General features: G+C 69.2%; 52 protein-coding genes and 1 pseudogene (1 of these 53 cut by a window edge). 17 read left to right on the top strand and 36 right to left on the bottom strand.

All coding sequences use genetic code 11. The annotated features are described in order from the left end of the window. Positions 1–174 precede the first annotated feature (174 nt). The 3 genes and pseudogenes from ACFYO0_RS36410 to ACFYO0_RS36400 form a co-directional block, all read right to left on the bottom strand. Positions 175–427 (bottom strand): annotated as a pseudogene (locus ACFYO0_RS36410) (ATP-binding protein); the annotation flags it as partial. Positions 428–566: 139 nt separating this feature from the next. Next, positions 567–1,511 (bottom strand): LysR family transcriptional regulator, encoded by a 945-nt coding sequence (locus ACFYO0_RS36405; RefSeq protein ID WP_388684880.1) that lies wholly within the window; start codon positions 1,509–1,511, stop codon positions 567–569. A gap of 427 nt (positions 1,512–1,938) precedes the next feature. After that, a complete protein-coding gene (locus tag ACFYO0_RS36400; RefSeq protein ID WP_388684879.1) occupies positions 1,939–3,237 on the bottom strand; it encodes an MFS transporter in 1,299 nt (432 codons plus the stop codon). 70 nt (positions 3,238–3,307) lie between these two features. On the opposite strand from ACFYO0_RS36400, the gene ACFYO0_RS36395 reads away from it, so the two are divergent. Continuing rightward, entirely contained in the window at positions 3,308–4,339 is a 1,032-nt protein-coding gene (locus ACFYO0_RS36395; protein ID WP_388684877.1) for a GlxA family transcriptional regulator, read from the top strand. 225 nt (positions 4,340–4,564) lie between these two features. Here the strand turns inward: ACFYO0_RS36395 and ACFYO0_RS36390 are convergent, their stop codons facing one another. The 6 genes from ACFYO0_RS36390 to ACFYO0_RS36365 all read right to left on the bottom strand — a co-directional run bounded on the left by ACFYO0_RS36390 (position 4,565) and on the right by ACFYO0_RS36365 (position 12,703). Further along, on the bottom strand, positions 4,565–4,813 hold the full coding sequence (locus tag ACFYO0_RS36390; protein ID WP_388684875.1) for a hypothetical protein: 249 nt from the start codon (positions 4,811–4,813) through the stop codon (positions 4,565–4,567). After that, positions 4,810–6,144 carry a S8 family serine peptidase gene (locus ACFYO0_RS36385; RefSeq protein WP_388684872.1) on the bottom strand — a complete coding sequence of 445 codons (1,335 nt, stop codon included), beginning with the start codon at positions 6,142–6,144 and terminating at the stop codon, positions 4,810–4,812. Before ACFYO0_RS36385 ends, ACFYO0_RS36390 begins: the two co-directional genes overlap by 4 nt. A gap of 247 nt (positions 6,145–6,391) precedes the next feature. Then, positions 6,392–8,476, bottom strand: coding sequence for a HelD family protein (locus ACFYO0_RS36380; RefSeq protein ID WP_388684870.1), 2,085 nt, complete (start codon positions 8,474–8,476; stop codon positions 6,392–6,394). 87 nt (positions 8,477–8,563) lie between these two features. Then, complete coding sequence (locus tag ACFYO0_RS36375; RefSeq protein WP_388684869.1) at positions 8,564–9,178, bottom strand: TetR family transcriptional regulator; 615 nt, start codon at positions 9,176–9,178, stop codon at positions 8,564–8,566. A 255-nt stretch (positions 9,179–9,433) separates the two neighbouring features. Then, positions 9,434–11,575, bottom strand: a complete 2,142-nt coding sequence (locus tag ACFYO0_RS36370) for a phosphotransferase (protein ID WP_388684889.1) — start codon at positions 11,573–11,575, stop codon at positions 9,434–9,436. A 249-nt stretch (positions 11,576–11,824) separates the two neighbouring features. Continuing rightward, a complete protein-coding gene (locus tag ACFYO0_RS36365) occupies positions 11,825–12,703 on the bottom strand; it encodes a winged helix-turn-helix domain-containing protein (protein WP_388684867.1) in 879 nt (292 codons plus the stop codon). Positions 12,704–12,880: 177 nt separating this feature from the next. Between ACFYO0_RS36365 and ACFYO0_RS36360 the strand changes: the two genes are divergently transcribed. Beyond that, a complete protein-coding gene (locus tag ACFYO0_RS36360) occupies positions 12,881–13,063 on the top strand; it encodes a hypothetical protein (RefSeq protein WP_388684864.1) in 183 nt (60 codons plus the stop codon). Positions 13,064–13,324: 261 nt separating this feature from the next. Here the strand turns inward: ACFYO0_RS36360 and ACFYO0_RS36355 are convergent, their stop codons facing one another. Both ACFYO0_RS36355 and ACFYO0_RS36350 read right to left on the bottom strand, forming a co-directional pair. Then, positions 13,325–14,044 carry an HAD family hydrolase gene (locus ACFYO0_RS36355; RefSeq protein WP_388684862.1) on the bottom strand — a complete coding sequence of 240 codons (720 nt, stop codon included), beginning with the start codon at positions 14,042–14,044 and terminating at the stop codon, positions 13,325–13,327. Between the two features lie 53 nt (positions 14,045–14,097). Then, positions 14,098–14,976, bottom strand: a complete 879-nt coding sequence (locus ACFYO0_RS36350) for a winged helix-turn-helix domain-containing protein (protein ID WP_388684859.1) — start codon at positions 14,974–14,976, stop codon at positions 14,098–14,100. Positions 14,977–15,198: 222 nt separating this feature from the next. On the opposite strand from ACFYO0_RS36350, the gene ACFYO0_RS36345 reads away from it, so the two are divergent. Beyond that, positions 15,199–15,387 carry a hypothetical protein gene (locus ACFYO0_RS36345; RefSeq protein WP_328769913.1) on the top strand — a complete coding sequence of 63 codons (189 nt, stop codon included), beginning with the start codon at positions 15,199–15,201 and terminating at the stop codon, positions 15,385–15,387. A gap of 72 nt (positions 15,388–15,459) precedes the next feature. Here ACFYO0_RS36345 and ACFYO0_RS36340 read toward each other — a convergent pair whose 3' ends face one another. Beyond that, entirely contained in the window at positions 15,460–16,377 is a 918-nt protein-coding gene (locus tag ACFYO0_RS36340; protein ID WP_388684856.1) for a winged helix-turn-helix domain-containing protein, read from the bottom strand. A 202-nt stretch (positions 16,378–16,579) separates the two neighbouring features. Here ACFYO0_RS36340 and ACFYO0_RS36335 point away from each other — a divergent pair, with 202 nt between their 5' ends. Next, a complete protein-coding gene (locus ACFYO0_RS36335; protein WP_388684854.1) occupies positions 16,580–16,768 on the top strand; it encodes a hypothetical protein in 189 nt (62 codons plus the stop codon). A 111-nt stretch (positions 16,769–16,879) separates the two neighbouring features. Here the strand turns inward: ACFYO0_RS36335 and ACFYO0_RS36330 are convergent, their stop codons facing one another. After that, positions 16,880–18,160, bottom strand: coding sequence for a GNAT family N-acetyltransferase (locus tag ACFYO0_RS36330; protein ID WP_388684852.1), 1,281 nt, complete (start codon positions 18,158–18,160; stop codon positions 16,880–16,882). 234 nt (positions 18,161–18,394) lie between these two features. On the opposite strand from ACFYO0_RS36330, the gene ACFYO0_RS36325 reads away from it, so the two are divergent. Beyond that, positions 18,395–20,389: an NAD-binding protein gene (locus ACFYO0_RS36325; RefSeq protein ID WP_388684850.1), complete on the top strand. Its 1,995-nt coding sequence runs from the start codon at positions 18,395–18,397 to the stop codon at positions 20,387–20,389. 15 nt (positions 20,390–20,404) lie between these two features. Here ACFYO0_RS36325 and ACFYO0_RS36320 read toward each other — a convergent pair whose 3' ends face one another. Continuing rightward, entirely contained in the window at positions 20,405–20,815 is a 411-nt protein-coding gene (locus ACFYO0_RS36320) for a nuclear transport factor 2 family protein (protein WP_388684848.1), read from the bottom strand. Positions 20,816–20,940: 125 nt separating this feature from the next. Here ACFYO0_RS36320 and ACFYO0_RS36315 point away from each other — a divergent pair, with 125 nt between their 5' ends. Next, positions 20,941–22,812, top strand: coding sequence for a prolyl oligopeptidase family serine peptidase (locus ACFYO0_RS36315; RefSeq protein WP_388684846.1), 1,872 nt, complete (start codon positions 20,941–20,943; stop codon positions 22,810–22,812). An 85-nt stretch (positions 22,813–22,897) separates the two neighbouring features. Then, entirely contained in the window at positions 22,898–23,725 is an 828-nt protein-coding gene (locus tag ACFYO0_RS36310) for an SURF1 family protein (RefSeq protein WP_388684843.1), read from the top strand. A 31-nt stretch (positions 23,726–23,756) separates the two neighbouring features. Here the strand turns inward: ACFYO0_RS36310 and ACFYO0_RS36305 are convergent, their stop codons facing one another. The 4 genes from ACFYO0_RS36305 to ACFYO0_RS36290 form a co-directional block, all read right to left on the bottom strand. Beyond that, positions 23,757–25,028, bottom strand: coding sequence for a hypothetical protein (locus tag ACFYO0_RS36305; RefSeq protein WP_388684841.1), 1,272 nt, complete (start codon positions 25,026–25,028; stop codon positions 23,757–23,759). Next, complete coding sequence (locus ACFYO0_RS36300; protein WP_388684839.1) at positions 25,025–25,687, bottom strand: SigE family RNA polymerase sigma factor; 663 nt, start codon at positions 25,685–25,687, stop codon at positions 25,025–25,027. The genes ACFYO0_RS36305 and ACFYO0_RS36300 overlap by 4 nt, the downstream gene beginning before the upstream one ends. A gap of 349 nt (positions 25,688–26,036) precedes the next feature. Next, positions 26,037–27,119: an aspartate-semialdehyde dehydrogenase gene (locus ACFYO0_RS36295; protein WP_388684836.1), complete on the bottom strand. Its 1,083-nt coding sequence runs from the start codon at positions 27,117–27,119 to the stop codon at positions 26,037–26,039. A 46-nt stretch (positions 27,120–27,165) separates the two neighbouring features. Then, positions 27,166–28,443, bottom strand: coding sequence for an aspartate kinase (locus tag ACFYO0_RS36290; RefSeq protein ID WP_388684833.1), 1,278 nt, complete (start codon positions 28,441–28,443; stop codon positions 27,166–27,168). 278 nt (positions 28,444–28,721) lie between these two features. Between ACFYO0_RS36290 and ACFYO0_RS36285 the strand changes: the two genes are divergently transcribed. Together ACFYO0_RS36285 and ACFYO0_RS36280 are read left to right on the top strand one after the other, a co-directional pair. After that, positions 28,722–29,429: a response regulator transcription factor gene (locus tag ACFYO0_RS36285; protein ID WP_388684831.1), complete on the top strand. Its 708-nt coding sequence runs from the start codon at positions 28,722–28,724 to the stop codon at positions 29,427–29,429. After that, positions 29,426–30,817, top strand: coding sequence for a sensor histidine kinase (locus ACFYO0_RS36280; protein ID WP_388684829.1), 1,392 nt, complete (start codon positions 29,426–29,428; stop codon positions 30,815–30,817). The genes ACFYO0_RS36285 and ACFYO0_RS36280 overlap by 4 nt, the downstream gene beginning before the upstream one ends. Here ACFYO0_RS36280 and ACFYO0_RS36275 read toward each other — a convergent pair. Next, positions 30,783–31,280, bottom strand: coding sequence for an SgcJ/EcaC family oxidoreductase (locus ACFYO0_RS36275; RefSeq protein WP_388684826.1), 498 nt, complete (start codon positions 31,278–31,280; stop codon positions 30,783–30,785). The two genes, ACFYO0_RS36280 and ACFYO0_RS36275, sit on opposite strands and share 35 nt — an antisense overlap. A 262-nt stretch (positions 31,281–31,542) precedes the next feature. Here ACFYO0_RS36275 and ACFYO0_RS36270 point away from each other — a divergent pair, with 262 nt between their 5' ends. Then, a complete protein-coding gene (locus ACFYO0_RS36270; RefSeq protein WP_388684888.1) occupies positions 31,543–32,247 on the top strand; it encodes a TSUP family transporter in 705 nt (234 codons plus the stop codon). Between the two features lie 21 nt (positions 32,248–32,268). On the opposite strand, the gene ACFYO0_RS36265 is transcribed toward ACFYO0_RS36270, so the two are convergent. From ACFYO0_RS36265 to ACFYO0_RS36245, 5 genes are all read right to left on the bottom strand, one after another. Continuing rightward, complete coding sequence (locus ACFYO0_RS36265; protein ID WP_388684824.1) at positions 32,269–32,850, bottom strand: Uma2 family endonuclease; 582 nt, start codon at positions 32,848–32,850, stop codon at positions 32,269–32,271. A 50-nt stretch (positions 32,851–32,900) separates the two neighbouring features. Continuing rightward, positions 32,901–33,227 (bottom strand): hypothetical protein, encoded by a 327-nt coding sequence (locus ACFYO0_RS36260; protein ID WP_388684821.1) that lies wholly within the window; start codon positions 33,225–33,227, stop codon positions 32,901–32,903. After that, a complete protein-coding gene (locus ACFYO0_RS36255) occupies positions 33,224–34,312 on the bottom strand; it encodes a hypothetical protein (RefSeq protein WP_388684819.1) in 1,089 nt (362 codons plus the stop codon). Before ACFYO0_RS36255 ends, ACFYO0_RS36260 begins: the two co-directional genes overlap by 4 nt. Positions 34,313–34,596: 284 nt before the next feature. Then, positions 34,597–34,782 carry a DUF397 domain-containing protein gene (locus ACFYO0_RS36250; RefSeq protein WP_388684817.1) on the bottom strand — a complete coding sequence of 62 codons (186 nt, stop codon included), beginning with the start codon at positions 34,780–34,782 and terminating at the stop codon, positions 34,597–34,599. Further along, complete coding sequence (locus ACFYO0_RS36245) at positions 34,779–35,663, bottom strand: helix-turn-helix domain-containing protein (RefSeq protein WP_388684815.1); 885 nt, start codon at positions 35,661–35,663, stop codon at positions 34,779–34,781. The genes ACFYO0_RS36250 and ACFYO0_RS36245 overlap by 4 nt, the downstream gene beginning before the upstream one ends. A 9-nt stretch (positions 35,664–35,672) precedes the next feature. Between ACFYO0_RS36245 and ACFYO0_RS36240 the strand changes: the two genes are divergently transcribed. Then, positions 35,673–36,086 (top strand): hypothetical protein, encoded by a 414-nt coding sequence (locus ACFYO0_RS36240; protein ID WP_388684813.1) that lies wholly within the window; start codon positions 35,673–35,675, stop codon positions 36,084–36,086. 24 nt (positions 36,087–36,110) lie between these two features. On the opposite strand, the gene ACFYO0_RS36235 is transcribed toward ACFYO0_RS36240, so the two are convergent. The 4 genes from ACFYO0_RS36235 to ACFYO0_RS36220 form a co-directional block, all read right to left on the bottom strand. Beyond that, on the bottom strand, positions 36,111–36,860 hold the full coding sequence (locus ACFYO0_RS36235) for a phosphotransferase family protein (protein WP_388684810.1): 750 nt from the start codon (positions 36,858–36,860) through the stop codon (positions 36,111–36,113). Between the two features lie 93 nt (positions 36,861–36,953). Next, positions 36,954–37,613, bottom strand: coding sequence for a DUF5063 domain-containing protein (locus ACFYO0_RS36230; protein ID WP_386342610.1), 660 nt, complete (start codon positions 37,611–37,613; stop codon positions 36,954–36,956). Between the two features lie 35 nt (positions 37,614–37,648). Next, the gene (recR, locus tag ACFYO0_RS36225; RefSeq protein ID WP_165339967.1) at positions 37,649–38,248 is read right to left on the bottom strand and encodes a recombination mediator RecR; all 600 of its coding nucleotides are present in this window, start codon (positions 38,246–38,248) and stop codon (positions 37,649–37,651) included. Between the two features lie 111 nt (positions 38,249–38,359). Beyond that, the gene (locus ACFYO0_RS36220) at positions 38,360–38,704 is read right to left on the bottom strand and encodes a YbaB/EbfC family nucleoid-associated protein (RefSeq protein WP_165339968.1); all 345 of its coding nucleotides are present in this window, start codon (positions 38,702–38,704) and stop codon (positions 38,360–38,362) included. Positions 38,705–38,993: 289 nt separating this feature from the next. On the opposite strand from ACFYO0_RS36220, the gene ACFYO0_RS36215 reads away from it, so the two are divergent. Next, positions 38,994–39,776, top strand: a complete 783-nt coding sequence (locus ACFYO0_RS36215; RefSeq protein ID WP_388684806.1) for an SLATT domain-containing protein — start codon at positions 38,994–38,996, stop codon at positions 39,774–39,776. Between the two features lie 3 nt (positions 39,777–39,779). Here ACFYO0_RS36215 and ACFYO0_RS36210 read toward each other — a convergent pair whose 3' ends face one another. The 5 genes from ACFYO0_RS36210 to ACFYO0_RS36190 form a co-directional block, all read right to left on the bottom strand. After that, a complete protein-coding gene (locus tag ACFYO0_RS36210; protein WP_388684803.1) occupies positions 39,780–41,180 on the bottom strand; it encodes a M20/M25/M40 family metallo-hydrolase in 1,401 nt (466 codons plus the stop codon). Between the two features lie 101 nt (positions 41,181–41,281). Then, positions 41,282–42,847: a PstS family phosphate ABC transporter substrate-binding protein gene (locus ACFYO0_RS36205; RefSeq protein ID WP_388684801.1), complete on the bottom strand. Its 1,566-nt coding sequence runs from the start codon at positions 42,845–42,847 to the stop codon at positions 41,282–41,284. Positions 42,848–42,990: 143 nt separating this feature from the next. Then, on the bottom strand, positions 42,991–45,060 hold the full coding sequence (locus ACFYO0_RS36200; RefSeq protein WP_388684799.1) for a protein kinase: 2,070 nt from the start codon (positions 45,058–45,060) through the stop codon (positions 42,991–42,993). A gap of 75 nt (positions 45,061–45,135) precedes the next feature. Then, the gene (locus ACFYO0_RS36195; RefSeq protein ID WP_388684796.1) at positions 45,136–45,603 is read right to left on the bottom strand and encodes a MarR family winged helix-turn-helix transcriptional regulator; all 468 of its coding nucleotides are present in this window, start codon (positions 45,601–45,603) and stop codon (positions 45,136–45,138) included. Next, on the bottom strand, positions 45,600–46,214 hold the full coding sequence (locus tag ACFYO0_RS36190; protein WP_388684794.1) for a DJ-1/PfpI family protein: 615 nt from the start codon (positions 46,212–46,214) through the stop codon (positions 45,600–45,602). The genes ACFYO0_RS36195 and ACFYO0_RS36190 overlap by 4 nt, the downstream gene beginning before the upstream one ends. A gap of 168 nt (positions 46,215–46,382) precedes the next feature. Here ACFYO0_RS36190 and ACFYO0_RS36185 point away from each other — a divergent pair, with 168 nt between their 5' ends. Both ACFYO0_RS36185 and ACFYO0_RS36180 read left to right on the top strand, forming a co-directional pair. Further along, the gene (locus ACFYO0_RS36185) at positions 46,383–47,108 is read left to right on the top strand and encodes a GntR family transcriptional regulator (protein WP_388684792.1); all 726 of its coding nucleotides are present in this window, start codon (positions 46,383–46,385) and stop codon (positions 47,106–47,108) included. Positions 47,109–47,190: 82 nt separating this feature from the next. Continuing rightward, positions 47,191–47,841 (top strand): hypothetical protein, encoded by a 651-nt coding sequence (locus tag ACFYO0_RS36180; protein WP_388684789.1) that lies wholly within the window; start codon positions 47,191–47,193, stop codon positions 47,839–47,841. Between the two features lie 7 nt (positions 47,842–47,848). Here the strand turns inward: ACFYO0_RS36180 and ACFYO0_RS36175 are convergent, their stop codons facing one another. Then, complete coding sequence (locus tag ACFYO0_RS36175; RefSeq protein WP_388684787.1) at positions 47,849–48,145, bottom strand: DUF3303 family protein; 297 nt, start codon at positions 48,143–48,145, stop codon at positions 47,849–47,851. A gap of 205 nt (positions 48,146–48,350) precedes the next feature. Beyond that, positions 48,351–49,634: an adenylosuccinate synthase gene (locus ACFYO0_RS36170; protein ID WP_388684784.1), complete on the bottom strand. Its 1,284-nt coding sequence runs from the start codon at positions 49,632–49,634 to the stop codon at positions 48,351–48,353. 187 nt (positions 49,635–49,821) lie between these two features. On the opposite strand from ACFYO0_RS36170, the gene ACFYO0_RS36165 reads away from it, so the two are divergent. Further along, the gene (locus ACFYO0_RS36165) at positions 49,822–50,715 is read left to right on the top strand and encodes a diacylglycerol kinase (protein WP_388684781.1); all 894 of its coding nucleotides are present in this window, start codon (positions 49,822–49,824) and stop codon (positions 50,713–50,715) included. Between the two features lie 18 nt (positions 50,716–50,733). Here ACFYO0_RS36165 and ACFYO0_RS36160 read toward each other — a convergent pair whose 3' ends face one another. Beyond that, positions 50,734–51,231 carry a GbsR/MarR family transcriptional regulator gene (locus ACFYO0_RS36160; protein ID WP_388684778.1) on the bottom strand — a complete coding sequence of 166 codons (498 nt, stop codon included), beginning with the start codon at positions 51,229–51,231 and terminating at the stop codon, positions 50,734–50,736. 125 nt (positions 51,232–51,356) lie between these two features. Here ACFYO0_RS36160 and ACFYO0_RS36155 point away from each other — a divergent pair, with 125 nt between their 5' ends. Then, positions 51,357–52,307: an ATP-binding cassette domain-containing protein gene (locus ACFYO0_RS36155; protein ID WP_388684776.1), complete on the top strand. Its 951-nt coding sequence runs from the start codon at positions 51,357–51,359 to the stop codon at positions 52,305–52,307. Beyond that, a protein-coding gene (locus tag ACFYO0_RS36150; RefSeq protein WP_388684773.1) for an ABC transporter permease crosses the window boundary here: on the top strand, positions 52,304–52,456 show its beginning. 1,461 nt of this gene lie beyond the right edge of the window; the window shows 153 of its 1,614 coding nt (coding positions 1–153); its start codon is at positions 52,304–52,306; its stop codon lies beyond the right edge, outside the window. Before ACFYO0_RS36155 ends, ACFYO0_RS36150 begins: the two co-directional genes overlap by 4 nt.

Genomic DNA, 52,456 nt, shown 5'->3' with positions numbered 1-52,456 from the left:
GAGGCCCTGCCTTCATGCGCGTACCGACGGAAGATCACCCGACCAGGAACTCCGTTCGATCCACACGTTCCAAGATCGGTTGAGATACGGCTTCTGAGAGGGTTGCCCTCGCCGGAGAACCTTCCGTTGTCCACGTCCTCCGCGAGCCCTTCGAAGATCGGCGGGAGTATGGCGCCGGGACAGTCATGGGCATCACCAGAGTGCCGCCGGTGTAGTCGAGTACGCGGCGGGCGGTCCCGACGACGAGCGGCCGCCACGGCGGCCAGTGCTGGAAGTTGTCCGTCCCGGGCAGCCCCGGCTTGATGTCCATGAGTGTCTCGCCCACCTTCTCGGCGTCGAACACCCGTGAATCCGGGATCAGTCGCTGCACGAGTGGACTGGTCGTCGTCTTGCCCGCGCCGTGGGTGCCGTTGAGCCATACGATCATGGGCCCCGACGCCAGCCGCTGCGGCCCTGCGTGAGCCAGAGGTGGATGGCTTGGGCGAGGACGACGGGAAGTAGGGAACGAAGCGTTCGTTTTCCCCTTGACCAGCCGGCTCATAGCGTCTCCGGGATATTCGGCGGTTCTAAGCGCGCTGAGCCCACTTCGGTGTCCAGAAGCCGCTGTCGGGGCGGCCGGCGTACGCAGCGGTGAGGTGGTCACGGAGTGCGGTGAGGGCGGGATGCGGGTTGTCGGTGCGCCAGATCAGTGAGTGCGGGTAGACCGGGGTCGGGTCACGCAGCGGGATACGCCGCAGGTCGTGGCCGGCAGGCCAGACCAGCGGAGTCCGCTCGCTGACAAAGGTCGCCAGCGTCGAGGAGCCCGCGATCGTGTCAAGGAGCGGCTCGATACCGAAGTTGGGGCCGACCGAGTCGATGGTGAGACCGAACGTGGCGGCGAGTTCGTCATAGTAGGCAGTCCACTCGGTGCCAGGCATGTTGCCGGGCATCCAGATCCGGCGCCCGGCAAGCTGAGCGGGAGTGATCGCGCGGGCGGCGGCGAACTCGTGAGCCGGTCCGGTGAACAGGTGTAGCGGTTCGTCGAAGACCGGAGTCACCTCGATGCCGTCAGGGAGCTGCCGGCCCGGCATGCTCACGGCGCGGAAGGTCGCGTCGATCGTCCCGGACCGGACGGCGGCGATGGCCGTGTCGGAATCGAAGAGGGTCACGACATCAAGATCGGTCTCGGGATACGCACGGTGGAAGTCCCGCAGCAGCCCCGCCACCGAGACCCTGCGGCCGATCACGTCGACACGCAACGCCCGGCGCCCTGGCCGCACGGAAGCGGCCGCCCGTTCCTCGGCTTGGAGGAGAGCCCGGGCGTAAGGCAGGAACGCCTGCCCGTCGATGGTGAGCCGGGCTCCTCGGGCCGTGCGGCTGAACAGCTGCACACCGAGGTCCTTCTCCAGCACGGCGATGCGCTTGGAGACGGCCTGTGGGGTGATCGACAAGTTGGTGGCGGCTTCTTGGAACTGTCCCGCGTCCACGGCGGCGACGAAGGTGCACACAGAGGTGAGGTCCACGCCGACCATCCTAGGCAGACAACCAATCGTTGAGTCTGATCGGCGAAATGGTTGTTTGATTCCAGTACGCCAGGCTGTCTTCGATGTCTTTGGTCAACATATGGTTTGGCAAGCAGCAGGGCAGAAGGCGTGCTGCCCGCAGCCGGATGGCTGCCGGGCTCGTCCTTCAAGGGCTCGGACTGACCGCGTTCACGGGCGGTGCGACCCACGGCCGGCCCTTCGGGCGTGACCGCGTCGCGACGGTCGAGCCCTCCCGCCATCCGGCGATGCCGGTGCGGTCGGCCACACACAAGGCCACCAGCAGCCAAGGTGGACGCCATCACCCTCGCCTCAGACGTGAAGGGCGCATTCGGAGCTGACGCGTGGGCGGGCCCGGCATGACGCCGAGGACCGGCGAGACTGGCGCTGTCGAGCCGCAGACCTCTGGGACGACCCCTCAGCTTGCGTGGGGATGACGGCCGGGACCCGCACCGCACCTGCTCTGATCCATCTGGCCGTGGCGGGCGTACTCGTTCCGGGCCTGGCCCGTGCCGGAACCCCGGCCGAGCCATGAGCCAGGGCGTACGAGGAGTGTTGTGGCTGCCACCAGGGCCGTGACCAGGAATGCGGCACGCAGTCCGTGGCTGTCCGCGAGGGCGCCGAGTGTGGCGGGGCCGCTGATGGTGCCCAGGCCCACGAAGAGGATGGTCGCGGTGAAGCCGGTGGAGGGCTTCTCCGGGAAGGTGTAGTAACTCCAGACCGCGAGCAGCGCCGAACCGGCCATGAAGCACGGCCCGTACAGCACCGCGGAGGCGGCCACGGCGGGCAGCGAGCCCGGGGCGATGCCGAGCAAGGCGACAGCTACGGCGAGACCGGTGAACAGCCAGATGTGCGTACGGCGCAGACCGTGGCGGGTGATGGCATGGCCGGTCAGCGCGCCCGCCGTACCGGCCAGCCCCATCAGGGTCCAGAACAGCGGCGCGGTGGCCGAGCCGGAGCCGGTCTCGTCGGTGATCGCCTCGATCGCGTAGGCCCAGTACACGGCGCCCACCAGTCCGTACGAGACCGCCGTGAGATAGAGCGGCACGGCGCGGCGGCGCAGGAACCCGCCTCGCCCTGCCCCGGATCGGGCTCGGCCGCCCTCGCTCCCCTTCCGTGTGCCGTGCGGCGCCGCTCGGTGTGAACCGCCGGGCAGCACCAGCGCGTTGTAGACCGTGACGACCAGCGCGGCCACGGCGAAGACCGACCAGGCGTGCCGCCAGTGGGAGTGACGCAGCAGCAGGGCGAGCGGTCCCGCGACGACGACGCCGAAAGCGGTGCCGGTGGCGATCACCGCCATGACGCGCTCGCGACGGTTCTGCGGGATCACACGGTCCACCACGTCGGAGTACGGAGCCCAGACCCAGCCGGAACTCATGCCTGCCAGCACCAGACCCGTGGTGAGGGTGGCCGGTTCGCGGGCGACGGCCACCAGGCCCATGCCGGCGGTCGCGCACCCTCCGCCCGTGATCACCATGGAGCGCGGACCGAAACGGGCGACCAGCGTGCCGACCAGGAGCAGGGCCACGACGAAGCCGATGTAACTCGCGCTGCCGATCAGACCGACCGTCGCGACGGACAGACCGAACTCGCGGCGGAACTCGGGGAGATAGAGGCCGTAGCCGTAGCGGGCGAAGCCGAAGGTCACGCCGATGGCACTGAGGCCGGCGAGACCGACGTGCCACTCGGGGCGACCGATGATGCGTGTCATTTCCATGTCTCAAGCCTGTGAGCTGGGGTGACACCAAACCAGTGGCGGAAACGTCAGGAAGCACTAGATTTACGTCATGGCCAAGGACAAGCCCGCAGGACCGATACGCGTTGTGGTCACGCTCCTTGAGGAGACCTCGCTGTTCGAACTCTCGGTGCCCTGCGCCGTGTTCGGCGAGGGATACGAACTGACGCTGTGCAGCACCACGCCGGGTGGCATCCAACGGGCACCCGGCGGGCTGAGCCTGACCGCCGAGCGAGGCGTGGACGCGTTGCGGGACGCCGACCTCGTCGTCGTACCGGCGTGTGTGATGGACGGCGCGTACGAGCCGCCCGAGGCGCTGCTCGACGAGCTGCGTGCCGCGCACGCCCGGGGGGCGCGGGTGGCATCCCTTTGTTCCGGCGCGTTCGTGCTGGCAGCGGCCGGACTGCTGAACGGGCGCGAGGCCGCCACGCACTGGATGTACGCGGACGAACTGCGCCGCCGCCACCCCCGCGTGCGCGTCAACGAGCGGGCCCTGTACATCGACGACGGCTCCATCCTCACCAGTGCGGGTACCGCGGCCGCCATCGACCTCTGCCTGCACATCGTGCGCCACGACTACGGCTCGGCGGCGGCAGCCGAGGTGGGCCGCCGTATGGTCGTCGCCCCGCACCGGGAGGGCGACCAGTCTCAGTACGCGCCGGCCGGCGCGCCCCGCGTACGGACGTCGGAGCAGGGACTCGCCCCGGTCCTGGACTGGGCTCTGGACCGACTCCAACAGCCACTGGCTGTAGGGGAGTTGGCGGCACGTGCCGGAATGAGCACCCGTACCTTCGAGCGGTACTTCGCGCGCGAGGTCGGCACCACTCCGCTGCGCTGGCTCAACCAGCAGCGGCTGGCGCGCGCTCGGGAGCTGCTGGAGACCACCGACCTTCCGGTGGACACGGTCGCCCAACGCAGCGGACTGGGCAGCGGCGACGGACTCCGCCAGCACTTCCATCGCGCGCTCGGCACCACTCCGGCCGCCTACCGCCGCGCCTTCCGCATGCCGCGCGGGGCTCCGCCCCGGACCCCGTTTCGGGGGCCGGCCCCCGAACCCCCGCTCCTCAATCGCCGCAGGAGCTGATTTTTGCCCGGACTGGGCGGCACCTCGCAGCGGTAGCAGGGGCGTTTGAGGACGAGGCCGCAGGCCGATGGGGGGCCGGGCCGCAGCCTCGACGGGGTCCAGGGTGGAGCCCCTGGTCGGGGTTCGGGGCGGAGCCCCTGGTTGGGGTTCGGGGCAACGCCCCGGGATGGGGTTCGGGGCAACGCCCCGGGATGGGACGGGTAGGGGCGGCGGGAGCGAACGAACTCACTGGATCGAGGAGTCCGGCGGCGGCAGTTGGACCGTGCGGTCCCGGTCGACGGAATCGACGCCGTCGACCGCCTCCAGGTCCGGGATCCGGTCCTCCGCAACAGTGCCGGAGAGCGTGCCGAGGACCGGCTGCTCTCCGGTGACCGTCAGCCCGGCCTGCCGCAGAGCCTCGACCACCTCCGCGAACCGGTCGGGGTCGACCGCGAGAATGACCCCGACCGGCGCGGACCGGGAAGGCTCGCTCACGGGGCCTGGAGCAGGCCCGAGCCGACGTCCCTGACGGGCTGCGCCAGCGGGAACGCGCCTGCCTTCAGACGGGCCACGAGATCGGCCGCGGAGCCGTTGGGGTTCGCCTCGGCGAGCAGGGCGAGGACACCCGCGACGTGCGGTGTGGCCATGCTCGTGCCGTTCAGGTTCTGGTACCTGCCGCCAGGGGCGGTCGAGCGCACGTCTCTGCCGGGCGCGGCGATGTTGATCTCGCCGCCTTGGCCGTTGATGCCGCCGTTGGAGAAGAACGACGGAGTGAGTGCCCTGTCGAGGGCGGCCACCGCGAGGACGGAGGGACAGTTGGCGGGCCGGCTGACAGGATGAATGACCGGGGGCCGCTCGCTGTCGTTGCCGGCCGCGGCGACGATCACGGTCCCGCGCTCGAGCGCGCGCTTGGCCAGGATCTCGTACGTCTGCGGGAAGAGCTCCCCCGGTCGGACCCGCGCGCCGAGCGACATGGAGATCACCCGTGCGCCGCGGGCGACGGCCCAGGCCATGCCCGCCAGGATCTGGCCGTCCGCGCCGCTGCCCCTGTTGTTGAGGACCTTTCCGGCGAGGATCCGGGCGTCGCAGGCAACGCCGTACCGGGGTCCCTGCTGGGGTTTGGCCGGGCCGGCGACGGTGCCGATGCAGTGGGTGCCGTGGCCGTTGCCGTCCTCGACCGCCTCGCCGACCACGAAGGACATGGTGTCCTCGATGCACCCGACCAGGTCCGGGTGGGTGATGTCCACGCCGGTGTCGAGGACGGCGATCTTCACACCGCGTCCGGTCAGATGGGACAGGTTGGCCCGGATTGCCTGCAGGCCCCAGGTGAAGCTCTGTTCGTCCGAGGCCGGGCCCTGGGCGGCGGCGATTTCGGCCCTGGTGTGGCGGTCGACAATCTCCTCGTCACTGCGGTAGGCCGGGTAGAACTCCGTCGGCGCCTGCGTCGGGGCGGTGATCGGCATGGCGTACACCATGCGCTCCGGCTCCGCCGCGAGGATCGTCGGTTCGACCTCGGCCGTGGTCACCAGCGCGTGGCGCTGGTCGGGCCGCACCTCGACGACGGCGGCGGCGAGTTCCTCGAAGTGCACCGAGACGTCGGGGCGCTCCAGCAGTTCGGAGACGTTCCCCACCTCGGCTCCGCGGACACGTTCGACGGACGCGATGTCGGCGGATGAACGCAGCGCGTTCAGTCCGCCTTCCTGGTTGCTCGGGTCGAGCAGGACCACGTACCGACCGGTGTACTCCGCATCCTGGCCGGTGGCGGATGCGCTGGGTCGATTGGGCTGCCCGTCGAAGGCGCGCCTGTCCATGGGTCCGTTCGCCATGTGGTTGTCCTGCTTTCTGTGCGCTCCCCCTGTTTCGTGGACGCGCGCCGAGGCACGGGCTGTCAGACGCCACGGATCGCGGGGCGCGGTTCAGTCGTGTATCGACGCGTACTGCCGTTGACCTGCAAGGTTGTCCATTGCCGGGCCGTCGGCGTTGCCCCCCGTTCACGGTGGCACCGGGCACGGAGACCGGCAACTCAGGACCGCCGACGGGGTCGTGGGGCTGGTTCGCAGGCTTCGAGCGGCATCAGTCGAAGGGCAGCGCCCGACCGTGCACCACATCGAGCCGGGACACGGCCCGGGTCAGCACGACATACAACCGACGCAGCCCTCGCGCACTCGCCCCCGTGGCTCCCTCCGCCTCACCCACTGTTTGTGCACCCCCCTCCGCGATCGCCGCCGGCTCCACGGCGACGACATGGTCGTACTCGAGCCCCTTGGCGACCCCGGCCCCCAACACCGCGATCCGCGCGCCCAGTTCGTCGGGACCCGCCGACTCGATCCCCGCGGCCGCGAGCGCCTCCCGCACCCGTACGACGTCGGAGTCGGCCGTGATGACCCCGATGGACCCTTCGTGCGCGAGCGCGTCCCGCACGGCAGCGACGGTCTCCCCGACGACGTCCGCGGCCTGCCGAATCCTCAACTCGCCGTCGCTTCTCAGTGATCGAGCCGCGGGCACCCGCACATCCAGCCGCGCCAGCAGCCGGTTCGTCAGCTCGACCACCGCCCCCGGCACCCGAAACCCGGTCGTCAACGGCACCACCGCCGCCTCCGGCTTCCCCAACTGCCCGAGCAGTCCGGGCCAGTCGCGCGCGGCCCACGGCATGGTCCCCTGGGCGAGATCACCGAGTACCGTCAGCGAGCCGAAGGCCGCGCGCCGCCCGATCGCCCGGCACTCCATCGGCGACAGATCCTGCGCCTCGTCGATCACCAAGTGCCCGTAACCCTCCGGGTGTTCGACCAGTCCCGCCACCTCGTCGAGCAGCACGAGATCGGCCGCCGACCACCGCGCCGACTTGTACGACCGAGGCGGCCGGGCCCACAGAATCGCCTTCTGCTCGTCCGCGTCCAGCACCCCGTCCGCGGCCGCGGCCAGCGCGTCCGGGTCGGCGAGCAGCTCCGCGACGACCTCCTCCGGCCGCACCGCGGGCCAGGCGCCGTCGACGTACGCACTGACGGCCCGCGCCCGCTCGATCTTCCGCACCCATGCGTTCGTCACCGGCCCCGCCCGCCGCTCGGCCTGCCGCTGAATGTGCCGCACGACCCGCGTCCGTACGCGCTCACGCCCGACGGAGTACGGCGGCTCCTCGTCCCGTACGCCCGCCACGATCCGCGCCAACTCCCCACCGGGCACCCGCCATCGGTAGGAACCGTCCGGCACCGCGACGTCGCCCGGACCTCCGGCCCGCACACGGGCATACAGCGCCCGGCGCAGCACTTCGGCCATCCGCATGTCGTGTTTCACGACGGCTGCCGCTTCCGTATCCGTGGCCGTCACGGGATGGCGGGCGATCTCGTCCGTGAGGGTCGACTGCCGTACGCCCGTCTCGCCGAGCGCGGGCAGCACCCGGGAGATGTACGAGAGGAAGGTGCGGTTGGGTCCGAGAATCAGCAGGCCGGAGCGCTGGATGCGCTGCGGGTAGGTATAGAGGAGGTAGGCGGCGCGGTGCAGTCCGACCGCGGTCTTGCCGGTGCCCGGAGCACCCTGCACACAGACGGAGGTCGCCAGGTCGCCGCGTACGAGATCGTCCTGTTCGGGCTGGATGGTCGCGGCGATGTCGCGCATGGGGCCGACGCGGGGACGCTCGATCTCGCCCGCGAGGATACGGCTCTGCTGCCGCGACTCCCCCGCACCGGGCCCCGCCCCGAGTTGCTCGTCCTCCAGACCGGTGAGGCCGGCGGACTCGCCCCGACTGCCCGGCGCCCAGCCGAACCTCCGACGCACACGGACGCCCTGCGGGTCGCGGGCACTCGCCTGGTAGAAGGCGCGCGAGACGGGGGCGCGCCAGTCGACGACGAGGGGCGGGGCTGCGGGGTGTTCGCTGATCCTCAGCCGCCCGACGTGGTAGCTCTGCCCGGCGTGTTCACCGCCGTCGAAGTCCAACCGCCCGAAGAACAAGGGGCCTTCGGGCAGCTCGCGCAACTCCTTTGCCTTGCTGCGCAGTTGATACCCGAGCACTTCGGCGTCGGCCCCGGAGGCGGAGACGTCCTCGCCGGTGACGACGTGCTCCTGGGCGCCGTCGATCATCGCCGCGAGGGCGGCTCGGCAGGTTTCGTGGTGGGCGCGTTCTTGGGTGAGGGCGTGCTGGAGGGAGGGCTCAGGGGACGTCATTCCAGCAAGGATAGCGACAAAACGTTACTCGGTTAAATTTCTTATCGAGTCTCAGTGGTGGTGCCGGCAAGCTACGACCCCGGCGCCTCATGCGAACCGCTTCAACCCCGCCTCCAACTGCCGAAAGGCCAGCCCCGCCGCGGCGACGGCATCCGCCCGGACCTGCTCCGCGCGCTCACCCACCGCCATCCGCCGTACGTTCTCCATCGCGAGGATCCGCCGCACGGCGACAATCTGCCCGGCGGCGAGCCGGGCCTCCAGGTCCCCGCCGAGGGCACGGGCGAGCGCCTCCTCGGACCGCTCCAGAAACCCGTACAGCCGGGCCACGAGCGAGGGCGTCCCATAGAGCAGCCGGTGAAAGGCAAGCACGGGCTCCGCGTCATTGAGCCCGGTGACGGGATCACACCGCTTGAGCCCATCGAGGAAGTGCACCCGCAGCGCATCGAGCGGCGACTGCCCCTCGCTCCGCTCGTCAACGATCCGCGCGGCCTCCTGCTCATGATCGGCGAACCGGTGCAGGACCAGGTCTTCCTTGGTCGGGAAGTACCGGAAGAGGGTCGGCTTGGAGATCTCGGCGGCTGCGGCGATCTCGGCAACGGAGACGGCGTCGAACCCCCGCTCCAGGAACAGCCCGATCGCGACCTCGGAGACGTCCTGGTACATCCGCCGCTTCTTGCGCTCGCGCAGACCTGTGTCACTCATGCGGACGAGCGTACGCACCACGGGGCCGCATGCGAGCGGAGCGGCTGTGCCGCCGTGTGACGTCCTTCAGGAACGCCTCACGTCACGGTCCCTGCCTCCACTCGGGGATTGCCGCAAGATTCCACGGATCGAGTTCACCACGGGCTCCAACCACCCCTGCTACCGCCTCAGCCGTAAGCCCCACCCGCCGTCGGCTCCACCACTTTCCGCCCCGGACATTAGCGGCCCCCTCGCCTCGGGCCGTCCGGCGACGTGTCATGCGCCCACAGTGAACCCGGCCCGACTGATGCCGCCATGGTCTCCGTGCGGCAACGCGCGGGCAAGGTAGGGGTTCGCGGTAGCGCGAGTAGGCAGTCCGAGTGACCCCTTGGCCACTGCGAGGGTCACGGCGTACGAGTCCACCGCCCTGCGGACGTTCGGGGCGTCGAGGCTGGCGCCGGTGACCAGGCGGTCGAGATCCACGTAGGCGGAGCGGACGCTCTCGATCCACCGGTAGACGCGCCAGTCCTGCTCCCAGTCCTTCGTGTGCGTGCTGGGAAGCTTGCGCTCCCAGCGGCGGAACAGGCGCTTGCGGATCTCGGGCTGGGTCGGGGTGAGATGCATGTGCCGGACCAGGTCGTACAGCGGGTCGCCGACCATCGCCATCTCCCAGTCGATGATGGTGAGGGCGAGCGCATCATCGCGGCGCACGAGGTTCCAGGGGTTCAGATCACCGTGCAGCAGGGCCGGCCGGCGCGGTGTCACGCGATGCCGGGACAGGATCTGACTGAGCCCGGGGGCATCGGGCAGGCCGAGGTTGCGTGCCACCTGCTTCGATTCCTTGGGCAGTTCCCGGACGAGCGCCACAAGTTGCTCGCTCAGCCAGCCGTAGAACTCCGACGCATCCGCGATCTCACCGATCGGGTCCAGAGGACGGTAATCGACGTTGGTCAGCGCACAGAGCTGGTCAACGAGCCCGTCCGCCTCATGAGGCAGCAGTCCGTGCACCGGATGGCTGGGGGGCTGATCACCGTCGGGCGGACCGACATAGGTGTGAATGGCGAACGGGTCGTTCTGATAACTCGCGCCCAGGGCGAGCACCCGCGGCGCTCTCACAGCGACCTGGGATCGTTCGATGGCCTGGAGTACGGCGTGCTCGCTGAGGAAGCTGGGCTCTCGGCGGCTGACCGATGCCACCTTGCGGCGTACGACGACCGGAAAGTCGACGCCCGCAACCCGGACCACCGAGTTGAGGTGTGCGGTGCCCTTGAACACCCGGCTTGCGGGGGCCGCCCCCTCCGCGATCAACGCGTCGAATACCGCGGACTTCGGAAAATCGGGATGCTCCGGCACCCTCGGATCCGGATCCCAGCTGATGACGTTGACCGACCGGACCCCCGGGAGCCGGTCACGCCGGGACGCCTGCCACCGGAAGAGAACTCTCTCGATCTCCGTCTCGCTCGCCACACTGGCGAGTCGGAGAGGTTTCGCGGCGGCTTCCAGAGCACGGCGCACGGATGCTGTCGCCTCGTCCAGACTCTTCTGATCGAACGATTCCTCCAGCGACTTCGCCGCACGCATCACATCGGGATAGACGGACTGGGCCCGCTCGAAGTCGATGTAGTGACGCAGGTCCTTGGCGAGACCGTTCACAGCGAGAGGGCGCGTTGCCTGTACCGCCTCGCCCCACGCGTCGATGACCTCGTCCCACTGGAAGTCGGGATACCGCATGCGGACGAGGTGCGTGGCGAGGTCGTGCAGAGGGTCACCGTAGGACGCGAGTTCCCAGTCGACGCAGATCAGGGGCGGGACACCGCTGTAGGTCACGATCACGTTGTCCCGGTGGAGATCCGCGTGCAGCAGGCTGTACGGGCGGCGCGCCATGGCGGGCACCCGGTCGGCCAGACGAGTCAGGGCGTCCTCGGGGATGCCCAGAGCGGTAAACAGCCCGCCGAAGGCAGGCCAATTGGGCTGACGGATCTGCCGGTCCGCGAGGCGCGCCAGCGTACGCAGGAACCCCTGGCTGTCCTTGTCGTTACGCGGCCAGGCATCGGGCAATGGCGGCAACGCCTCCCTGCGCACCTGGGACATCTGTGCGAGCAGCTCGGCCAACGCCTTGATCAGCAGTCTGTCGACCGGCTTGCCGTTCGGGCACACGTTGGAGAGGGGGACACCCTCCACATAGCTGTGGACAGCGGAGCCACCGCGCTCGGCCAGGCACTCCGGTACGTGGCGCAGGACGCCCTTGATGGCGTTCAGAATCTCCGACTCGTGCTGCCAGGTCCTGATCACGACCGGCAGCGCCTCGGGCTTGCGGATCCGCACCGTCACGGATGTGCCGGCATCACGCCGCACATGGCGGGCCATGTCCTCGGTCAGAGGCAGCACATAGTTGCGGTTGTGATGGCCCCCGCTCATCGCCCCGCGCTCTTTCGCCAGGTCCACGAACTTGCCATAGGCCTGATCGGCGAACTTTTGCTCCCAGGAGAAGCGGCTGGGATCAGGCAATGTGCGCACTGGCCGCTCCTGGCTGACGTTCGAAGTTGAGCGCAGCCTAGCGTCGGCGGAGACCCCTCACGACCTGAGTCCGTTAAGTGTTGGTATCAATGAGGTATACGAGTCCTCTGGGATGGGCATGCTTGTGAGATTCAGGCCGTTTTTTTGCGCTCACTCCGCAAGCAGGTTCCAGACGGAGTCGAACCAGGACTGCATGCTGCCGACGAAGACCGACCCCTGTGAATTCGGGTCGTCGTCCTTGACGTAGTGCGTGAGGGTGGCGCCGAGGCCTAGCACGTCGAGGGCATCGATCTCCTCGCCGCTGTCCAACTCGATGCGGCGCTGCTCCACCTCGTACGGACCGTGCAGCGCTTCGGCACCGTTGAACAGGTAGAGCTTGAACGCGGGGGCCAGCGGCACATGCCGGATCTCGATGTCAACGGTGGGAACCGGGCCCTGGCCCTCGATGCGCAGATCCCGTAGGGCGCGTCGCAGTGACGCCGTGTGCACGCGGGTAATGCCGAGTAGGCGTTGTCGCACGGCCTCGTTGTAGGCAGGGTCCTCGGCTCGCGGATAGGGCAGTTCAAGCGTCTCGGACGGCAGCAGCATGCGCAGGGCGATGCGCTGCGGCGCTATGACTCTCGCGCGGATCCGTTCGGTTTGCACCCTGACGTGGGCATTGAGGGACTCGGACGTCAGTGTGTAGACATCCAGGGTGACCTCGGGCTGCTCGAATGCCTTACCGATGAGGCTGGCCAGCGTCACGGCATGGCCAGGCTGCGCGGCGTCCGCCGTCGGGGACTGTATCCGCTGAGTCTTGATCACCCAGGTTCCGCTGCCCTGGCGGGACTCGATCCAGCCCTCTCCGGCCAGCGCCTTGAGGACGCGCTGCACGGTATCCCGGGAAACGCTGAAGTGTTCGGCGAGCTCTCGCTGCGGCGGCAGACGGTTGCCGACCTCATACGTGCCGTCGGTCAGGCGAGTCCGCAGCGCGTCCAGCACGCGCTCGAACTCCCTGCCGCCCCCCTCACCGACCCACCCCTCAGCCACAAACCGACCGTACCTCTTCCAGTCGAGAAACAAACCACTTCCAGTCAACTCAACAGTCCAACAAGCCTGCCGGTTAAGGGATCAGACAAGCCGGGAAGACCAATCTAAGTCAACCAGTCCAATTGGCCGACTAGTTGATCGCTTCGCTGGAAGTGGCCGAGACAAAGGGGTGGGGCCATGGTCTTCTTCCAACTGCTGTCGGTCGTCATGGGCCTCGGCATAGAGCAGTTGATCCAATGGCGGTACGGGGCTATGGGCATCGTCTGTCTGGTGCTGATCACCTGGGGGATCCGGGCCCGCAACTCGACGTGCCTGACCGTCGCCGCCGTTCTGTTCGTGCTGTTGATGGCTCAGGCCTGAGAACCGCTCTACGGCATGGCCAGGCTGCGCGGCGTCCGCCGTCGGGGTCCACTGATCGCCGGGCCCAACTGCACAGGGTCCGACTTCACCCTCCGCCCCGTTGTGGGTGTGGATCCGCTGGTCAAGCGAGTCCGCAGCGCGTCCAGCACACGCTCGAACTCCCTGCCACCCCCATCGCCGCCCCGGCCCTCAGCCACACACCGACCGTACCTCCGCCAACCATCAAGCAAACCAACCCAATTGGACGCACGATCGTTCGCCTCACCGCCTCCGGTCGCGGCTCGGGCCCGATTCCCGGAGCATCTTCAGGAGGGGCTCGAACGACCCCACGACCACCTCGGCTCCGGCCTTCCGCAGCACCGTCTCCTTGGCCTCGTTACGCGCGTAGCCCATGAAGCGGACCCCGGCGCTCTTGGCCGCCGCGAAGTCTGTTGCCGTGTCACCGATCATCAGCGTTTCGGAGGGATCGGCGCCCAGGGCGCTCAGCGCGCGGTTCAGGCAGTGGGGATGCGGCTTCAGGAGTGAGAGGTCCCGCGTACGCCCGTAGATGTGCCGGGCGAAGCACTCGGACAGGCCCCGGGTGGCCAGATAACGGGTAGCTGCCAGCGGGGAGTTGTTGGTCGCGACGGCCAGCCGCGCGCCCAGCGCGTACCAGGTCTGGATCAGCACATCCACGTGGGCGGTGGGGTATGCCGACTCCACGGCTCTCAGCTCCTGCAGGGTAAGACGTTTCTCCAGCTCGAAAACCAGATCACTGTCAGGATGCCGACGATCGACCATCCGCAGCACGACATGCGGATCGGGTTCTCTCTGCTCCTCCTCCGTGAGGAGCCCACGCAGCCCTCTCTCCTCGAGCCACCGCACCTGGTCCTTGGCCACCTGCTCCGCCGTGTGCCCCGCGAACAACTTGCATATCGGGCCGTCGAAGTCGAAGAGCACGAAGCGCGCTCCGGCGATCAATCCCCTCAGTTTCTCTGTCACTTGCTCTGTCTCTGCTGTCACCAGCTCAGTCTGCTGCCTCGTATCAGGAGTCACTAGGAGAGTGTCAGGTCAGTGGTGATGGTTGCCCAGAGGGCGTCGAACCACTTCTGGGATTCGGCGACGAAGGCGGCGTCCCGCTCGCCGGCGGATTTCTCGAAGGAGAAGAGGAGGGACTTGGAGCCCACGGTGTCGTACATGTCGAGGGTTCCCGTGTCCCATTCCTCCTCGCGGCGCGTCAGCATGTAGTACGCGATCAGGGCCTGGGTGCCGTTGAGCAGGTAGAGCTTCACCGGCGGTGTGAACGGCAGCGCGCGGAACGTCACATGGACATCGATGCCGTGGGAGGAGCGCAGGGACTGGAGGTTGTGGCGCAGGACGTGGCCCTGGGCGTTGCGCTGCTCCAGCCAGCGCCGGTGGACCTGGTCGTCATCGCTGCTGCCGTCCACCGGGACGGGGAAGGCCAGGTTGATCTTCCGGGACGGCAGCAGGATGCGTACGTCGATGGATTCCGGGCGGATGGTGCCCTCGTGGATGTGGCGCACCGGTTCGGCCAGGGCGGTCAGCAGGGTCTCGGCAGTGAGGCAGGCCGCGTCGATCCGTACGTGCTTGGCCGCGAAGGCCTCCATCAGCTGCGGGGCCAGGCCCACCATCGTCGGCTGGGGCTCGTCGGTGGGCGGGGACACCTCGGCGATACGCGGCGGGCTGCCCTTGCTGACGTTGCTGAGCAGGCCGTCTTCCTGGAGGGCGCGGAGGGCCTGGCGGACCGTGCCGCGTTCCACGCCGAACTCCTCGGCGAGTTCGGCCTGCGTGGGCAGCCGGTCACCCGCCTTCAGTTCGCCGCCGCGGATGCGGTCCCTCAGGATGTCGGCGATCTCCTGGGGCGAGAGCCTTCTGCTGCCGTTCACTGCGACGTTCTCCTGGGTCACGACCAAACGCTACAACTTTGCTCCATCTTAGGCGAGTTGTTCGGGAGTTGTTGATTAGCTCCAACCAACTCCGGGTAAGTTATTCAATGTTGGCAACCAACTAAGCCAAGATGGCGGAATGCCCCCCTCCTTTCGCAACTACTTGGCAGATACGCAGTACGCGCCCGAAGTGCCCGCTCTGCCCGCCTTGCTCCTGGAAGCTCGCCACTCCCCGAAGGAGGCTCCACCATGCCCGCCATCGCCTTCATCTCCGCAGTCTTCGTCGTCGGTTTCGAGGAGCTCGTCGAGTGGCGGTACGGTCCCGTCGGCATCCTGGGCCTGCTTCTGCTCAGCATCGGGATCAAGGCCAAAAGCCCCGCCTGCAGCTCGATCGGAGCGGTGCTGCTCGCCATACTCGTGTCGGGCCCGGCCCTGTGAGCTGGAAAGACCCCGCCCCGAAAGAGCCACTGCCCGAAGATCCTCAGCTCGAAGACCCACCCGTGGGAGACCTCAGCTCGTGAGCTCCAGCTCCAAGCTGATGGTCTCCCACAGTGCGTTGAACCACAGATGCGACTGCTCTACGAACGTGGTGTCCCGCAGTGCGGGCCCCTGCTCGAAGGGGAACAGCATGGACTGCGTGCCTTCGGCGTCGTACATCTCCAGGTACTCGTGGTCGATCTCCTCGCCGCGCCGCGTGAGCGTGTAGTACGCGAACAGCGCCTCCACCCCGTTGAGCAGGTACAGCTTCACCGGCGGCGTGAACGGCAGCGCGCGGAACGTCACATGGACGTCGATGCCGTGTGTGGCCCGTAAGGCCAGCAGGTTGTGGCGGAGCACCTGGCCCTGGGCGTTGCGCTGGGCCAGCCAGCGCTCGTGCACCAGGTCGTCATCACTGCCGCCGTCCACCGGGACGGGGAAGGCGAGGTCGATGTCGCGGCTCGGCAGCAGGACCCGGACGTCGACCTTGGCCGGATTCATACGGCCCTCGTGGATGAGTCGGAGGGGTTCGCCCATGGCGAGCGTGAGGGAGACCGCCGTCAGGCACAGGGCGTCGATCTCCACGTGCTGGGCCGCGAAGGCGTCCGCTATCCGCGGTGCCAGCGCGACCATGGTGGGCTGCGGCGTTTCCGGCCCGGGCAGGGCCTTGTCCACGTCCTGGGCGACGGTCGCCGGGCTCCCTTTGGACACGTTGGACAGCAGGTGCTCCGACTGCAGGATGCGCAGCGCCTGGCGTACGGCACCGCGCTCGACGCCGAACTCGTCGGCCAGCTTGGCCTGCGTGGGCATGCGCTGGCCCGGCTGCAGCTCTCCGGACCTGATCCGGTTGCGCAGCGCGTCAGCGACCTCTCGGTGCGATCGCTGTGGTCGCTGGGGCCGTTGAGACCGATTCCGCCCATTGACGGCGGCGTGTTTCGCGTCCACAACCAAACAGTACAACTTCGCGCCATCTTTGGGCAGTTCCTTGGAAGGTGGTTATGAGACGCTCCCAAGCGGAGATAAGTCCAGTGGAGTTGGTCGCCAACTTCAGCAACATGGCCAGACTTTCGGAGAAGTTGGTCACCACCGGTGACTGGATCGACCAGTTGGTCACCCCCGGTTACCGCGTCCCCATCCCGAAGGAGGGACCGAAATGCCGCTCATCGCCACCCTCGCCATCGCCGCCCTCATCATCGGCTTCGAGCAGTTCGTTCAGCTGAAGTTCGGGGCGATGGGCGTCATCGCATTCGTTGCCCTCTCCATCGGCATCAAGGCCAAGAACACCTTCATCGGCGGTATCGGAGCAGTGATCCTCGTGATGCTGCTCACCCAGGCCGGCTGACCGGACGCCACCGTCCGCCAGTCCGGCTGGCCGGGCTCCCTTCCGGAGGGGAGCCGGGAGCTCGGTCAGTCCGTTCCCATCACGCTACGGAGGAGAGGAGGTGACGGGACTTCAGAAGACGTCCGGGCACCAGGGTCGCCTGGACGTACGCAACAGGGCGTCGGCGGTGGTTGCGGCGCCCGCCCGCGACTCGGCCACCCGGCCGAGCGCGGCGAGCCGCACCGCCGACTCGTCCCCGAGCCAGAGCGCCGCCAACTCACCTGCGCCCAGCGTGAGTTCGGCGGCGTCCGTGGTTCGCGTACAGCTCGCTCCGTCCGGTGACGCGTCCAGCCGGTACCGCCCGGCCGACAGGCCGTTCCCGTCGCTGACCTCCAGCACCAGCGTCCCGGTACCCGCGTACGTACGCGCCTCAAGAGCCCGTACGACATCCAGGATCCGCACCCACAGCCAGTCGGCCTGCGTGGTGAGCCGCGCGGCCCGCGGGTCCGGCAGCAGGTGCGGCACCAGGTCGTCCGGAGCGCGATAGCCCGTCTTCACCGCCGTGACCCAGTCCACCGAGCAGACGTGCCGCCACAACGCGCGCTCGGCGGCCGGCGACACAGCGATCATGTCCTTCACCTTCGCCGTGTTCAGCGGCTGCTTGGCGTCGTCCCACTCGCCGTCCGAGGTGTAGGTGAGCAGGCCCTCGGCCTCGCCGTGCGCATTGCGGTACACGGCGTAGAAGGGCTCGGTCCACGCGGACCGGTCCAGCGTCAGCACACCGGTGTTGACCTGCCACCACCGCTCGTCCCGGTCGACCACCCCCGGCTGCACCCGCCTGAGCCGCTCGTGCAGCTCCGGTCCGATCTTGCGTACGTCCTCGCCGTCCACGAGGTCGATCCGCCCGCCGTCGTCCGGGCCCGCCCACCGGGGATCCAACCCCGCCCGCGGCACCTCGATCGTCCACTCGGTGGCGGTGGTGGCCGGCCCGAACCCGTACCGTCCGTAGATCGGATACTCAGCGGCGATCAACGTCGCCACCACGTCGCCCCGTTCCTTCGCGGCGGCCAGGTCGCGCGCCATCATCCGTGTGAGCAGCCCACGCCGCCGATGGGTCGAGGTGACGCTCACATTCGTGATGGCATCGGCGGGTACGACGCTCCCGCCCACCGCCGTGAGCTCCTGCGCGAACGACCGGAACGTCGCCACGCACCGCCCGCCGTCGAAGGCGCCCAGCGTGCGCTCCGGCACGATGTACGAACTGCGGTCCGCGATCTCCGCCTCCGAGACGGCGGGCGGTCGCAGAAACCCGGTGTTCAACGCGCGGATCCAGTCGGGGATCTCGGTCTCGGTGATCGGGCGTACGTCGATGTCCCGTACGCCTGGGCCCTGTAGGTCCTGGTGGCGGCTCATGGTTCTCACCCTAGGCACGTGGGCAATGGCTGCCCCAGGGGTTTTCCAGCGGCAGGATCACGGCGGACGGCCGATGGCTGGACAGCCCGGCGCCCCCAACTTCAGGGCGGCAAGACGGAGATACAGCACAGATACGTCAAGGTCCGTGGTGGAACCACCCGTGCTGGTGAGGCACTCTGTGCAGTTGTGGGGAGCCTTCCGTATCAGAGCGGGTCCAGGGACGATGCCGCGCACATGGTGGTGTGCGGGGACGACGCGCTGGCGCACCGGCTGGCAGCCGAGTTGCGCGGGGTGTACGGGGAGCAGGTGACGCTGGTCGTACCGTCCGCCGTGCGGACCGTGCGGCCGCCGGTCGTCGGCCGGGCGTCCGCGCTGCTCGACCGGGTGTCGGCGGCGGTGAACCGAGCGGCCGTGACCCGGGCTGCGGGCAGCGGCGCCAATGGCGGTGGCGGAGCTTCCACGGGCCGGGCCGCCGGTGCAGGGTCGTCGCACACCGAGCCCTTGGAAGCCTCCGAGCTGACCGAGGCCGTGCTCGCCGAAGCCGGCGTCGAGCGGGCGGACGCGCTGGCGCTCGTGTACGACGACGACGAGACGAACATCCGCGCCGCACTCACCGCCCGCCGTCTCAACCCCCGGCTGCGCCTGGTCATCCGGCTCTACAACCGCCGCCTCGGCCAGCACCTCGAGGCCCTGCTGGACCAGGCCGCGGCCCTGGCCATGGCGGGAGCAGCGACCGGGGACGGCGGTGGGGAGGGGAACGGTGCCGGTGATTCCCGGGAGCCCGGTCTCGTCGATGCCTCCACCACTGTCCTCTCCGATGCAGACACGGCCGCTCCCGCCCTGGCGGCGACCGCGGTGGCCGGGACCTCCAAGGTCGTGCAGACGGAGGGGCTGTTGCTGCGGGCCATGGAACGACCCCCGCCCGGCCCTGGCCAGATCGCCGATCCCGGTCTGTGCACCTTGGCCCTGCTCTCGGCGACGACCAACGACCCGGCCGGCGCGGATGGTTCCGACAGCAGCGGTGAGCACGGCCCTCAACTTCTGCCCGACGAACGCGCCGTGGACGCCGCGACCGGCCGCGGCACCGTCGTCCTGGAAACGGTCTCGTACTCCGGGCCAACCGCCCCCACGGGCCGTGGAGTCGTGCCCGCCCTGCCCTTCGCCGCCCTGTTCTCCCGGCGACTGCGCTGGTCGCTGGCCGGACTGGTGGGCTGTGTGTTCGCGCTCGTGATCGCTTCGATGGTGATGACGGGCGACCATCCACTGCACGCCACGTATCTGACGCTGCTCGATCTCTTCGCCATCAACGATCCCGCGCTCAACCAGTCTCAAGGCCGCCAAATCCTCCAACTCCTCACCAGCCTCGTCGGCTTGCTGCTTCTTCCCGTACTGCTCGCAGCGGTCCTCGAAGCCCTCGGCACCTTCCGCAGCGGATCCGCGCTGCGCCGGCCGCCCCGCGGGCTCTCCGGCCATGTCGTCCTGCTCGGACTCGGCAAGATCGGTACGCGCGTCCTCACCCGGCTTCGCGAACTCGACACCCCGGTCGTGTGCGTGGAGTCCGACCCCGAGGCCCGCGGGATCGCGACCGCGCGCCGTCTGCGTGTGCCCGTCGTCCTCGGTGACGTCACCCAGGAAGGCGTCCTGGAAGCCGCCAAGATCCACCGGGCCCACACGCTGCTCGCCCTGACCAGCGCGGACACCACCAACCTCGAAGCCGCCCTGTACGCCAGAACGGTGCGCCCCGATCTGCGCGTCGTCCTGCGGCTGTACGACGACGACTTCGCCACCGCGGTGTACCGCACCCTGCGCTCGGCCCACCCCTACGCGCTCACCCGCAGCCGCAGCGTCACCTACCTCGCCGCGCCCGCCTTCGCCGGAGCGATGATGGGCCGCCAGATCCTGGGCGCCATCCCCGTCGAACGCCGCGTGCTGCTCTTCGCGGCCCTGGACGTCGCCGGGCACCCGCAACTGGAGGGCCGGACTGTCGCCGAGGCGTTCCGCCCCGGGGCGTGGCGGGTCGTCGCCCTGGACACGGCGGCCCCGGAGGAGCGCAGCCCCGACCTGGCCACCGACCCCGCCCCGGACGCCTCCGCACGGACACCGGGCCTGGTCTGGGACCTGCCGCCCGGCTACGTCATGGGCGCCGGCGACCGCGTGGTCCTGGCCGCCACCCGCCGCGGCCTCGCGGAACTACTGGGCCGCCGACGCCGGGAACGTACGAACCCCTGAGTGGCCGACCGCGCCTCAGTAGCGCTCCACCAAGTGCTCGCGCCCCGCCGGAGGTTCGTACGGCTCGGGCCAGAAGTCCGTCATCGATATGACGCGGCCCTGGTCGTCCCCCGTGAAGAACGAGATGCCGTACATCTCCTCCAGGCCCACCGTGAAGTGGATCCAGGTGACGACCTGGCCCGGCTCGGCGACTATGCGCTCGATCCGCAGGTGCCAGTCGCCGGGATACTCCCGGTTGAACTGGACGAACTTTTCCCGCCCGCGGATGCGTTCGCGCGTCTGGGGCAGGGTGTAGACGACGTCCTCCGCGAGGGTCTCCCCGAAGGCCGCCCAGTCGCGGGCCTCGGCCGTGGCCCAGAAGGTCTCAACTGTCTTGCGCAGATCGCTCAGTTCGCTCAGTTTGCTCGGATCAGTCGATGAGGTCATACCGCGATAGTGCACCGTGCCACTGACAATCGCCCTGACCTGCGAAAGTCCAGAAAGGCCACGAGTTATCCACAGGCTGAGGACCTCGGCAGCGGATTGTGGGTGGGAGCGGGCAGTATGGGGCCATGACTGAGAGCAACGGGGCCAACCCGGACGAGGGGACCATCTCGCACCACGCGGCGATGCCGCACGACGAGGCCATGCCGGACTGGGAGAAGCGCTTCCGGGCGCCGCGGGTGTCCTTGCCGGACTGGGCGCAGGACGCACCGCACCGGTCCCTGTTCGTGTCCAACGCGACAGGGACGTACGAGTTGTACGCATGGGATCGCGCGACGGGCGCCCAGCACCAGGTCACGGACCGGCCCAACGGCACGACGGACGGGGTGCTGTCGCCCGACGGCGAGTGGATCTGGTGGTTCGACGACAAGGACGGGGACGAGTTCGGGATCTGGCGGCGCCAGCCGTTCGCCAGTGACAAGGGTGCCCCGTCCGGCTCCGACAAGGCCGCGGCCCCCGGCCTCGACCCGTCATATCCCGCCGGACTCGCGCTCGCGCGCGACGGACGTACCGCCGTCGTCGGCAGGTCGACCGATGAGGACGGTTCGACGATCCACGTCACCCGGGCCGGTGAAGACCCCGTGGAGATCTACCGTCACCGGGAGTCGGCGGGCGTCGGCGACCTCTCGTACGACGGATCGCTGATCGCGATCGAGCACACCGAGCACGGCGACGCGATGCACTCGGCGCTGCGGGTGCTGCGGCTGGACGGTTCGGCCGTCGCGGAGCTGGACGACACCAAGGGCGGCACGGTCGAGCTGGGCCTGGAGGTGCTGGGCTTCGCCCCGGTCGACGGGGACACCCGGCTGCTCGTCGGGCATCAGCGGCGCGGGCGCTGGGAGCCGATGGTGTGGGACGTGGCGTCCGGCGAGGAGACCGACCTGGCGCTGACCGGGCGACTGGACGGCGACCTGAGCGCCGAGTGGTATCCGGACGGTTCCGCGCTGCTGGTCGTGCACAGCTACGAGGCACGCAGCGAGCTGTGGCGGTACGAACTGGCGTCCCGCCGCCTCGAGCGGATCCCCACGCCGAAAGGCACGGTGTCGGGGGCGACGGCCCGCCCGGACGGCAGCGTGGAGTATCTGTGGTCGTCGGCCGCCGAGCCCCCGGTGGTCCGCTCGACGTCCGGCGAGGTCGTTCTCGACCCGCCCGGGATGAAGTCACCGGGATCAGTGCCCGTGGAGGACGTATGGGTGGAGGGTCCGGGCGGCCGCATCCACGCCCTCGTCCAGCGGCCCGCGGGAGTGACGGGTCCCCTGCCCACCGTCTTCGACATCCACGGTGGTCCGACCTGGCACGACAGCGACTCCTTCGCGGCGGGCCCGGCGGCGTGGGTCGACCACGGGTACATGGTGGTCAGGATCAACTACCGCGGCTCGACCGGATACGGACGGGAGTGGACGGACGCGCTCAAGCACCGGGTCGGCCTGATCGAGCTGGAGGATGTCGCGGCCGTCCGCGAATGGGCGGTGACCTCCTCGCTCGCCGACCCCGAACGGCTGATCCTCACCGGCGGCTCCTGGGGCGGGTATCTCACCCTCCTGGGCCTCGGCACCGAGCCGGACGCATGGGCCCTGGGGATCGCCGCGGTACCGGTCGCGGACTACGTCACGGCGTACCACGACGAGATGGAGGCCCTGAAGGCGATGGACCGCACCCTTCTCGGCGGCACACCGGAGGAGGTCCCCGAGCGCTTCGAGGCCTCGTCCCCTCTGACGTACGTCGACGCGGTCAAGGCCCCCGTCTACATCTCCGCCGGTGTCAACGACCCTCGCTGCCCCATCCGCCAGGTGGAGAACTACGTCACCCGCCTCGCCACCCGCGACGCCGTCCACGAGGTGTACCGCTACGACGCCGGCCACGGCTCCCTGGTCGTGGACGAACGCATCAAGCAGGTCCGCCTGGAACTGGACTTCGCGGAGCGGCACCTGGGGAGGTGAGAGCAGCGGGCTCGTTGTCCGGGGGACCCGGCACCAGGCGACCCCTCGCGCGAGCCACGGGCCAGGGCCCCGTAACGTGGAGGGCGTGTACCGGTTTCTGCTGACCACTCCCCGCTGGTGGGCGATCAACGTCTTCGTGCTGTTGGCCATCCCCTTCTGCATCTTCATGGGGTCATGGCAGTTGGGGCGGTTCGAGGACCGCGTCGAGAGCCACCGCACGGCCGAGGAGAAGGCGTCCGAGGACCAGCGGGAAGCGGCCCGGCCTCTGGCCGAGCTGCTGCCCGTGGACAAGGAGACGTCGGGCGAGCAGGCCACGACAACCGGCCGGTACGGGAAGCAGTTGCTCGTGCCGGACCGGGAGCTGGACGGCAAGCGCGGCTACTACGTCCTGACGATGCTGCGCACGGACAACGGCAAGGCCCTGCCCGTGGTCCGGGGCTGGCTGCCCGGTGACGCCGACACCGCGAAGGCCCCGGCCGCACCGTCCGGCGAGGTCACCGTGACCGGCGCGCTCCAGGCCTCCGAGAGCCCTGGCTCGGACGGCGTGAGCGCGGCGGGTGGTCTGCCCGCCGGCCAGACGGGCGCGATCAGCGCGGCTTCACTCGTGAACCTCGTGCCGTACGACGTGTACGACGCCTGGGTCACGCTCGCCGAGGCCGATGCGGGGATGACGGCGGTGCCCGCGAAGGCGCCGCAGGACACGGGCCTGGACCTGAAGGCGTTCCAGAATCTCGGCTACACCGGCGAGTGGTTCGTCTTCGCGGGCTTCGTGGTCTTCATGTGGTTCCGGCTGCTGCGCAGGGAGGTGGAGTTCGCACAGGACGCGGAACTTGGCCTCGCCGAGGAGCCGACGAGCGAGCCCGCCGACGAGGCGCGCGACGAGCCGAAGGTGTCGGCCTCGCCCATGGCCTGACGCAAGGCATCAGACCCGCCACGGGCCGGCGTCAGGACGCGGCCAGCACCCCGGTCCGATACACCGTTCCCGCGCAGGCGTTGGGCACGGTCGCAGAGGTTGTCGGGGCGCCGTCCTCCGCCGTGTTCGACACCACGACGCTGCCGTCCTGGCCCTCCTGGACGAGCTGCGTGGTCGTGCCGCCGCCGGTACCGCCCTCCGAGCCCGTGGTCGTACCGCCGCTGTCGCCACCGGTGGTGGTGCCGGCCGTGGGCGTCGGCTCGTCAGGCGGCGTGGTGTCGTCGTCGGGAGCGGTCGGGCAGGTCTCCGAGGGCACCCAGGCGAACTTCACCTCGTACGCCGCCCCCGGTTGCAGTACCAGCGTGCTGACCTCGGTCGACGGGTCCGGCAAGCCGGTCGCCTCGTCGCTGGAGGTGTGGGAGACAACCTGGATCTTGGTCCCGTCCGCCGCGCCCTGCGGGAGAGCGGAGACGGCGCCGGAGCCGGTGACCGTACAGGTGGCGGCGGAGACGTTGGCGATCTGGAAGGTGCCGTAGACAGCGCCGCCCGCGTCCGGGGCGCCGACGTTCGAGGTGGCGTTGCCCAGCTGCGTGGACGTACAGACGGGTGCGTCGGCGGCCGAGAGCGTCGGCTCTGCTCCGCCGGTGGATCCGGTGCTGCTGCTCTCTTCCTTGTCCTCGCCCGGCGTCTCCTTCTTGTCTTCCTTGTCCTTCTCTTTGTCGTTGCCCGAAGAGCTGCCGGGGCCGCTTTCCTGGCTGTCCTGGGCCGAGCCGCCCTCGCTGGCTCCGCCTTGAGTCTGCGAGGTCTGGTGGCCGGCGATGGACGGGTCGGCGTCGGGGCCGGTGGAGTTCGAGACGTGCACGAGAGCCGGGATCGCCGTGCCGACGAAGAGCGCCGCGGCGGCCATACCGACGACGGCCTGGCGCTTGCGGGCCCGCCGGGCCGGTACCGCCCGCCGCAGACGCTCCAGCGTGCCGTCGTCATCGGCGGGCTCGAGCTCCTGTACGGCCTGGTGCAGCATCCTGCGCAGGGCCAGCTCGTCGGAGCCGAGGCCCTCCGGACCGGGGCCCTCCGCTCCTTCCGAACCGGAGTCCGGCGCACTCGCTCCATCCGGCGATGCCCCGGGCCCGCCCGACTCCCCCGCCCCGCGCGACTCCCCCGCCCCGCTCGGCTTCCGCGTGCCGGGATTCTCCGAGTGGCCGTTATTCACAGTTCCGTTCCCAGCGTGCCGCTCATGATCGTGCTCGTACCCATGCTCGTACTTGTTGTCGCCGTTGTTGTCGGCGCGATCGTGGTCGCTCATGCCGTCGCCTCCATGGCGATGCGCAGGGCCGCGATGCCGCGCGAGCCGTACGCCTTCACCGAGCCCAGCGAGATGCCCAGTGTCTCGGCGACCTGTGCCTCGGTCATGTCCGCGAAGTAGCGCAGGACCAGGACCTCGCGCTGGCGGCGCTGGAGTCCCTTCATGGCCTTGATCAGGGCGTCGCGCTCCAGCTGGTCGTACGCGCCCTCTTCCGCGCTCGCCATGTCGGGCATCGGCTTGGTCAGCAGCTTCAGGCCGAGGATGCGGCGGCGCAGCGCGGAGCGCGACAGGTTCACGACGGTCTGGCGCAGATATGCCAGGGTCTTCTCCGGGTCGCGCACGCGTTTGCGCGCCGAGTGCACGCGGATGAAGGCCTCCTGGACGACGTCCTCGCAGGAGGCGGTGTCGTCGAGGAGGAGGGCCGCGAGGCCCAGAAGCGAGCGGTAGTGGGCGCGATAGGTATCGGTGAGATGGTCGACGGTGGTGCCCGCGGCCGTGGCGTCGTCAGCGCCCTCGCGCTGCTCCGGGATGCGGGTGGGCCGAGCTGCGGGCATGGGCGCGATCACCGGCATGCCGCCGGGCGCGCCGGCCAAGCGGGCTCGGCGGGGCGGGCGCAGGGCTGTGCCGCGCGCAGCTGGGAATTCGAGTACCTCTGCCACGCATGTTGGACACGTTTACCCCTGTCGGGGTTGTACGCGACAGGCATCACATTTGCGTCAGGCCGCGCGACCTCCGGCGCGACCGGAAGCGCGCCCGACAGCGCGTCGTATGCCCTCATGCGTACCAGCTCTTCCTCTATGCCCATGTGATCGCGGCGTCCGGACACCCCTGAAGGGCGACCGCAAAGACGCTCCCCGCCCTCCGCACGGTTGCGGAGGGCGGGGAGGAAATCTTCGAACGCCGAAGGCTCCGGTTCAAGGTCCGGACCAACGGGCGAACCATCAAACTGTCACAGATTCTACAAACGTTTCAGCCCAGGACCGGACGAATACCGCGTCAGGCCCGAGCTCAGGCCCCGGCCCCCTTCAGTTCCCTCGCCACCAGCTCCGCGATCTGCGCCGTGTTCAGGGCCGACCCCTTCCGCAGGTTGTCCCCGCACACAAAGAGTTCGAGCGCCGTCGGGTCGTCAAGGGCCCGCCGTACGCGCCCCACCCAGGTGGGATCCGTGCCCACCACGTCGGCCGGCGTCGGGAACTCCCCCGCGGCCGGATCGTCGAAGAGGACGACCCCGGGCGCTGTGGCGATGATCTCGCGGGCCTGGTCGACGGTGACCTCACGCTCGAAGCAGGCGTGGACAGTCAGCGAGTGCGTGGTGACGACGGGCACGCGCACGCAGGTGACGGCGACGCTCAGGTCGGGCAGCCCGAGGATCTTGCGGGACTCGTCCCGTACCTTCATCTCCTCCGAGGACCACCCGTCCTCCCGGGCGGTCCCGGCCCACGGCACCACATTGAGCGCCACCGGCTCCGGGAACGGCCCCGTGTTGTCCCCCACGGCGCGGCGTACGTCACCGGGGGTCGTCCCCAGCTCCGTACCGGCGACGAGCGACAGCTGCTGCCTGAGCGTGTCGATGCCCCGGCGTCCGGCGCCGCTCACCGCCTGGTACGAGGAAACCACCAGCTCACGCAGCCCGAACTCGGCGTGCAGTGCGCCGAGGGCGACGATCATGGACAGCGTCGTGCAGTTGGGGTTGGAGATGATGCCGCGCGGCCTCAGGCGGGCGGCGTGCGGATTGACCTCCGGGACCACCAGCGGCACATCCGGGTCCATCCGGAAGGCGCCGGAGTTGTCGACCACGACCGCACCCTTGGACGCGGCGATGGGTGCCCACCGCTCGGCCACTTCGTCCGGTACGTCGAACATGGCGACGTCCACGTCGTCGAAGGCGGCCTCGGCCAGCGCCACGACCTCGACCTCCTCGCCGCGCAGGGCCAGCTTGCGGCCGGCCGAGCGCGGCGAGGCGATCAGACGGATCTCGCCCCAGATGTCCGCGCGCTGGGACAGGATCTGGAGCATGACCGTGCCGACGGCTCCGGTCGCTCCCACGACCGCGAGCGTCGGCTTACGGGTCTGCCGCGCATCCGCGGTCATCGGCGGCCGGTGCCTCCGCGCGAGAGGCCTCCGTATGCGAGGACGGTCATCGCCCGGTGCCTCCGTAGACGACGGCTTCATCGCTGTCGGAGTCGAGCCCGAAGGCGGTGTGCACGGCGCGAACTGCTTCGTTGACGTCGTCGGCGCGGGTGACCACCGAAATGCGGATCTCGGAGGTCGAGATCAGCTCGATGTTCACGCCCGCGTCGGACAGCGCCTCGAAGAAGCCCGCCGTGACGCCCGGGTTGGTCTTCATACCGGCCCCGACCAGGGAGATCTTGCCGATCTGGTCGTCGTAGCGCAGCGACTCGAAGCCGATCGCCGCCTTCGCCCGCTCCAGCGCGTCGATGGCCTTGCGGCCCTCGGTCTTGGGGAGCGTGAAGGAGATGTCCGTCAGGCCGGTGGAGGCGGCGGACACGTTCTGCACGACCATGTCGATGTTGATCTCGGCATCGGCGATGGCGCGGAAGATGACGGCGGCCTCACCCGGCTTGTCCGGTACGCCGACGACCGTGATCTTGGCCTCGGAGGTGTCGTGTGCGACACCGGAGATGATGGCCTGCTCCACCTTCTGGTCCCCTTGCTGAATCGGCTCGTTGCTGACCCAGGTGCCCTTGAGTCCGCTGAAGGACGAGCGCACATGGATCGGGATGTTGTAGCGGCGCGCGTATTCCACACAGCGGTGGAGCAGCACCTTGGAGCCGGAGCTGGCGAGCTCCAGCATGTCCTCGAAGGAGATCCAGTCGATCTTCCGGGCCTTCTTCACCACCCGCGGGTCGGCGGTGAACACGCCGTCGACGTCGGTGTAGATCTCGCAGACGTCGGCGTCGAGGGCCGCGGCCAGCGCGACCGCCGTGGTGTCGGACCCGCCACGACCGAGGGTCGTGATGTCCTTCTTGTCCTGACTGACGCCCTGGAACCCGGCCACGATGGCGATGTTGCCCTCGTCGACCGACGTCTGGATCCGGCCCGGCGTGACATCGATGATCCGCGCTTTGTTGTGGACCGAGTCGGTGATCACACCTGCCTGGCTGCCGGTGAAGCTCTGGGCCTCGTGGCCCAGGTTTTTGATCGCCATCGCCAGCAGGGCCATGGAGATCCGCTCGCCGGCGGTCAGCAGCATGTCGAACTCCCGCCCGGCAGGGATCGGGGATACCTGCTCGGCGAGATCGATCAACTCATCCGTCGTGTCGCCCATCGCCGACACCACGACGACCACCTGGTGGCCGTTCTTCTTGGCGTCGACGATCCGCTTGGCGACTCGCTTGATGCCTTCGGCATCCGCTACGGAGGAGCCTCCGTACTTCTGCACGACAAGGCCCACGTGCGCTCCTCGCTCATTCCGTCTCGTACCGCACACTGCGGTCGGCTCAGTCTAACGAGCGGCCGAATGCCACCCGGGTGTTATCGCATCGTGAGATGTCCCGCCCACGACATGATCACTCGGCCCTGTCGCCGAGTGGTGCCAACGGCCCCGGTGGTCCGGCCGCTCCAGGACCGCACATGCCCCCTCATGGAGGGCCCACTCGGAAAAGTGCGCCGAAAGTGCGCCGAGTCACACCCGCCGATGAGCATGAGTTTTCAAGCACTAGGGTTCCGGCTGTGCGCGTACTTCTGGTGGAAGACGACGAGCCGATCGCCCAGTCGCTCAGGCGCGGCCTGATGCGATACGGATTCGAGGTCGCCTGGGTCACCACGGGCGGGGCGGCGCTGGCCCACGAGGACGAGTACGACGTCGTACTCCTCGATCTCGGCCTGCCCGACACCGACGGCCTCGACGTCTGCAAGGCCCTGCGCGAGCGCGGCGACGTGCCGATCATCGTCATCAGCGCGCGCAGCGACGAGACGGACCGGGTGGTGGGCCTGGAGCTCGGCGCCGACGACTACGTCTCGAAGCCGTTCGGCGTACGCGAGGTCATCGCGCGGATAAGGGCCGTGATGCGCCGCGTACAACCGCGTACGGAATCGACGGCGGCGAACGGCGGTGGCGGTCCCGACCGCTACGGGCCCCGCCTGACCATCGACCGCAAGGCGGCCCGCGTACGCCTGGACGGCGAAGAGGTGCCGCTCGCCCCCAAGGAGTACGACCTCCTCGCCTTCCTCACCCAGGAGCCCGGCGCGCTGATGTCGCGCGAACAGATCATGGAAGCGGTCTGGGACGCGAACTGGTTCGGTCCGACCAAGACGCTCGACGTCCATGTGGCGGCGCTGCGGCGGAAATTGGCGGGCGCGATCGCGATCGAGGCGGTGCGGGGCGTCGGGTTCCGGCTGGAGATCGTGAAGGCTTCCGGGGCTGATCAGACACCATGATCCGCCAGCTCGTCCGCAGCTACGTCCTGCTCGTCGCCGTCGCCATCGCCCTGTTCACCGTGCCGGTGGCCTTCACGCTCACCGACCAGTTGCGGGACGACACCGCGCTGTCCGTCGAGCGCGAGGCCAACACCATGGCGTTGCTGCTGGGCACCGGCAACGAGGCCTCCTGCCAGGGTCTGGAAGAGGTGGCCACGGCGTACAGCGACCGGACGCCCGGTGATGTCCAGGTGTTCGCCGAGAGGCCGTGCGCGGGGAAGGTTCCGCAGCCGGACCAGGACGCGGCTCTGACCAAGGCCCTGGAGGACGGCGATCCCACCATCGACTGGGGTTCGTCCTTCGTCTGGGGCCCGAAGCTGATGGTGACCGTCCCCGCCCACGCGGTTTCGGCGGATGACGGGGACAAGGCCGAGGGCCCGGTCGTCGGCGCCGTACGGATCGAGTACTCGACCGGGAAACTCACCGACAGGCTGTGGAACATCTGGGGCTTCCGGGCGATCCTCGCGGTGCTCGTCCTGGCTGTGGCCGCCGTGATCGGCACCGTGGTGGCCCGCCGCCTGACCCGCCCCCTGCGCCAGCTCAACGACATGGCGAGCAAGTTCAGCGACGGTGACCTGACGGCCCGTTCCCCCGTCACGGGCCCCCAGGAGACACAGACTTTGGCGCGCACGCTCAACCAGGGCGCCGAACGCCTCGACACCCTGATGTCCGCACAGCGCATCTTCGTGGCGGACGCCTCCCACCAGCTCCGTACGCCTCTGACAGCGCTGCGCCTGTCGCTGGACAACATCGCGGACGGGGTGGACGACGACTTCGTCAAGGAGGACGTGGAACAGGCGACCGCCGAGGTGGTCCGGATGAGCCGCCTGGTCAACGACCTGCTGGTGCTCGCGAAGGCGGAGGCGAAGGTGGCGGCGGCGGAACCGCTGCCGCTCCATGACGTGATCGAGGAACGCCTCGCCGTGTGGAGGCCGGCCGCCGACGAGCGCGGAGTGTCCATCGCGCTCAGGGGGAGTGCCGACGGCCGGCTTCTTGTGTTGGCCACCCCCGGTCACCTGGACCAGGTCCTGGACAACGTGCTTTCCAACGCCCTGGAGGTCTCACCGGACGGCGCGACGATCACGGTCCAGGTGGAGTCCAAGGGCGACGAGGTTGTGCTGGAGGTGCTGGACCAGGGCCCCGGCATGACCGAGGCCGAGAAGTCCCGGGCCTTCGACCGCTTCTGGCGCGGCAAGGGCCTCACCGGGCGCTCCGGCTCCGGACTCGGCCTCGCCGTCATCAAGCAGCTGGTGACGGATGACGGCGGGACCGTGACGCTGCGGGACGCTCCCGGAAGCGGGCTGTGCGTGACGATCAGCCTTCGGGCAGCGCAGAGGAGTGGTGGTTGACGATCTTCCACTCGCCGTTCCGCTTCTCGTACTCGTAGGTGTAGCGGGCCTGGACCGTCGTCTTCTCACCCGTCTCGGGGTCGGTGATGTGGAAGTCGTACAGGCCGGCGTCGATCGCGGAGTTGTTGTCGAGGACGTTGATGTGACGCTCGACGATCTCGCCCTTCGGCTTGTTCTCCAGGAAGTGCTCCATGTAGTCGACGATGCCGGCGCGGTCCGAGCGGACCTCCGGGGAGAGCGTCGGCAGGAGCACCGCGTCCTTGGCGTAGCGGTCGGCGACCGTCTCGGGGTCGCCGGTCTGCAGCGCGGCGTTCCAGCCGTCGAAGAGGGCGGCGACCTCCTTCTTCGAAGGCTTGGCGGCCTTCTCGGGCATGGCCGCGCTGATCCCCGCGGTCACCGTGGCAACGGAGACGACGGCGGTGGCGGTGACGAGGGCGGCGCGTATGCGGGTCTTGCGGGTCATCGCAACTCCAGTGCGGTCGAGGTGAGTTCCTCCCTTCGCCTCCTCTGCGGCGGGAGTGACTCCAGACTCGCGTTGCACCGGTTAGGGCTGATCCAGCAGACGTGCAGGGGCCGGACAGGGATCACCCAATTCACGCCGAGTGACACTTGGATCACGCTTCGACGCCGCCCGCCGCTCCCGGATCTGTGGTGCAGCGGCTACACCACAGGAAGAATGCCGACCCGTGACGGGTGGATGGGCGGGCGGCTGGGCGGGCGAGTTGATGCTGGGCTGCATCATCCTGCTCGGGTCCTCCGTTCAATGGCTGACCGGTATGGGTTTCGCGCTGGTCGCCGTACCCGCGCTCGTGCTCGTACTCGGCCCGACCGAAGGCGTCGTCCTGGCCAACTCTGCCGCCGGGGTCATCTGTCTCGCCGGTCTCGCGGGTGGGTGGCGGCAGGTGCGGCTGCGGGCGATGGTGCCGCTGTGCATGGCGGCGGCGTGCACCGTACCGGCCGGGACATGGGTGGCCCGGCGACTGCCCGAACCTGTCCTGCTCGCCTTCATGGGGACGCTGGTGACGGTGGCCGTGCTGCTGGTCATGTGGGGTGCCCGGGTGCCCGCCCTGCGCGGGGGCGGGGGCGCGGTGACCGCGGGGGCACTGGGCGGGTTCATGAACTCCGCCGCCGGGGTCGGAGGCCCGCCGGTCTCCCTGTACGCGCTCAACGCGGGCTGGCCGGTACGGGAGTTCGTGCCGAACGCGTTCTTCTACGGGACGGTGGTGAACGCGTTCTCCGTCGCCGCGAACGGGGTGCCCCATCTCAGCACCCCTGTCTGGCTGTCGGCCGCGACCGGCATGGCTGCCGGAGCCGCCATCGGGAGTGCGCTCACTCCTCGGGTTCCGGAGAAACGGGCCCGGCTACTGGTGCTGCTGCTGGCACTGGGCGGGGGGCTCACGACTTTGGGGAAGGGACTCTGGGGGCTGTAACGGTCTTGCACGCCAGCTCCCTCAGTCCACGAACTCCTTGAGAGGCTCGGTGTCCAGAGTGATGTTCACAGGCGCCGGGAGGTCGACGGCCGCGCCGAAGGGCGACTTCTCCTCTCGCCGGTAGCGGCCGTCCTCGGGCTGCGAGAACACGACGACCGAGCAGTCGTCGCGGTCGATGAGGAGGTAGATGGGGATGCCTGCGGCCGCGTACCCATCGGGCTTCTCGACGCGGTCACGCCGGTTTGTGTCGCAGTCGTACGACGTGACCTCCACGGCCATCAGCACCGTGTCCGCGCTCGACCACTCGCCGTGCCCCTTGAGACCGCCCTTGGGGACCAAGATCCCGTCGGCGCGGGCACGCCCCTTACGGTAGGCCTCGGTCTTGAGGCCACGCTCAGGGTAGAGCCGGAGGTCGGGGCGCAGCTGCATGCACCGTTCCAGCAGCCACATGTAGATCTCGCTGTGGTTGCCGTCGGGCACCGGCTTGACCTGGACCTTTCCACTGATGAACTCCAGCCGCACAGTCTCGGGGGCATGGCGTTCCAACTGCTCGAACTCCTCGACAGACATCTGCGGCCGGTCTTGGTCGGTCCTGGGGGTCATGGCGTCGCCTCCTCGACTCCATGGTGCCCTGACCGGCACGTCCTGCACGCTCATACGTCCCTCCCATCCGGCGGACCTCCCGCGAGAGGGACCCCGCCGTGATCGTCGCCTCCGGGGCTCATGAGCCATTCGATCCGGGCGTCTGCGGCAGCGAGCTCCTCCTCGGTAAAGGGCCCGTACTCCGCCTCGTACTCACGCATGGCTGCGAGCCCGGCGGCACGAAGTTGCTCGTGGTTCGGATGGGCACCGAGGTACTCCTCGACTGCATCCGCCACCACGGCGTCGACGGGGCGCCGATCCGCCTGTGCGTAGTCCTGCAGACGGGCGATCAGGCCAGCGTCGACCCGCAGAGCCAGGTGCCCGTTCTCGACCGTCACGGCTTCCACCGCCTCGGCGGGAGGCCGTTCGCGATGCGGTCGCGGTTGTCGCGGTAGTGGTAGTGGACGCGGTCCTCGATGGGCACGGGGCGGAAGGTGTCGGGCACAGGTCCGCCCGTACGCCGCTCCAGCTTCAGCTTGAGGAGACGAGCGGTCGCGGTGCCCATGTGGGCGATCTCCTCGAAGCCCTTCTTGACGTCCTCCGGCGTCATCCCCAGCGCCGCCTCCTCCGCGCGACAGTCCTCGCACACGCCCCGGACGATCTTCGCCGTCCGCTCGTCCGCGTCACAGGTGGCGCACGCCATGATCACGCGGGTCACACGGGCACGGAGGGGGCGGCCAGGGCTGGTCTCGGCGGTGTCGTTCTTCTTCGGGGGCATCTTGTTCTCCAATCGGGTACGGACGAACCCGCCCGGGTTCGTGACGGTGGGCGGCAGCCCGTCGGTCAATGCGCGGGTCATCTCGGCCGGTGTGGCACCTCGTGACAGCCACTCGGCAGCGCGAGATTCGAGCGCTCGGCACTCGGCTTCGGAGAGGGCCATACGGGGGTCTGCGGTACGGAGTTGGGCGAGTGCGAGGTATGCGGCGCTGGGCTCGGGGGTCGGTTCCGCTCCCGGAGTCGGCTCGGCATCCGGTACCGGGGCCGGGGCCGGGGCCGCGTCCGGAACGGGGGCTGGAGCCGACGCGGGGGACTCCGTTCGGGCAAGTCCCGGCTGATAGTTCCGCGTTACGTCCCTGCCGTGGCGCTCTCGCGTGAACTCGGCCCACCACTCCAGTGACCTGGGCGTACGCGACCAGTAGGTCCGCGTGACCCATCGCATCGAGTTGTCCTCGACGGTGATGTGTTCCTTGATCCAGCGGAGGTGGCCGAACTCGGTCAGGTTCCTGAGGGACGTACGGGACGCCTGCTGGCCGTAGCGGGGATGCTCGGCCGCGATCGCCTTGTGGCCCATGGCGTGGCCGTCGTCGAGGTGGTCGATGAAGATGGCGAACTCGGCGTCCCGGGGGCACAGATGCGCGAAGTCCGCGTCCGCGTGCGGGGATTCGTCACCCACGGCGCGCTTTCCGTAACCCGTTTTGGCCATCGGGTGGGTGGGGCGCGGCAGGGCAGGGCTAGGCTGGGCGTAAGCCACGATCGACTCGCATTCGATCCGTAGGTCAGGCCCCGGAGCCGGTGTTGGTAGCACCGACCGGGGCCGAACTATTTGCTCGTTTGCCGCGAACCTAGAGTGACTTTACGTTCAGATGCAAGCCGATCACGGAACGTCACCCTTACGAGTTACGCACCCTCAACTCACGTACAGACTTGGTTGGTTGGGTTGATTTTCACCAAACCCAGAATCCAGGGGAAGAGCTCGGGTCTCGGGGCTCAAGCTCCGGGCTGAACTGCGGAAACGAAGGCGGACCACGCGAGGGCGGGGACGGTGAGTTCTGGGCTGCTGGTCAGCTTGGAGTCGCGTATGTGGACGGTGGTGGGACTGGTGGCCACCTCAACGCACGCGCCGCCTTCGGAGTCGCTGTAGCTGGACTTGAACCACTTCAGCTCACCGTTCATTGCTCATCCACCATCCGCTCGATAAAGCGGGCCGACTCGTTGGGGTCGAGGGCCATCATGCGGATCATGCTAAGTCGCTCCGTCTGGGCACTCACCACTTCGAGATCAGCGGTCAGTTGACTCGACGAGGGCGCCTCCGTGTAGGCGAGGCGCTCGCGATCCCGGGTCTCCAGCAGCACCATCACGCCGTGAAGGGCGGCAGCTGTTGCTTTGTTGAACGGCAGCACCTGGATCGACACGTTGCGCAGCGCGCCCACCTCCAGGAGGTACAGCAGCTGCTGCCGGCCCACGTACGGGCTGCGCAGGGCCGCCTCGTACAGCACATAACTGCACCCCACCAACGGTTTGCGGCAGTGGATCTCCTGACGTGCCACCCGCGCCGCGATGCGCTCCTCAACGGTCCTTTCGTCGAGCGGCGGGATGTGGCTGCTGATCAACTGCCGTGCGTACGGCTCGGTCTGCAAAGGGCCGGGGACCAGCACGGGCTCGTACCACCAGAGGCTGATCGCCTGCTGCTCGTGCAACATGAAGTCCTGTGCTCGCGCCGGGAACTTCTCTTTCTGCAGGTCCTTGGCCGCACTGAGCATCCCTTCCGCCCGGCACAACTCGTCCGCCGCATCCAACACACGCGGCGTCGGCATCCGTACACCCTGCTCCATGGCCTTGATCGTGTCCGGGGAGTAGTTGGCGGCGGCGCCCAACTCCTCACGACTGACGCTCGCCTTGATACGCCACCGTTTCATCTGGTTACCGTTGTAACGCCAGTTGACCGGCGACGGCGTAGCGGAGTTGTACTGGACTGACACTGCGGCCACCTCCGACTGATACACCCCGGCGTGTATCCCCTCAGTCACTACCGAGCGTATCCAGGTGCTCGCCATCGTGTGACCATGACGAACGCAATCCCTCACCACCGACCCGCGTGGGTCCCCCTCGCCGGCCACCAACTCCGTGTCTCCGGCGTCCACTTCGACGCCATCCGCATCCAGGGCGTACGAGGAGAACAGGTCGCCGCCGAACTCATCGAGGCGGCCGACGGCGACGCGGGACCCGTTGTCTGCGAGGCGGTCGGGTTCCGGTGGGTGTACTTCCTGCTGGCACCGGGGGCTGCGCAGACATGTGAATGGCCGTTGGGCGTACAGCGGTTCGGCAGCAGAGGCGGGAGCCGTACGGTCACGTACATCGGGGTCCCGGCGCTGGACGGGAACACGTGGCCGTTGCAGTGGTACAGCGAGCCGACGGTCACGGCGCCTTACGTGGAGGCGGGGCGGCTGCGGGCGGTGCTCGGCCCTCTCGGAACATGACGGCGGAGCGCCTGCGGCAACCGCTCATTGCCGTGTGAGAGCAGCCTCGAAGACCTCGCGATTGGCTGTGGTGTACGCGTGCTCGCGCCGAGACCAGGCGATGCGGTCGGCGATCTGTCGGCAAGTGGCCTCAACGGCCCCCGGATTGACCTGTACCTCCGCCCAGAAGCGAGCATTGCGGGCCTGGCGTTCCAGCACCGCATCGACGAGTACATCCCGCTCCGGGCCGACCAGGCCATAGGCGTCAGCCAGCACACGCACCTGCGCAGCCTGGACAGCGACTGGTGGCGCCTGAGATTTGGACGAAACGCACCACAGCCAGGCCACATAGCCGAGATCCTCCAGCGGGCTGCCTGGCGCGGCCGTGTCGAAGTCGATGAAGGCGACCGGTGTCTCGTTCTGGAAGACGGTGTTGTTGGGTCCCAGATCGTGGTGGCACACGACCTGGTGCGGCCCTGCGAGGCTGCTGCGACGGGTTGCGTCGTGCATAGCACGCACCAGGGCACCGACTGCGGCGACCTGCCCGTCGGTCCACTGCTGGAGCTTGGGCGGAACCCAGCCCGGAAGATAGCTGAAAGTGTCCCGCCCCGCTTCGTCCCGGCCCAGATAGCGCGGCGCTCCCGCGAACCCTCGGTTCTCCAACAAGCCGAGCAAGGCGGCAACGAACGGCGAAGCCGCCGAAGCCGGTCTGCGGACAGTGTCGGCGACGCGGACGACACCCTTGGTGAGACGGCCTCCGGCCAGCGGAACGACGTCATCAGAGGCGTCAGCCATACCGCGAGTTCCTCCTGGGCAGGGTCAGCCCTGCTCCGTTACTCCCGCATCCGGCGCTTGACCGCGGCCCAGCCGCTGCACCGGCTCACCGCGCTACTTGACCTCCCGCAACCCCAGCGGCCCCGCGAGTTCCTCCGCCATGACCTTGCCGGCCTCCTCCTCCAAGGCGTCCTCGCTGAGGTCCTGGTCGGTGTCGAGGCCGTCGAGTTCTTCCAGGGGCTGGTTCAGGCGAACGTGGGCCACCAGGGACTGGAGGGCCCGGAGGGTGGCGGAGGCTGTGGAGCCCCAGTTGGAGAAGTAGGAGAACTGCCACCACCACAGGGCTTCCGTGGTGCGGCCCGCGCGGTAGTGGGCCATGCCGTGGCGGAGGTCGGTGATGACGTCGGCCAGGTCGTCGGAGATACGGGCGGGGACCCGGCCCTTGCGGTGCTCGTACGGGTCGAAGACCTCGGAGTAGACGTCGATCGGATCGAGCAGCGCGGCCAGGCGCTCGCGGAGTTCGTCCACGTCCGGCTCGGGGCCGAGGTCGGGCTCGTAACGCTCCTCGGGAAGGATGTCCTCGTGGGCGCCCAGGCGGCCGCCCGCCAGCATCAGCTGGGAGACCTCGAGGAGAAGGAAGGGCACGGCCGAGTCCGGCTCGTCGCCCTTGGCCACCTCGGTGACCGCGACGAGGAAACTCTCGATCTGGTCCGCGATCTGGACCGCGAAGTCACCCGGGTCCTGAGCGGTCTCGTGCAGCGTGGCGTCAGACATCTAGAAGCCGACCTTCCTCATGAGCAAAAACACGTTCAGACATCCAGGAGCCGCCTTCCCTCGAAGGCGCGGCCCAGGGTGACCTCATCGGCATACTCGAGGTCACCGCCGACCGGCAGACCGCTGGCCAAGCGGGTGACCTTGAGGCCCATGGGCTTGATCATGCGGGCGAGATACGTGGCCGTAGCCTCGCCCTCCAGGTTCGGGTCCGTGGCAAGGATCAGCTCCGTGACCGTGCCGTCCGCCAGGCGGGCCAGGAGTTCTCTGATCCGCAGGTCGTCCGGGCCGACGCCCTCGATCGGGCTGATCGCGCCGCCGAGCACGTGGTACTTGCCCCGGAACTCCCGCGTCCGCTCGATCGCCACGACATCCTTCGGCTCCTCCACCACGCAGATGACGGCGAGGTCGCGGCGCGTATCGCGGCAGATGTTGCACAGCTCCTCCTGCGCGACGTTCCCACAGGTGGCGCAGAAGCGGACCTTGGCCTTCACTTCGAGGAGGGCCTGCGCGAGACGCCGCACGTCCGTCGGCTCCGCCTGCAGGATGTGGAAGGCGATCCGCTGCGCGCTCTTGGGACCGACGCCGGGGAGCCGCCCCAGTTCGTCGATGAGGTCCTGAACCACGCCTTCGTACAACGGATTGCCTTCCTGTTCACGCTCTCTCGGTACGTACCGTAGTCGCGCTTGCCTTCTTGGTACGTACGGTAGTTGGCGTCCGGCCTTCTTAGAAGAGGCGGCCGGATTGACTTAGAACGGCAGGCCGGGGATGCCGCTGCCGCCACCCAGTCCCTGGGCCAGCGGGCCGAGCTTCTCCTGCTGGAGCGCCTGCGCGTTCTCGTTGGCCGCTTGGACCGCCGCGACGATCAGGTCGGCGAGGGTCTCGGTGTCCTCGGGGTCCACGGCCTTCGGGTCGATCTTGAGGGCGCGCAGCTCGCCGGAGCCCGTCACGGTCGCCTTCACCAGGCCGCCGCCCGCCTGACCGTCGACCTCGGTGCGCGCCAGCTCCTCCTGCGCGTTCGCGAGGTCCTGTTGCATCTTCTGGGCCTGCTGGAGCAGCTGCTGCATATTGGGCTGGCCACCACCGGGAATCACGATCAGCTCCTGGTTTCGTACGGCTGTCCGGGCAGGGGTCTTCCGCCCGCGCGGGCGTTTCCCCGTCTGGGCATGAGCCTACGTGGTCTACAGCGGCATCGCTCCAGCACTCTTTCGAGTGAGGCAAGGCGATTGCCTATACCTGATCAAGAACCACGTCCGAGCGTAAAACCCCCGATACCGGGGCCATCGCCACCCATTGGGAGGTAGTAAGGGTGGGGCGCTTCAGCAGCTTGCGGCACCCTTGCGCCACGGTACCGTCACGCAACGTAATGATGAGGGAGCGTCGGTGAGCCAGCCGGAGATGCAGCCCGAGGGGTCGGCCCAGGACGGTCGGGGTGACGGGCGGGGGGACGGTGTTGCCGACGGATATGGGAGCGGTGTTCTGCCCGGTGCGCCGGCGCCCGGTGATCTGATGGGGCGGCCGTTTCCGGTCGGTGACTGGGCGGAGCCGGCTGAACGGCTCCATGAGCTGTACCGGTGGGTGGAGGCGGGGGCACTCGCCACGGCCTCCTGGTATCTCGCGGGGCGGGGTTGGAAGCGGCGGGGGGCCCGGGTGCTTCGGGCCGGTACGGCTGTGGGCGCGGTGGCCGGAGCGGCGTTGCCGGTGCTCGACCTCACGGGGGTGGCGGGCGGTGTGGCTCCCTGGGGTTATCTGGCGCTCCTGGGTGGGGTCGCGTGTGTGGCGGTGGACCGTTTCTTCGGGGTCACGTCCGGGTGGATAAGGGATGTGGCCACGGCGCAGGCCGTGCAGCGGCGGCTTCAGGCGCTGCAGTTCGACTGGACGTCGGAGTGTGTGCGGGAGGTTCTCGGGCCGACGGAGGGTACGGCTGCGGATGCCGCCGAGCGGTGCCTCGGGGTGTTGCGGCGGTTCTCCGAGGACGTTACGGAGCTGGTGCGGGCGGAGACTGCGGACTGGATGGTGGAGTTCCGTACCGGGTCCGCTCCACTGGGCCTGCAGTCCTCTGTGTTCGGGGCTTCGCGGCCGGACCCGGGTTCGGGCGGGCGGCCGCCGCTCACTCCGGGGGCGCGGCCGAACATGCCTCGGCAGCGGCCGCCGGAGGCTCGATGACGGCTATGCCTGCGGATCCGGAAACGCCACCGGGCTCCGATAGCCCGCCCTGCTCACCGCGCGAACCCCGAAGAACACGTTGTCCTTCGACAGGTCCACCTTGTGTTTCGTCACGTCGCCGACCCGGATCGCGTGCGTCCAGTCGGGCTCCGTGGTCTCGCGCCACACCACCTCGTAGCCCGCGAGGTCGGGCTCGGGGCCGCGCGTCCAGGTCAGCTCGGTGGAGTTCGTGAGCGCGGCGGTGAGGATCCTGGCACCCCGCGGTGTGCCAGGGGCCTGGGCCAGGCTCCAGAGGGCGGCTGCGTTGACGCGCGCCACGCGGGCGATGAAGGCGAAGTCGCAGAACTCCGGCAGGTCCCCGTACTGCTTGCCGTTCTCGACCCGTACGTCCTGGTGCTGGTGCGCGTAGTCCTCCGCCGGCTCGGTGAAACGGGCGGCGGGATAGGCGCGTTCGAGGAACGGGATGTGGTCGCCGCCGCGGCGGTAGCGGTCGCGACGGTAGATGACGCGTACGTTCATGCCGGTCGCGGAGTTGTCCGCCGTGTCCCTCACGAAGCGGGCCAGCTGGCGGGTGGCGGAGTCGTTCTCGCCGCCCACGGAGCGGCGGATGTCGGCCTGTTCGGGGGTTTCCGAGGAGGGGACGCCCTCTGCGAAGAGGCGGATCGTGTACGGATCCTTCGTGCCGTCGTCCGCGGTCGGGCTGCCCACGATGTCGTTGGTGAACATGCCCTGGACGTCCGCGTCGGCCGAGCGGAACCGCTGCGCCATGTGCGCCGCCCCGTACAGACCCTGCTCCTCCCCCGCCACCGCCGCGAACACGATCGTCGCGGCCGGGCGGCGCCCCGCCATCACGCGGGCCAGTTCCATGGCGACCGCCACCCCCGAGGCGTCGTCGTCCGCGCCCGGGGCGTCCGAGGTGGCGTCCATGGGGTCACTGCATCGGGAGTCGTAATGGCCGGAGACCACGTAGATGCGGTCCGGTGTGACCGAGCCGCGCAGGGTCGCGACCACGTTCGTGATGCGGGTGGCCACGGGGATACGGTTCGCCGGCTGCTGGACGTACGACTGGAGTTCGGCTGTCATCCGGCCGCCGGAGGCCTTCGCGTACGACTTCATCTCCGCGAGGATCCAGTCGCGGGCCGCTCCTATGCCGCGCTTGGGGTCGTCCTGGGAGGAGAGCGTGTGCCGCGTGCCGAAGGAGGCGAGTTTGCGGACGGTCGCCTCGATGCGGTCGGGGTCGATCTCCTGTAACAGGGCGCGGAGTTCGCGGGACGGGGGCTGGGCGGTGGCGGGGGGACGCACACCCGTGGGCTCCATGGCCCTGGCCTGCGCGGCGACCGCGTCGGCGGACACCGCCACGGCTGCCGACGCCGCGGCCAGGACGTTTCTTCTGCTGGGGCGCATGGGTCCTCCCGGAACACGGATGTACGGGGGTGCACGGGTGAGGGAACACGTGACTTGCCATCGTTCTGTACGCGCTCAGCAGGGGCAAGAGTGCCCGGAGTTCAGCCGGCCTCGTCGCTCCTGGCCTTCTCGTCGCAGAGCTTGGCCCCGGTCACCGTCTCGCACGGCACGTGCCCATGGCCGCGGATCACGCTCTGGGCGGTGCCCCGCCGCACATAGGCGAGGAAGCTGTCGGTGAGGGAGCTCGCGGAGGGGCGGCCGTAGGTGTAGGCGTACTCGAGACCGTAGTACGGGTAGGCGTTCTCACCCTTCTCCAGGTTCTCGACGGAGGACTGGTGGCCGTCGATGGCGAGCCGGCGCAGGCCGCGCCGCTCGGTGGCCTGGCTGAGCTCGCTGTAGCCGATGGCGCCGGGGATCTCGGCGACCGTGTCCAGCACCTGCTGCGTGGAGTCGAGTTCGCAGCGCGTGACGGGGGAGGACGCGTCGTCCTTGCTGCGGCAGTCCAGCGAGGTGCTGGGCACCCGCTCCCAGCTGTCCAGCACCTCCCGCTGGAACATCTGCCGGGTACCGGAGTCGGCGTCGCGACTGACGAGGACGACGGGAAGGTCGGGGAGCCGTGCGTCGAGCTGCCGCCAGCGGGTGACCTCGCCGCGGTAGATCCGGCGTACGTCGTCCAGGGTCAGGCCCCCGCTCGGCCGGATGCCGTCGTTGACGACCAGGGTGAAGAGGGACAACGCGACCCGGTTTCCGGCCAGTCGGGGATCGTCGATGGTCTTGGGTCCGTCGGAGAAGGCGATGACGGCGGGCGAACCCTTCGACTGGGCGCCCAGGGCGGCGAGTTCGTTGACCCCGGCCGTACTGCCGCGCGCGTCGACGGTGATGTCGGCGCCCTCGCAGTCCTTCTCGTACTCGTCCTCCAGGTCCTCCAGCACGGGTTTGAACGCCGTCGACCCGGTGAGCGTCAGCTTGCCCGTCGCGCATTCGATCGGCGGCGGGGTGTCGTCCCGGGCGACGATGATCGTGGCCAGGGCGATCACGCAGAGCGTGAGCAGCACGGTGATCAGCCGGGCCGCGCGGCTGAACAGCGGCGGCTGGTCGTCCGGTGTCGCACTGCGGTTGGGGTGCACCTCGCCGTCGCGGATGCCGCCGATGAGCCGTATGCCGCAGCCGACGTCCCCGCCCGACAGCAGCACGAGCATCTTGAAGTGCTCGCCGCGGTTGAGCGGGACGCGGGGGATGCGCAGGACGCCGTCCTGGTAGCCGAAACCCGCGGCCGGGGTGAAGTGGTCCATGAGGTGGTCGGTGCCGGCCGGCTGCGTGACCGACACACCTCGGATCACCCGGTCGCTGAACACCGCGGTGAGACCGTGCCGTTCGCGCCCGGTGTAGTCGCTGTCGGCGATGCTCTGGGAGCCGTCGTTCTCGACGCGCAGCAGTACCAGCGTCGCATCCGACATGTCCGGGGCCTCGTCGAACAACCCGAGCCGGACGTTCGCGCGGCCCGAACGCACATCGTGGCCGATGGGGTTGTCCATCTGTACGCGGTAGCCGATCCGCTTGCGGCGCGGTACCCGGCGTTCGTACCAGACCATCACGGCGGACGCCACGACACCGACCACTGCCGTCGTCAGCGCGATGACGTTTTCCGCGCTCAGCCAATCCTGCACGTGAGCCACTCCCCCGAGAACTACGCGGCGGGCGCCTGCTGCGGGATCAAGGTACGGCCCTCGATAGGGACATTACGGACACGACAGCGGAAGTTCAGCGGCAGTTCAGCCACTTCACAGAGTTGTGTAGGTCAACTCGCCGCTCAGTCCGCCTTGTTGTACGTCAGCTCGCCGCTGCCCGCCGTGTTCACACGGCGCAGGCTGCCGTCCGGGAGGATGGTCAGCTCCGTGGCCTCGCCCGGGGTGCAGGAGGTGGGAGGTTCGCCGACGGTGACCGTGGAGGGGCCGATACGGAGCGGGCCGCCGGCGGTCGGGGGCTCGGCGAGTTCCGCCTGGAACACGCAGTGGTACGTACCCTCGCCGTTCGGCCCTGCCGGGCCGTCCGCCGTGAGCGAGAGCACGATGTCACCCACCCCGCCCTGCTGGATGGTGAGCCGACGGGTGTTGCTGCCGTCGCCGGTGTCGAATACCGCCGTCCAACTGCCGAGGTACTCGGTGGGGATCGAGCCGCCTGCCGGGGTCTCCTCCGCGGTCTTCGACGGCTGGGCGGTCGGATCCTGGGCCGGGCCCTGGTTGGTCGGGTCCGCCGTCGTGGGTTGTCCCCCAGACCCCGTCCTGGGGGCCCCCGACGTCGTCGGTGATGCCGTGGGGTCGCCGGCCGCGCGGTTGTTGTCCCCGCCGCCGCTCATCAGCGCGTAGACCGAGCCTCCCGCGGCGAGCGCGACGACCAGGGCCACCACGATCAGGAAGACGGTGGAGCGACCGCTTCGCTGGGGCGGTTGCTGCGGGGCGCCGACTCCGGGCCCGTACGGAGGCCCGTACGGGAGAGTCGAGCCCGGCGCGGGCGCGTACGCCGGCGTCGCACCCCAGGTGCCGGGCTGCTGCGGGTAGCCGTACCCGGCGGGCTGCGGGTGCTGCTGCGGATAGCCGTAGGCCGGGCCCGGCGGATGGGGCGGCGGAGCCGTCGGACCCGAGCCGCCCACCGCCGTGGGCAGGTGATCCAGCGGGGCGCTGCCCGGCGCGCCCGCCGGGGGCGGGGCGGAGTCGTCGGAGGCGGGGGCGTGTTCGGGGGAGGCTTCGGGCATGGGGGCGTGCTCGGGGGTGCGGGCGTGGGGCTTGGCGACGTCCACGGCGGCCGGACCCGCGGAACCTCCCGCAGAACCCGCCGGACCGGTCGGCCCCGCCGCCTCCTCGGCACCCGCGGCGGCCTCGGCCGCCTCCCGCGGAAGCCCCGGAATCTCCGGATTCTCCGTGTCCTCCGGACCCTCCGGGTTCTCGGTGTCCAGCAACTGCACGGCATGGCGCCCCAGTTGGGCCACCAGCATGCTCGGCAGCCAGGGGTCGCGGCTGCGGCCGTCGGCGACGGTGTCCTCCGCGCCGGTGCGTTCCAGGATGTCGTCGAGGCTCGGGCGGGCGGCCGGGTCCTTGCGCAGACAGAGCCGTACGAGATCGGCGAGGCCCTCCGGCAGCCGCTCCAGGTCCGGTTCATCCTGCGCGATGCGGAACATCAGGGCGTGCACCCCGCTGTTGGTCGTGCCGAAGGGAAGGTCCCCGGTAGCCGCGTACGCGAGGACGGAACCCAGGCAGAAGACGTCGCAGGCGGGTGTGATGCGGTCGCCGCGCACCTGTTCGGGGGCCATGAACCCGGGCGAACCGACGAGCGCCCCGGTACGCGTCAGTCCCCCGTCGGTCATCGTCTCCAGGGCGCGCGCGATGCCGAAGTCGATGACGCGGGGGCCGTCGATCGTGACGAGCACGTTCGAGGGCTTGAGGTCGCGATGGACGATCCCGGCGGCGTGAATGTCCTTGAGCGCGTGGGCGAGTCCGGCCGCGAGGATGCGTACGGAACGCTCGGGCAGCGCGCCATGGTCGTGCCCGACGACGGCCTGGAGGGAGGGCCCGGCGACATAGCCGGTCGCCACCCACGGAATCGCGGCCTCCGTGTCCGCGTCGAGCACGGGTGCGGTCCAGTAGCCCCCGACCCGCCGCGCGTTCCGCACCTCCTGCCGGAACCGCGCCCGGAACTCCTCCTGCTCGGCGAGCCCCTGCCGCACCAGCTTCACGGCGACGGTCCGGCCGCGGTCGGAACGCGCCAGATACACGTTCCCCATCCCGCCTGACCCCAGCCGCGCCAGCAGCCGGTACGCGCCGATCCGTCCCCCGCCTCCGGCCTGGGGGATGCCCTTCGGCTCCCCCTGTCCCAGCTTCTCCATGGCCGGCGCCCCTCCCCTGCGTGTGCGACAGAGTGAGGATAGTGCGGACATACGGGTAAGAACGTCGGGCGGTCTCTACAGGTCCGTAACAGCCGACGCAGGCGTCGAGACCTGGTCGAGCGCCTGTGACAGGCGTTCCAACACGCGTACGGTCTCGGCGAAGCCTTCGTCTGTGAGGACGTCCGCGAGGCGGTCGGCGAGGGCCGCGTGGCCGGGGTTGATCTTCGCTATGGCGGCGCGGCCGCCGTCGGTCGGAGTGAGCAGCTTGGCGCGGCGGTGGGCGGGGTTGGGTGCGTACTCGGCGAGGCCTCGCTCGACGAGGAGGTCGGCGATCCGTTGCACGCTCTGGCGGGTGATGCCCATCGCCCGGGCGATCCCGGAGACGGGGAGAGGTTCGGTCAGTACGGCTCCGAGGACCTGCCACCAGGCGGCGGTCAGTCCGGCGGGCCGGGCCAACTCGTCTGCCACGGACAGGAATTGACCGTTGAGCCGGAAGACGCCGAGGGCGCTGCGGCTGAGCAGGTCCTGACGCTCGCGGCTCACTGACCGGCCGCCTCGAGGATGGCGTACGCCTCCGGGTCCGAGTCGTGGAACAGCCGGTACCAGGCGTCCAGCACATCACCCTCGTACACGCCGAGCAGCCGGAACACCTCGCGGGCGAAGGCGACGGGTTCCGTGGGCCCGGCGGTGATCAGCTTCCCGTCGGTCACGGCGTCAGCGTCGACGTACCGCTCGCCGCCCTTGTATCCGGTGGCGGCCAGATAGAAGGAGACGGCGCTGGTGTGGTTCCGGTCGTCGAGCAGGCCTTCGCGGGCCAGCCCGGCCGTCGCCCCGCAGATCGCGGCGACGGGGACGTCCGCGCCGAGGAAGGCGCGCGCCATGCGGGCGAAGGGCACGAGCTCGTCGCCCGTCTCCCAGAGGCCGGCGCCGGTGAGGATCAGCAGGGAACTGTCCTCGGGGCGGAGGTCGTCGAGGGCGAGGTCCGGCTGGATGCGTACGCCGCCGATGGTCCGCACAGGCTCGAGCGTGGCCCCGACCGTACGGATCTCATACCCGGCGCGGGCGAGATACGCGGTCGTGTGCCCCGTCTCCCAGTCGGCGAAGGTGTCGTAGACGGCGAGGTGAACGGGCTTGCGGGGGGTCGTGGCGACCATGGCTCCTCCTTGGGCAGCCTGAAGCTTGTGTAAGCATGCTGTCACTTCGACAGCATGCTGTCAATAAGCTTCCCTCGCAAACCCGAACGCGTATGGTGACGTGCTCGTAGATATGGACGTGCTCGTAGATATGAGCGAGAACTGACCCGACATGGGAGGACCAGGACCATGCCCGGCACCGGCGGCAACGGCGCCGTGACGCGCAGCACGCTGCGGCAGCAGATCGCGGACGCGCTGCGTGACGAGGTGCTGGCCGGGCGTCTCCAGCCGGGCCAGGAGTTCACGGTGAAGGAGATCGCCGAGCAGTACGGCGTCTCCGCGACCCCCGTCCGCGAGGCACTGGTCGATCTGTCGGCGCAGGGCCTGCTGGACGCGGACCAGCACCGCGGTTTCCGCGTGCACGAGTACTCGCCGGCCGACTACCGGGGCATGATCGAGGCCCGCGCCCTGGTCACGGACGGCCTGTTCCACCGGTACCTGGACGAGAAGTCCGACATCAGCCGGGCCGCCCGCGCCGCCCTGGAAGCGCGCACCGACGACCCGCGCCGCGCCGCCGTCCTCGCCGGAGTGCGCCGCCGGGGCGAGGAGGCCGAGCGGGCCGCCGCGGCCGGTGACCTGAACATCCTGATCGGCTACGACCTGCGCTTCTGGCGTGAGCTCAGCAATCTCTTCGGCAACCCCTACCTCGCCGACTTCCTGCACCGGCTGCGCGTCCAGTCCTGGGTGTGCGCCGTCCAGTACCTGCGTACGGTGGATCTGCGCGGCCGGCTCTGGGCCGAGCACACCGCGCTCGTGGACGCCCTCGCGCGCCGCGACGCCGATGCCGCGCACGAGATCGTCACCGCGTACAACGCGCACTCGCTCGCGCTCATCGAACGGCTGGCGGCGGGATGAGCGGGTTTCGTGCGACAGGGGCTGACCGCGCTTGCCACCCATTACGCTGCTTTGACCATCGTGCTATCCGAGGAGTCATCTGTTGGCCTGTGACCTGTGGCTGGTCCCACTCGTCGACGTGTTGTGCCACACCCCCGACAATCCCTTCGCCGAGGAACTCGCGCTCTACGACAAGGTCCTGGGCGAGGCCGGACTCCCGCCGGTGCCGGTGTACCAGTACATGCCGGGTCTGTCCGGCGACGTGGCCCCCGTAGCGGGCTTCGACTACGACGCGCTGCACTTCCTGCGGCGCGCTTACCTGCTCCAGGTCTGCCAGCTCGCCGTGACACCGGTGGACGAACTGGGCGGCGATTACGAGCAGTTGCTGGAGATGTTCGAGGGGACCGCCCAGCAGTCGCACCTGGTCTGGCACTACGACCACGCGGGCGCGTACGTCCCCGTCGACTTCCCGCACCCGCTCTCGAACGACGAACTCCTCGCGGGCGGCGGCCCTTTGGGCTCCTCCCAGACCCTGCTGCGCGAGCTGGAGTTCGTGGCCCCGTCGATCGGCATCGACCCCGCGAACCCACCCCTGCCTCCGGAACCCCCCATGGCTCCCACGTCATTGGAGGAACCGGCTGCCCCAGCCCCCTTCGACGCGAGCCCCTTCGCCCGCGAGCGCCATGTGTGGCTGGGCCTGCACGCTGCGGCGACGCGAAGCCTGGCCCAGGGCTCGATGATCGTCTTCAGCTGACGGGGACTTACTGCCGCTCCAGAACCGACAACCCCGCCTGCAGGTCGTCGAGGTTCATGACCGGGAGTACCTCGACCTTGGCACCGAGTTCCATGAAGAAGGGCTCGGCGAGCGGCGGCAAGTCCGAGCTGTCCTGCATGTCGAAGACGAACACGCAGGAGCGCTGCCCTTCGTCGGGCATGAAGTAGGCGGCCTCCGGCTTGATCCTGTCCATGGTCCCCTTGATCAGCTCCGGCAGCTTTCCCTGCCGGATGACCTCGCTCGACTTCTCGGTGTCCAGGGTCGCCTTGAGCATGACGCGCATCGCACGCACCTCTCCTCGGGGATTCGAGCTGGTCAACTTCTCAGCTTTTGTCCAGTATGTTCCGGGAACGAAGATGAGGCATGTGGACCATGCGGCGCAGTCGGGCCCGCAGAACCGCAGCTGTCCGGGCATAGTGAGGGGCGCCCCGTCGGGCGCCCCCACCACGTGCATGAAATGCCGTACTACACGGGCATGAAATGCCGCACTAGAGGAACGAGTTGATCTCGATCGTCTCGTCCCGCCCCGGGCCCACGCCGATCGCCGAGATCGGTGCCCCCGACATCTCCTCCAGGGCCTTGACGTAGTCCTGCGCGTTCTTGGGGAGGTCGGAGAAGGACTTCGCCTTGCTGATGTCCTCGGACCAGCCGGGGAGCATCTCGTAGACCGGCTTCGCGTGGTGGAAGTCGGTCTGGGAGTACGGGAGTTCCTCGACTCGCTTGCCGTCGATCTCGTACGCCACGCAGACCGGGATCTGCTCCCAGCCGGTCAGGACGTCGAGCTTGGTGAGGAAGAAGTCGGTGAGGCCGTTGACTCGGGTCGCGTAGCGGGCGATGACCGCGTCGAACCAGCCGCAGCGGCGGTCGCGGCCGGTGGTGACACCGCGCTCGTGGCCGATGCGGCGCAGCGCCTCCCCGTCCTCGTCGAAGAGCTCCGTGGGGAACGGGCCCGCGCCGACGCGGGTCGTGTAGGCCTTCAGGATGCCGATGACCCGGCTGATCTTCGTCGGGCCGACGCCCGCACCCGTGCAGGCGCCGCCCGCGGTCGGGTTCGACGAGGTCACGAACGGGTACGTGCCGTGGTCGATGTCCAGGAGCGTGCCCTGGCCGCCCTCGAAGAGGACCACCTTGTCGGCCTCCAGTGCCTGGTTGAGGACCAGGACCGTGTCGGCGACGTACTGCTCGATCTGCGCGGCGTAACCCAGCAGTTCCTCGACGACCTGGCTGACGGCGATCGCGCGGCGGTTGTACAGCTTGGTCAGGATCTGGTTCTTGATGTCGAGGGCCGCCTCGACCTTCTGGGTCAGGATCGACTCGTCGTACAGGTCCTGGACGCGGATGCCGACACGGTTGATCTTGTCCGCGTACGTCGGTCCGATGCCGCGGCCGGTCGTGCCGATCTTCCGCTTCCCGAGGAAGCGTTCCGTCACCTTGTCGACGGTGACGTTGTACGGCGTGATGATGTGAGCGTTTCCGCTGATCAGCAGCTTGGACGTGTCGACGCCTCGCTCGTTCAGACCGCTCAGCTCGGAGAGCAGGACCGACGGGTCGACGACGACACCGTTACCAATGACCGGCGTGCATCCGGGCGAGAGGATTCCGGAAGGGAGGAGATGCAGGGCGTACTTCTGATCGCCCACGACCACCGTGTGGCCGGCGTTGTTGCCGCCCTGGTAGCGCACCACGTAGTCCACGGATCCACCGAGCAGGTCGGTGGCCTTTCCCTTGCCTTCGTCACCCCACTGAGCACCGAGCAGCACAAGTGCGGGCACAGGCGTACACCCCTTCCGGGTGGGGCATGTCCAAGGTCGGGGGCGTACGCTGCACGGCTTGTGCCGCGTACACCGGCGACCTTCGTTGGCCGCGACCCGTCGGACCGGATGCCCCGGAATAGACGAAGCCCCTGGCGCAATAGCGCAAGGGGCTCTTGCACAAAGATGCTACCCGAGGAAGCGAGGCATGACCGAGGTGGCGGCTTCCGACCAGCTCCTGGTGGTCATCGACCCGGTCGCCCGTCGCCATGACGGTGAGGCGGTGCGGATCGCGAAAGACGTGCTCAGCGCGGGTGCGAACACGAAAGTATGCCTCCCCGACGGGCCCGAGGAATTCGCCAGGGCACTGCGCCGGCGAGGGTCCCGGCGGCCCGTTGTGGTGGGGGACGACCGTGCCCTGCTGCGGGCGGTGTCCGTTTTGCACCGGCATCGGGAGCTGGCTGGATGTGCGCTGTCGGTCGTGCCGGTGGGCGGCGCGCTGTCGCTCGTACGGTCGCTGGGGGTGCCCACGGGTGCGGTGGCGGGGGCTCGGGCGGTGCTGGACGGGGCCGAGCGGCGGCTGGACCTGCTCGTCGACGACAGCGACGGGGTGGTGCTTGGCGCGCTGCGGATCCCGCCGCTCGCCGTGCCGCGGGGGGCGGGGCCGTACGAGGGGAACGAGGAGGACGCGGCGTCGGAGTCCGAAACGGAGCCGGAGACGTCCGGCCATCCCTGGCTGCGTACGTGCCAGTCCCTCGTCCGCACGCTGGTGCCCGTACGCCCGCCCCGGACCACCTCCGCGAACGGCGGCTCCGGGCCGTCCCGGCTGCGGGTCGAGGTCGACGGGGTGACGCTGGTGGATCTGGACCAGCCGGTGGACGGCGTGTCGGTGGCGCCGGGGGACGCGGGCGTGGCCGAGGTCGAGGTACGTCCGGTGTCGGTGGGCGCGGAGGCCTCACCGCTCATGGCTCGGGGCAGCACGGTCACCGTGTCGGGCGCTCACTTCCGGTACCGAGCGGACGCGCTGGTGTCGGGGCCGGTACGGACACGGACGTGGACGGTGCGGGAGGGGGCGTGGGGGCTGACGTTGCCGGTGCCGTGAGCGGCACGCTTGCCGCGGTCAGCCGGCGCCGAAGCGCTCTTCCCGATGGATCCGCCAGCGGTCCATCAACTTGACAAGCTCGCCCTCGAGGAACTCGAAGAAGGCCAGGGTCTCGGCGAGCCGGCGGCCGGCGGGGGTCTCGGGGCCGAGGCCGTCGACGCCCTCGCGCAGGGCATACTCCCAGCGCTTGAGCACCGCGTCCCGGTTGGTGATCGCCTCGTACCACTGGTTGCTGTGTACGCGGTACCGCTCGCGCCGGGAGCCGGGTTCACGCTCGCGCGAGACCATGTGCTGCTGCGCGAGATAGCGCACGGCTCCGGAGACGGCGGCCGGGCTGATCTGGAGCTGTTCGCCGAGTTCGACGGAGGTCATCGCCCCGGAGTCGGAGGCGAGCAGCGCCGCGAACACCCGGGCCGCCATGCGCGGCATCCCGGCCTCGACCATCTGCGCGGCGAAGCTCTCGACGAACTTCGAGACCGCCTCCGAGTCCCGCCCCGCCGCACTCGGTTCGCTCATCTCTCGATCCTCTCCCCTGCTCAGCGCGGCTCAGTGCTGTTCTGCGCGCCGTTGTCGATTCTAGACGCCGGTTTTAACGCTTCCTTAACTTCATAAATTTGTGAAACTAGCGTAAATTCAAAATCATGACGAAGGCAAACTGCGCCGTCGCGGTATCCGGACTGCACAAGTCGTTCGGCAAGACCCATGCGCTGGACGGCCTCGACCTGGACGTCGAGACCGGCGAAGTCCACGGCTTCCTGGGCCCCAACGGCGCCGGGAAGTCCACCACCATCCGCGTCCTGCTGGGCCTGCTGCGCGCCGACGCCGGCGCCGCGCGGGTACTCGGCCGGGACCCCTGGACCGACGCGGTCGAACTGCACCGCCAGGTCGCGTACGTCCCCGGCGACGTGACGCTCTGGCGCAACCTGTCCGGGGGCGAGGTCATCGACCTGTACGGGCGGCTGCGTGGAGGACTCGACAAGGCGCGGCGGGCCGACCTGATCGAGCGGTTCGAGCTCGACCCGACGAAGAAGGGGCGCACGTACTCCAAGGGCAACCGCCAGAAGGTCGCCCTCGTCGCCGCCTTCGCCTCGGACGTCGACCTGCTGATCCTGGACGAGCCAACCTCCGGCCTCGACCCGCTGATGGAGGAGGTCTTCCAGCGGTGCGTGGAGGAGGAGCGGGAGCGGGGCCGCACGATCCTGCTGTCCTCGCACATCCTCAGCGAGGTCGAGGAACTCTGCGACCGCGTCAGCATCATCCGCAAGGGCGTCACTGTGGAGAGCGGATCACTCGCCGAGCTGCGCCATCTGACCCGTACGAGCGTGACCGCCGAACTCGCGGGCGCACCCAACGGGCTCTCCCGCCTGCCGGGCGTGCACGATCTCGACATTCAAGGAAAGCGCGTAAAGCTCCAGGTCGAGAGCGACAAGCTGGACGCGGTTCTGCGTTCGCTCACCGACTCGGGCGTACGGTCCCTGACCTCGACGCCGCCGACGCTGGAGGAACTCTTCCTGAGGCACTACCAGGAGGAAGTACGCGGCGAGACCAGGGAAGGCAACGGCAGCAGCGAAGACGAGGCGATGGCGCGATGACTGCCGTCACGACTGAAAGGTTCGCACCCCGAGTCGGCGGGGGACGTCAACTCGCGGGTACCGGCACGCTGTTGAGGTTCGCGCTGCGACGCGACCGGGTCATGATCCCCGTATGGATCGCCGTCAACGCCCTGATGGTGCTGTCCATG

This window comes from Streptomyces sp. NPDC006365, assembly GCF_042870755.1.
Classification (GTDB): Bacteria; Actinomycetota; Actinomycetes; order Streptomycetales; family Streptomycetaceae; genus Streptomyces; species Streptomyces xiangluensis.
This window is presented reverse-complemented; position numbering and strand designations above follow the sequence as displayed.

What these genes read in the sequence shown, in the direction of transcription:
- ACFYO0_RS36405 (WP_388684880.1), bottom strand. Translation starts at nt 1,511, where the DNA reads ATGGTCGGCGTGGACCTCACCTCTGTGTGCACCTTCGTCGCCGCCGTG.
- ACFYO0_RS36400 (WP_388684879.1), bottom strand. Translation starts at nt 3,237, where the DNA reads ATGGAAATGACACGCATCATCGGTCGCCCCGAGTGGCACGTCGGTCTC.
- ACFYO0_RS36395 (WP_388684877.1), top strand. Translation starts at nt 3,308, where the DNA reads ATGGCCAAGGACAAGCCCGCAGGACCGATACGCGTTGTGGTCACGCTC.
- ACFYO0_RS36385 (WP_388684872.1), bottom strand. Translation starts at nt 6,144, where the DNA reads ATGGCGAACGGACCCATGGACAGGCGCGCCTTCGACGGGCAGCCCAAT.
- ACFYO0_RS36380 (WP_388684870.1), bottom strand. Translation starts at nt 8,476, where the DNA reads ATGACGTCCCCTGAGCCCTCCCTCCAGCACGCCCTCACCCAAGAACGC.
- ACFYO0_RS36375 (WP_388684869.1), bottom strand. Translation starts at nt 9,178, where the DNA reads ATGAGTGACACAGGTCTGCGCGAGCGCAAGAAGCGGCGGATGTACCAG.
- ACFYO0_RS36370 (WP_388684889.1), bottom strand. Translation starts at nt 11,575, where the DNA reads ATGAGCGGGGGCCATCACAACCGCAACTATGTGCTGCCTCTGACCGAG.
- ACFYO0_RS36360 (WP_388684864.1), top strand. Translation starts at nt 12,881, where the DNA reads ATGGTCTTCTTCCAACTGCTGTCGGTCGTCATGGGCCTCGGCATAGAG.
- ACFYO0_RS36345 (WP_328769913.1), top strand. Translation starts at nt 15,199, where the DNA reads ATGCCCGCCATCGCCTTCATCTCCGCAGTCTTCGTCGTCGGTTTCGAG.
- ACFYO0_RS36335 (WP_388684854.1), top strand. Translation starts at nt 16,580, where the DNA reads ATGCCGCTCATCGCCACCCTCGCCATCGCCGCCCTCATCATCGGCTTC.
- ACFYO0_RS36330 (WP_388684852.1), bottom strand. Translation starts at nt 18,160, where the DNA reads ATGAGCCGCCACCAGGACCTACAGGGCCCAGGCGTACGGGACATCGAC.
- ACFYO0_RS36325 (WP_388684850.1), top strand. Translation starts at nt 18,395, where the DNA reads ATGGTGGTGTGCGGGGACGACGCGCTGGCGCACCGGCTGGCAGCCGAG.
- ACFYO0_RS36320 (WP_388684848.1), bottom strand. Translation starts at nt 20,815, where the DNA reads ATGACCTCATCGACTGATCCGAGCAAACTGAGCGAACTGAGCGATCTG.
- ACFYO0_RS36315 (WP_388684846.1), top strand. Translation starts at nt 20,941, where the DNA reads ATGACTGAGAGCAACGGGGCCAACCCGGACGAGGGGACCATCTCGCAC.
- ACFYO0_RS36305 (WP_388684841.1), bottom strand. Translation starts at nt 25,028, where the DNA reads ATGAGCGACCACGATCGCGCCGACAACAACGGCGACAACAAGTACGAG.
- ACFYO0_RS36295 (WP_388684836.1), bottom strand. Translation starts at nt 27,119, where the DNA reads ATGACCGCGGATGCGCGGCAGACCCGTAAGCCGACGCTCGCGGTCGTG.
- ACFYO0_RS36280 (WP_388684829.1), top strand. Translation starts at nt 29,426, where the DNA reads ATGATCCGCCAGCTCGTCCGCAGCTACGTCCTGCTCGTCGCCGTCGCC.
- ACFYO0_RS36275 (WP_388684826.1), bottom strand. Translation starts at nt 31,280, where the DNA reads ATGACCCGCAAGACCCGCATACGCGCCGCCCTCGTCACCGCCACCGCC.
- ACFYO0_RS36270 (WP_388684888.1), top strand. Translation starts at nt 31,543, where the DNA reads ATGCTGGGCTGCATCATCCTGCTCGGGTCCTCCGTTCAATGGCTGACC.
- ACFYO0_RS36265 (WP_388684824.1), bottom strand. Translation starts at nt 32,850, where the DNA reads ATGACCCCCAGGACCGACCAAGACCGGCCGCAGATGTCTGTCGAGGAG.
- ACFYO0_RS36255 (WP_388684819.1), bottom strand. Translation starts at nt 34,312, where the DNA reads ATGGCCAAAACGGGTTACGGAAAGCGCGCCGTGGGTGACGAATCCCCG.
- ACFYO0_RS36250 (WP_388684817.1), bottom strand. Translation starts at nt 34,782, where the DNA reads ATGAACGGTGAGCTGAAGTGGTTCAAGTCCAGCTACAGCGACTCCGAA.
- ACFYO0_RS36245 (WP_388684815.1), bottom strand. Translation starts at nt 35,663, where the DNA reads ATGGCGAGCACCTGGATACGCTCGGTAGTGACTGAGGGGATACACGCC.
- ACFYO0_RS36240 (WP_388684813.1), top strand. Translation starts at nt 35,673, where the DNA reads ATGACGAACGCAATCCCTCACCACCGACCCGCGTGGGTCCCCCTCGCC.
- ACFYO0_RS36235 (WP_388684810.1), bottom strand. Translation starts at nt 36,860, where the DNA reads ATGGCTGACGCCTCTGATGACGTCGTTCCGCTGGCCGGAGGCCGTCTC.
- ACFYO0_RS36230 (WP_386342610.1), bottom strand. Translation starts at nt 37,613, where the DNA reads ATGTCTGACGCCACGCTGCACGAGACCGCTCAGGACCCGGGTGACTTC.
- ACFYO0_RS36210 (WP_388684803.1), bottom strand. Translation starts at nt 41,180, where the DNA reads ATGCGCCCCAGCAGAAGAAACGTCCTGGCCGCGGCGTCGGCAGCCGTG.
- ACFYO0_RS36200 (WP_388684799.1), bottom strand. Translation starts at nt 45,060, where the DNA reads ATGGAGAAGCTGGGACAGGGGGAGCCGAAGGGCATCCCCCAGGCCGGA.
- ACFYO0_RS36190 (WP_388684794.1), bottom strand. Translation starts at nt 46,214, where the DNA reads ATGGTCGCCACGACCCCCCGCAAGCCCGTTCACCTCGCCGTCTACGAC.
- ACFYO0_RS36185 (WP_388684792.1), top strand. Translation starts at nt 46,383, where the DNA reads ATGCCCGGCACCGGCGGCAACGGCGCCGTGACGCGCAGCACGCTGCGG.
- ACFYO0_RS36175 (WP_388684787.1), bottom strand. Translation starts at nt 48,145, where the DNA reads ATGCGCGTCATGCTCAAGGCGACCCTGGACACCGAGAAGTCGAGCGAG.
- ACFYO0_RS36165 (WP_388684781.1), top strand. Translation starts at nt 49,822, where the DNA reads ATGACCGAGGTGGCGGCTTCCGACCAGCTCCTGGTGGTCATCGACCCG.
- ACFYO0_RS36160 (WP_388684778.1), bottom strand. Translation starts at nt 51,231, where the DNA reads ATGAGCGAACCGAGTGCGGCGGGGCGGGACTCGGAGGCGGTCTCGAAG.
- ACFYO0_RS36155 (WP_388684776.1), top strand. Translation starts at nt 51,357, where the DNA reads ATGACGAAGGCAAACTGCGCCGTCGCGGTATCCGGACTGCACAAGTCG.